This window comes from Streptomyces sp. R35 (assembly GCF_041053035.1).
Lineage (GTDB): Bacteria > Actinomycetota > Actinomycetes > Streptomycetales > Streptomycetaceae > Streptomyces > Streptomyces lutosisoli.
The window spans coordinates 10,957,720-11,013,150 of the sequence record NZ_CP163440.1 but is presented as its reverse complement, the minus strand read 5'-3'; the positions used below and the strand labels follow the sequence as shown (position 1 = coordinate 11,013,150).

The following is a 55,431-nucleotide window of genomic DNA, read 5'->3' as shown; positions in this document are numbered from 1 at the left end:
AGACAGAGGCCGCGCTCGTTGCCGGTCGCGCCGCCTTGCCCGTCGCGCCACATACGTGCATATCCGTCAGCGCGCCCCGCATTGCCTCACTACCCACCGTGGCACCGGCACCCGCTCACCTTGCTTTGCCAGCTGTAGACCGCTCCTCCGCGGCATCTCGTGTAGCCCTGCGTGACCGTGGAGGAACCAAGCCCCGGGCCAGTGGCACAGGCCGACAGCAGCTCAACACGCAGAGCTTGACAGGGAACAGACCTGGGACGACAACAGCACCATCGCCAACCACGAATCGCTCACCCTGCGCGCCCGCTTCGACCACGACGCCCAATCCCGTGACCCGAAGTGGACCATCGCCGCGTACGAAACACCCGTCAGCGGCCTCATGTGTGGGCGTTCTAGCTCATGTGCAGAGCGAAGTACGGGCTCAAGGGCTCTGTCGCTGATCACGTGGCGGAGTCGATTTGTGGCAGGTATCTCCTGGGTGTGCACCTCAGGCGGATTACAGGAGGTTCTTCCTCATCTGGCCGGTGTGGTGGTCGAGTTGGTGGAGAGGACCAGAGATCAGATCACGTTGGGTGCACGGGTCCGCTCGTCGTCGGGTCGGTGTCCGCGCTGCGCGATGTGGTCGTTGCGGGTGCGTGGACGCTCTGAGCGGCAACTGGCTGATGCCTCGATCGGGGGCGCCGAGGTCCTGTCAATCCCCTCGAATCGCGGAGACCTTCCTATGCAGCCAGCCCCTCGCTGAGGCGGGCCCAGTAGTCGCGTTCGTAGTCGATCGGGCTCTTGAAGCCACACACGCTGAGTAGCCGTCGGGCGTTGTAGTAGTCGGTGATCCAGGTGGCGATCCGGATCCGGGCCTCGGTGCGGGTGGCGAAGGCGTGCCGATGGACGTACTCGACGTTCAGGATGCTGTTGAACGCCTCGCTGACGGCGTTGTCGAAACAAGATCCGACTATGCCCATGGACTGGGAAACGCCCAGCTTGCGGCAGGCCCGGCGGAACTTCCGCGAGGCGTACTCGCTGCCGCGGTCAAACTTGCCCTCACCGGTCTCGATCTCCGTCATGTCCCCGCACCACACCAGGTCGGGTGCCTCGGCGGCGAAGTCCCGGTTGACGAAGTCCGCGGCGGCCGGCCGCTTCCCCGGCCGGGTCAGCCCCCGCCGTCTGCGGACCTTGCGGGCGACCAGACCGAGCTCGGCCATCAGCTTTGCGACGGTGTTCACCGAGACCCGCCAGCCTTGCCGCACCAGCCGGATCCAGATCTTCGGCGAGCCATAGGTGCCGCCGGAGTCGGTGAACTCCTCCTGCACTGCCTCGGCCAGCTGCTGGCGGCGTACTTCCCGCCGGGCCGGCCGGCGGGTGCGGTGCTTGTAGAACCACCACTCGCTCACGCCCAGGGCGCGGCACGAGACGCGGTGCAGGATGTTGTGCACGGTCCTGAAGTCGCTGATCACCCCGGCCACTTGTGCCGGGTCCGCCCCAGCTACTTCACCCACAGGACCATGCAGCGCTTGACCACATCGCGCTCCATGACCAGTTCTTTGTTGTCCCGCTTGAGCTGGGCGTTCTCCCGCCGCAGCCGCTCCAGCTCATCACCTTCGCCGGCAGGTGCCGTCCCGGCCCGGCGGGCCCGGGACACCCAGCTGGCCAGGGTTGTCTCGTTGATGCCCAGGTCCTTCGCGACCTCGGCGATCGGCTTGCCGGTCTCCGTCACGATCCGTACAGCCCCCTCACGGAACTCCGGATCGAACTTCCGTCGCTTCTCCGCCATGACTCCCAACTTCCCCTGCAGTCACGGTCTTCACGCTACGAGGGGAGGGACACCCCCGCAGCACGGCAAGCAGCAGGCCGGCGAGGCTGTCCGCATCCGCATCAGCATCCAGAGAGCCTTCCGCTTGGGCCCGCGCGATGCAGCCGCGCCGCTCCGCGTCCCAGGTGATGCCTTCGGCGACGTTGCGTACATGCCGCTCGAGCATGGGCAGGGCTGGGCCGGAGCCGCCAAGAGCTGTGCGCCAGGCTCCCAGCGCGTCGCTGTTGTAGCTGTCGAGCGCCCGAAGGAACAGCGCGTGCTTGTCCCCGAAAGCTCCATACAAGCTTCCCCGGCCCAGGCCTGTTGCCGCGCTCAGGTCGTCGATGGAGGTGCCGTTGTAGCCCACGGACCAGAACTGATCGCGGGCAGCCCGCACAACCTCTTCTTCGTCAAACTGTCGAGGCCGAGCCAGGGGGCAACTCTACGCCGCGTACAACAGCCGAGATCGCCGTCGGCGGCCCGCTCGAGTCGTTCGTGACCTCCTGGCGGGCCCGGGGTTTCAGCCCAGTGACGGTCGCCAATGACATCGGCCTGCTGGAGCGAACGTTGAAGGCCCTGGGGCGCCCGACGTGGGATGTCACGCCCGGGGACATCGACCGCGTGGTCGGCGGCCTGGCCGTGGAAGGGCGGGCGCCGACCACTGGCCGTGGATACGTCCAGATCTTCAAGGGCTTCCACCGGTTCCTGCAGGCCCGCAAAGCCGTCGAGATCGAGGCCGCGTTCGGGGTGCGGCAGGTCTGCCCGGTGGACGAGTTCAACGCTTCGCGGAATGTCGGCGATGACTCCCCGGCCGCTACGGGCTGGACCGTGCGCGTCGACGCGGGCTGGAAGCCCGAGCTGCTGCGGCGCCTTGCAGTTGAGACGCTGGGTCGCTGAAAGTCTCAGCGGATCTGGCCCAGGAGGTCTGGATGTCCGGTGTCGTCTCAGTTGATCTGGTCCAGCCAACCCGATCGGCTCAGGCCGGCAGGGCTCGTAGCCCCTCCCCTCCCCCGCTCACGGTCTTCGCCGGCACCCGCGACCTGATCCACCCCGACAGCGGCCGCCTTGCGGGACGGGCCGACGCGTCCGGCCTCGCCGTCGACCCGTGAGGCCGACGGCCAGCCGCACGTCCATTCGCTACTGCCGACGAGCCGCCCGCCCCGACCCCCGGGCCGCAGTACTATCCCCGCCAGCGCTCATGCCGCCGCGTCGTACGCGGCCCGCACCGGGACCCCGGCGCCGGTCCGGGGCTGCGGGGCGTGCTCCGTGAACACGGCCAGCCGCAGCACGAGATAGCGGCCGATCCCGACGAGCGCGGTGGCCGACAGGTACACCGTCTGCTGCAGGACGAGTCCGGCGCCGGGGTGGAGCGCGGTCAGCGAGCTGACCGCTGCGGAGGTGACCAGCCAGCCGGCGGCGATGGTGGCCGCGCTCTTCAGGTGGCCGGTCAGACCGGGCCGTCCGTGGCCGAACGAGATGCGGGCGTGCAGCTCGGTGGCGACCACGGTGGAGGCGACGGTGGTCAGTGCGTTCGCCGCCATCCACGGGATCCACTGCGAAAGCAGGACCAGGGCTGCCGAGGCTGCCAGGGTGACTCCGCTGCCCAGCCCGGCGAAGCGCCCGAAGGCCGCCGTGTGCCGACGGATCAGCCGCAGGCCGTTCATGGTGATCCCCTCCCGGTCCGCTGCCCCTGGCGGGGCCGTCGTCGTCATGCCGCAGAGCGTGGGCGACCCCCCATTCAGCGCGGTTTCAGAGCGTTCTCAGGGGTGCCGGCGGTGGTGAAACCGGTGCGGCGTTACACCGCCGCCCGCCGCGACCGTGATCAGCTGCTCAACGGACCGGAGTTGAGGGAACGCCCCGAGCCGGCCGTGCCCGCCGGCTGGACCACCGGCACACTCAAGGCGGCCCCGCTCAACCACCACGATCTGTCCGACGCGCCGAAGGGAACGGTTCCCAGGCCGGAGTACGACCCGCAGTGGCGAACCGTGAACGAACGCCTCGTGGCCAAAGCGGCCGAGCTGACCGCGGCAGGCAACGAGGTGTCGGAACGGACGCTGTTCCGGCTGAGGACGAAGTGGCGGGACGAAGGGCTGTGGGGGCTGGTGGATCGGCGAGCTACGAGGTTGTCCATGGCGCCGGGCACCGGCCGGGTGGACGAGCGCCTGGTCGAGGCGGTCCTGGAGGTCCTGACCGCACAGGAAGACTCGTCGACGGGGACCCGCACCCGTGTGATCCGGCAGGCCGAGAAGCTGGTCGCCGAACGGCACGGGGAGGGCACGGTCCCCCTGCCGTCACGGGCAGCGTACTTCCGGCTGCTCAAGTCGCTTTCCGAGGGGCGCCACAGCTTCGGGGCGGCAACGACCCGAAGCTCTCTGGCCGGGCGGCCGGAGGCTCCGGTCACCCCGACGCTGGCCGCCCGGCCCGGCGAAGTAGTGCAGATCGACACCACCCCGCTGGACGTGCTGGCCATCCTGGACGACGGCGTGACCGGCCGGGTCGAGCTGACGATCGCGGTCGATGTCGCCTCCCGCACCATCTGCGCGACGATCCTGCGGCCAGCCGGAACCAAGGCCGTGGACGCCGCACTGCTGCTGGCACAGATGCTGGTGCCCGAACCGATGCGGCCCGGCTGGTCGGACGCTCTACGGATGTCGGCCTCGCTGATCCCTCACGCCCCGGTTGATGAGCGCCGACGCCCGCCTGGAACACGCCGCGACACGGCCGGTGATCGTCCCGGACACGATCATCGTGGACCGGGGCAAGGTCTTCGTTTCGGACACGTTTGTCGCGGCCTGCCGTTCGCTGGGCATGTCCTTCCAGCCCGCACGGCCTGCCACGCCGACGGACAAGGGAGTCGTGGAGCGGACGTTCGAATCCATCAACTCGATGTTCTGCCAGCACGTCGCCGGATACGTCGGCTCCGACACCACCCGCCGTGGCCGCGACGTCCAGGCGGTCTGGACGATCTCGGAACTCGCCGATCTCTTCCACGAGTGGGTTATCGCCCGGTGGCAGACCCGCCCGCATGACGCTCTGCGCAGTCCGTTCCTGCCGGGCAAGGCCCTCTCGCCGAACGAGGCCTACGCCATGCTGGTCTCCCGCACCGGCTATCTGCCGGTCTGTCTCGGCGGTGACGACTACATCGAGTTGCTACCCGTCGAGTGGCGGAAGATCAACAACTACGGCATCACGCTCGACTACCGCACCTACGACTGCCGGGAGTTGGGCTCCTACCGGCGCCAGCCGTCCGGAGTGGACACCAAGGGCAACCTCTGGGAGGTCCATTACGACCCCTACGACCTGTCACATGTCTGGGTACGCGATATCCGGGCCGGAGGCTGGATCACCGTTCCCTGGACCCGGCTGGGCACGGTCTCAGCGCCGTTCGCCGATTTCACCTGGCGCCATGCCCGAGCCGTGCTGGCCGCCAAGGGCGCCGACGACACCGACGAGGACGCCATCGCCGTCGTCATCGACGACCTGCTGACGCGCGCCGAGAGCGGGCCCGACCGGCGGATCGCCGCCCGCACCAAGGCGGCAACGGCCGTCCCCGCACTGCCGCCGGCGCGCCGCGAACCCGATCCCGAGACGGATCAGGAACCTGACGGTGATGGGGAGATCGCCCAGGTCATTCCGTTCGGTGTGTTCGACGCCTTCACCGACGGGAGCCGCTGATGACGCACTTCCTCGAGCCGGAGGAAGTCGACCACCCGCTGACGACCAAGGAGGGCTGGACCGCCTTCACCGCGGAGACCACCACGGCGCCGGCCGTCTTGGCGCCCGCGGCCCTGCAACGGCTCACCGAGGCGGAACGAACCGCCTACGACCAGGCCCTGGAGGACTATCACGCGCAACTCGTCATCGTCTCCACCCCGACGATCCGCCATGTCACCGCGACCGGCCGCAAGCGCATCCTGCTCAACCGGCACCAGCACTCCGCCCGCCGCGGACTGATCGTCTCGGGCCCCGCCGGGACCGGGAAGACCACCGCCATCACCCAACTGGGCAAGAGCTATGAACAGTTGGGACGCCGTCGCGGCGAGATCCCGCCGGACTCCCTGCCGGTCGTCTACGTCGCCGTCCCGCCCGCGGCCACGCCGAAGATGCCGGCCATCGAGTTCGCACGGTTCATCGGCCTGCCGCTGCCCTCGCGGTTCAGCCAGGTCGAAGTGACCAACAAGGTCTGCGATCTGCTCTGCACACTCGGCTGCCGTCTCGTGCTCATCGACGAACTGCACAATCTCGACATCGGTACGCGGGTGGGCGCCGAGGCATCCGACCAGATCAAGTACCTGTCCGAGCGCATCCCCGCGACGTTCGTCCTGGCCGGCGTCGACGTCGAGGGCACCGGACTGTTCGCCGGACGCCGCGGCGGGCAGATCGCCAGCCGCTACACCCTCATTCCCACCAGCCCGTTCCGCCACAAGACCGAGGAACAGCGCGGCTCCTGGTGTTCCCTCGTGGCGACTTCGGAGGAGTCCCTGCGGCTGCGAGCCCACCGACCGGGGAGCTTGCTGGACCTGAGTTCCTACCTGCACGACCGCACCGGCGGAATGATCGGCAGCCTGTCCCACCTTGTCCGCGAGGCCACCCTGGACGCCCTCCTCGACGGCAGCGAGAAGATCACCAAAGCCTCGCTGGAACGGGTCGACCTGGACGAGAGCGCCGAACAGCAGAACATTCCCCGCGCGCCGGCGCCGCAGACGCGGCACGAAACACGTCGCGTGACCGACCGGCCGCGGCCCCTGCCACTGACGCCGCCGCCCGTCCACCACGAGACCATCGGCTCCTACCTGAACCGCCTCGCCGACGCCAACCACGTCACCATTGGCTACCTCTCGCACCTGCTCGGCCCGTCCCGCCAACACCGCCACGTCGACAACCGAGTCGGCTACTGGACCCCAGACGCACTGCGACGGCTCGCGACTTTGACCGGACGGAACCCGTCATCCCTGGTCCACGCAATGCCGCCGCTCGGCTCGATCAGCGACCCGCTTCGACACCATCGGTCCGCCACAGAGGAGGTCATCGACCCGCAGCGCCGCCCTGCCTGCCGCCTCTGCATGGCCCGGCGGCACGTCCACGGGCTCGTCGTCCGCAGCACCCCGCACCACGAAGGTGTCTGCCACCGGCACAGCCGCTGGCTCCTCGGAGCAGAGCAACACGATCTGACGCTGCTGCCCGAGGTTCTGCGGGCCGACCTCCAGCATCACCGGATCGTCCGCCGGGGCGCCCATCCCTTCACCGAGCTGGCCTTCATCGACGCCCGCGACTGCCTGACCAGGTGGTTCACCGGTGAGCAGAGCGGAGAGCCTCTTCGGCAGAGGTGGAACCGCCGACTCGAAGTGCTGGGCGAGGACCCGTTCGGTGATCCCCACCGTCCCTCCGAGCCCCGAATCGAAGTGGCCACCTACCCCGAAGTCATCGTGCTCACCGGCCTGCTCACCTCCCCGCACTGGCGCGACCACCCCCAACTGCCCGCAGAGGCACGCCGTTTTGGCGTTGCTCAGACCCAGCTCGGGCCGGGACTGGTCCGGAAACTGCCACCTTCACTGCGAATCCTGGAGCAGGGCGTCTCACCACCCTGACTTCAGTGAAGAACCGACTCGACCTCGGTCAGTCGATGCCTTCGACGATGCGGAAGTCGCGCTCGACGCCGTCGGAGAGGGCGACCAGCGCCTCCTGGTAGGCCGCACTCTCGTGCGCCGCGACGGCCTGCTCGAAGCTGTCGAACTCGACCAGGACGGTGCGCTCGGCGATTCCGGCGTCATGCGCCACGACCCGACCGCCACGGACGAAGGTCCGACCGCCCCCGGCCTTGACGGCCGGAGCGGCCAGCTTGTTGTAAGCAGCCAGCTTCTCAGGGTCTGAAATGGTGCGGTAGACGCTGACCCAGTAGCCCTTGGGCATGGAACCTCCAGTGTTGGGATGAGTGCATCTGACTTACGGGTTGGTCTCGGACGAGCGTCGGCAGGCGAGAGCGAGGCTTGTCAGCGTCGTGATCGCCATGGCGCCGATGCCGACCAGCGCCGCGGTGGTGTAGGCGCTGTCGTCGGGGAAGAGGTGGCCGGGGCCGGTGCCCGCGGCGAGGATCAGGCCGCCGATGGCGCTGCCCAGGGAGTACCCGACGCTGCGGACGACGTAGTTGAAGCTCATGGCGCTCGACGTCTCGCTCTTGGGGGTGACGGCCAGGATGACGCCGGGCATCGCGGCCGAGAAGCCGCCGACGCCGAAGCCGAGCACGCCCATCGCCGCGAACAGTTCGGCCAGGTCCGACCGGACCGCCGCGAACAGGGCGAACCCGCCGCCGGCCACGACGGCGCTGCCGGCCAGGAGCAGGGGGTCGGCGATCCGCGTCCGGACCCGCGGCGTGAGCTTGCCGGCGACGAACCCCAGCACCGAGAACGGGATGAGGACCAGCCCGGCGACGAAGGTCGTCAGCCCGAAGCCGTAGCCGGCGCCGTGCGGCGTCTGCGCGTACCGGGTGATGAGCGTGAGCAGGAGGTACATGCCGATCCCGCCGACGAACATGGCGAGGTTCGCCCCGGCGACCGCCGGGTGCCGCACCGCCCGCACATCGACCAGGGGCGTCGTGCTGCGCAGCTCGATGACGGCCCAGACGCAGAGCAGCACCACCGCGACGACGGCGAGGCCCGCCGCCACGGCGAGGTGCCGGCTCCACAGATTCCGTTCGCCGGCGAGGAACAGCACCAGGAGCAGCGCAGCGGCCAGGACGACCGCGCCTGCCACGTCCACGTGGGCGGAGCGGCCTTCGGGGGCTTCGGGCATGGAGCGCCACGCGGTCAGGAGGGCGGCGGCGGTGACGACCAGGCCGAGGCCGTAGGCGGCCCGTACCCCGCCGAGCTCGGCGAGCAGTGCGGCCAGCGGGTAGCCGACGCCGGCCCCGATGATCGAGACCACCGAGATCAGGGCGATCACGGCCGCGCTGCGCTCCTCGGGGAGGTGGTCCCGGGCCACGCCCATCATCAGCGCCGTCAGCCCGAGCCCGACGCCCTGGGCCGCCCTGCCGGCCAGCAGCCACGCGAACGGCAGCGGCAGCACGGTGAGCGCGCTGCCGGCGACGACGACCGCCAGCGTGGCGAGGATCGTGGCCCGCCGGTGCGGGCCGGCTCCGAGCCGGCCCAGGACCGGCGTGGCGACGGCGCCGCTGAGCAGCGCGACGGTCAGCGTCCACTGCGCGCTGCCGAGCGAGACGTGGAACGAGGTCGCCACGCTGGTGATGAGCGGCGTCCCGAGGCTGGCGACCGCCGCCACGACCAGAGCGATGAACATCAGGGCGGGGACCAGCAGCCGCGCCTCGGAACGCGCCACCGGGAACGCCTTCACCGCGACCCCGCCGACCGGCTGCCCGGTCACTGCTTCGGCCCTTCGCGGTCCTGGCTTTCGAGCTCTGCCAGATGCTTCAGCGCCGGAAGGGCCGCCACCAGCGCCTCGACCTCGTCGCCGGTGAGCTCGCCGATCAACCGCTCGAACGCGTGGACGCCCGCCTGGCGCCGCGTCCGGACATAGGAGGCGCCGGCCTCGGTCAGGCACACCAGCGTGACCCGCTTGTCGGACGCGTCGCCCCGCCGCTCGACCAGGCCGGACTCCTCCATCACCCGGGCCAGGGCGGTCATCGCGGGCTGGGTGACGCCCTCGACCGCGGCCAGATCGGTGATGCGCCGCGGGCCGGTCCGGTCCAGGGTTGCCAGGGTGGCGGCGGACGTCAGGCTCATGTCCCGGGGCAGGCGTCTCGCGGCCCTGGTGGCCAGGCCGTAGAGGGCTGCCCCGATGGCGGCGGACGCGCCAGGAGCGGTGTCTTGACGACTCATGCTCGAAGCATAGCATTTTTATATTTATAGTTTATGGAAATGGCAACCGCCGACTCGAAGTGCTGGGCGAGGACCCGTTCGGTGATCCCCACCGTCCCTCCGAGCCCCGAATCGAAGTAGCCACCTACCCCGAAGTCATCGTGCTCACCGGCCTGCTCACCTCCCCGCACTGGCGCGACCACCCCCAACTGCCTGCAGAGGAAGCACGCCGTTTTGACGTTGCTCAGACCCAGCTCGGGCCGGGACTGGTCAGGAAACTGCCACCTTCACTGCGAATCCTGGAGCAGGGCGTCTCACCACCCTGACAATGCCCAGCTCAGGAACCACCGGTCTCGCCACGATCGATGAGACGCGAACCCGGCGCCGCGCTCAGCCCGCCCCGAAGCCCGGGCCTCCACGCTCTGAGTCGCAACCCAACCTGTCACCCCCCAGGTCAGCGGCCCTCTCTCGTCAAGATCTAATGAGACGGGACAAGGGGCTTCACTCGTTTGGGTGGCTCGGGCGGTTCGGCGTACTCGCGGTCCATGAGGTCGCGTGCGCGGCGCAACCGAGCCAGCTCCTCCGGTGTCACCCGCGGAGCATATGGCCCGTGACTCCCGGACGGGCGCTCAGCGCCTCGTCTCGTACCTGGTCAGGATCACGCCTGAGGGAAACGTCCGCGTCTCCACCAGGTTCAGGTTCACCCAGTTGTCCAGCGCGGTGAAGAACGGCGTGCCGCCGCCCACCAGGACCGGCGCGGTGGCCAGCACGTACTCGTCAATCAGCCCGGCCCGCATGGCCGCCCCGGCGAGCGTCGCGCCGCCGATGTCCATCGGGCCGCCGTCCTCGGCCTTGAGCCGGGTGATCTCGGCGACCGCGTCGCCGGTGACCAGGCGGGTGTTCCAGTCGACCTTGTCGATCGTCGAGGAGAACACCACCTTCGACATGTCCCGCCAACGGCGCGCGAACTCGATCTCCGCCGGGGTGGCGTTGGGCTGCTGGTCGCCGGTCGGCCAGTAGGAGCTCATGGTCTGCCACAGCTTGCGCCCGTACAGCGACAGGTCGGTCGCCTGCAACTGGTCGGACCAGAACTGGAACAGCTCGTCGCTCGGCACGCTCCAGCCGATGTCGTCGCCGGGCGCGGCGATGTAGCCGTCCAGGGTCAGGTTCATGCCGTAGATCAGTTTCCGCATGGCGCCAGCCTTCCGTGAGTCGGTCTCACGCGTACAGACCGGCGCGGCGCGGGAAACTCATCGGTGCGCGATCTGAGCTCACATGTAGTCCTCGTGCTCGGTGGCTCAGCCGCAGACTCATCGTTCCGCCGAGGAAATGGCATCGATCCGAGACTGATCTTGGGTGACATCGCGGTGAGACAACAGAGAACCAGCAGGTCACAGAAGATCGACATGTCATCGGCGGCGAGATCGTGGTATTCGCCGCAATGCTGCCGCGCGGCGACGTGCACGACGTCCTGGTCGTCCCCGAGGGCTCCGACGTGAAGACGCTCGACGACCTCCCGCCCGGCGCGCTGATCGGCATCGAGTGCGGTGATGCGGGTGGTGCGGCACCGCTTCGCGGGCGAGGAAATCGGTCGCGCCCCGTGAGGTGAGCCGTTACCTTCCGCCTGAGCGCAGTGAGGTACGAGAGGCGACCACGAAGGGAGTCAGGCATGGAAACCGAGGGCGCGCGGACCGACCGTCTGGGCTTGCTGCTCGGCCAGTTCGACCACGCCAGGGAGATGGCCCAGGTGCGGCTGACGGGGCTCGGCGACGCGGAGTACCTGTGGGAGCCGGTGCCCGGTTGCTGGTCCATCCGGCGCCGGGGCGAGGCGGTGACGCCCAGGGCATTCGGTCCGGGTGAGTGGCTGCTCGACCTGGGCGCCGCGAACATCCCGGCAAGCGAGTACGCCGAGGTGGCCCGGCAGGCCGCCGGCGGCATGACCGTCGCCAAGATCGCCGATGACTGGAGCGTGAGTGCCGAGCGGGTCGAGCAGATCCTCGCCCGCACCGGCGCCCCGGAGCCCGACGCGACGCCGATCACGACCATCGCGTGGCGGCTGGGACACCTGCACTTCCAGTTCGCGGGCGCATGGGAGTGGACCTTCGGCGAGCGGCGCCAGGATCCGAAGCTGATGGTCGACTTCGCCCCCTCCGCCGCCTTGACTCTCGACCGGTTCTGGACGGTGATCGACCGCTGGCGCGAGAGCGTCGCCACCGTCACCGAAGAGCAGCTCGACACGGTCGGCCTCTCGCAGTACCCGTACAGCAACGACCGCGACTATCCGTACATCGGCGTGCTGTCGTCGACCAACCTCGAATTCATCCACCACATGGCCGAGATCGCGTTGCTCCGCGACCTGTGGCAGGCCCGCTTCGCCACCGACGAGTAGGCCCGGCCGCGCCGCGAGGGTGTTCCACGGCGGGCGTTTTCGGTCCACACGCCGGTGAGCGGTCTGTCACCTGCCGTGTGGGCTTGCCAGTGGGACCGAGGGGTTCGCGTGCTGGTCCGCCCCTCCGGCAACGGCGTGTCCTGCTCCGCCCTGCGTTTGCTGTCCGTGCGTCTGCAGGTCCGTCGCCGCGTACAGCGGCACCCGACGGCGCCGGCTGCCGCTGGCCGCCGAGCCCCGCTCGGCCGGCCTGGATGCCTGCGGTTGGCTGACGTGTGCTCATCCGCGTTCGGTGGCTGAGGTGTTGGGTGCCCGGGGCGGGATGTGGCGGTAGCTGCCGCCGGCCGTGGGGTCCTGTCCGGTCGGGGCGCCTTCCGATCGGGTTCACGGTGAGGGCTGTCGGGGCGGGGTGCCTCTATGTTCTTCGTCAAGCGTGTGGTCAGATTTGGCCCGATGTTCGATCTTCTTCGTGGGGCATGAGACGGTCTGGTCGTGCCAGAGATGATGGGTGGGTTGGAGGCGGCCTTGGCTGAGGCGTCGTCTCCTTCGTGGACGCAACGTGCACGCGCTGGGCGGGCCCTTGCTTCCTTCGCTGATGTTCCTGAAGCTGCGGAAGTGCTGGTGGGGCTGCTGCTGGATGTCGAGGACACTGCGGTGACGCGACAGACGGCACAGGCCCTGGCCCGAATGGGGACGGCCGCCGCCGTGAGGCTCATCGCTCTCGCGGTCGTCGAGGCTGACGGCAACCAGGCTGACTGGCTGCAGACCGGGGTGCATGACGCGCTCGTGGGACCGGACGATGTGCCGGATGTCGCAGCGGCCTGCGCGAAGCTCGCCCGGGACCAGGAAGAAGCTGTCCGGCGGGGTGCCGCCGAGATCTCGGCGTGGACAGACGACAGAAGGTGCTGACCTGAACCAACCTGCCCGTGGGCTGGTTCATGCAGCCGCCGCTTGAGGGAGGCGGGGTTCGTAGAAGGTGCCGTCGCGGAGCATGGCGAACAGCGCGCTGATGCGTGGCGGGCCCTGAGGCCAGCGGCCCCATTGCAGGACCACGGAAAACATGACGGGGGGACGCGGATCTTCTCCAGCGCAGCCCCGCCCTGCGTGTAGTCCGTCCGTTGTCCGCCGGTGGCGAGGAAGGACGGCGGGCGGCAACGGCCGTCTGTGCTCGGGCGGGGCTTGCTTGTGAACCCGCCGCGCGACCGGCTCAGGCCCTGGCCTCCACCAGACGGGCAGGCGGGCAGGCGGGCACTGTCACGCGGTTTCGGTCCGGTGACCGGCGCTGTCTGCCTCCTTTGGCGCAGGATCCGGCGGCGGAGCAGCGCGGGCGCCGGCCGGCTGATGCACCCGCACGACGGTCGAGTCCGCCGTGGTCTCCCAGTCGATCCCGCCTGCGGCATCCGCCGCGGCCCGGTCCTGCCGAAGCAGACCCTCCCACGGGCCGTCGCCCGACCGCAGCCGGCGGCGTTCTCTCAAAGACCTTGCAGAACCTGCACGACCGCCGGGCCGGGCCGAGGCCGCCGGGCCGCTCACCGCACAGGCTGCCCGCATCACCGTCAGCGGCGCCGGCGGACATGACTGTCAGCGGTGCCGGCGGGCCGGTGTGGCCGGGAAACGCCGGAGCACCCCCGGTGCCCTTCGATCCTCCTCGAAGTGTTGGTCCGGGCCGTATACGCGGGGCCACGATCGTGCGGACCGAACAGAGAGCGAACGAAAGGGCATCACCATGGGATTCCGCAAGAGCGCCGCACTCGTCATGGCATCCCTGGCGCTGGCCACCGGCGCACTCGCCGAGCCCTCCTGGTCCGCGCCGGCGGGCGGGAGCGACAACGCGCAAGCGACCGTCGAAGGAGTGGACGGCGTGCCGGCACGCGGCGACGGCGGCGACTGCGCCTACGGACGGCTCTGCCTCTACACCCAGCCGAACTTCAAGGGAACCCGCTTCGACCTCTACGTCTGCGGCGACTACCGGCTGGCCCAGTGGAACGGCTACGGATCAGCCTGGAACAACCAGACGGTGGGAACGGCCGCCGCGTTCAAGAACAGCACCTTCACCGTCATCGGCACCATTCCGGGCCGCGAGGTGAACGGGACCATCCACGGATACTCCAACTACAACTTCTCGCCCGTCTGGTACGCATACAACTGCTGACCCAAGCCAGGACCGAAGCCGTGGCCGAGGTCTTTGCGTGTAGTCGATTCGTCCGGTTGATCAGGTGATCCCAAGGACTGTCAGTCTGCAGGTCAGACAGGGTTTCTCGGCCCGATGAGCAGGCCGCGGGACGCCCGGAGCGTCAACTGAGCGTCACGACCGGCGGTTCTTCGACCGGCGGAAGCGGCAGCACGGCCAGCGCGTGCTACCGGAACTGCGACACAGCCCGCGCCGCAGGTTCAGCATGATCTTGCGAGGAACCCCGGGCGTTCACGCCCGGGAGGAATCGCATCCTGAGCTGGGCGGCGCGGAGCGCCGCCGCGCCGTGCAGCGCGGAGCGCGGCCAACAAACCGGCCCGGAGGGCCCGGTGAGATCTCGGTGTTCGAATGCCGGTGATCCGGAGGGCGGGTAGCGTCGCACGGGTGAAGCTGGTGGTGCAGGTGAAGCTGCTGCCGACGCCCGTGCAGGCGGCGGCACTTGAGGCGACCCTGCGCGCCTGTAACGAAGCAGCTTCCTGGGTGTCGTCGGTGGCGTTCGAGAAGGACGTGAAGCGGAACTTCGCCCTGCGCGAGCATACCTACATTCAGGTTAAGCAGCAGTGGGGGCTGGGTGCGCAGGCCGCCCAGCACGTGATCAAGAAAACCTGTGACGCCTACACCACGCTGAAGGCGAACCTGAAGGCCGGGAACCTGGGCAAGCCGTGGTCGAAGCGCTACCGGCGGGCCGCCGGGAAACCGGTGGCCTTCCGCCCCGAAGGTGCGCAGCCCTACGACGACCGGATGCTGTCCTGGCAGATCACCGAGCGCACCGTCTCCCTGTGGACCCTGCCGGGCCGGACGAAGAAGGTGGCGTTCACCGCCTCCCCGGAGCATCTGGCGCGCCTGGCCCTGTACCGCAAGGGCGAGTCGGACCTGCTGTTCCGGGACGGCATGTGGTTTTTGAACGCCACCTGCGAGATCCCCGAGCACCCACTCAAAGCCGACGTGGAGGAGTTCCTGGGGATCGATCTGGGGATCGTGAACATCGCCACCACCTCGGACGGCCAGATCATGGCCGGGCGCGCACTGAACCGGGGACGGGAGCGCGAGCGCACCCTGCGGACCAAACTCCAGCGCAAGAACACCCCCTCCGCCAACCGCCGCCTGAAGAAACGGCGCCGCAAGGAGGCGCGGCGGGCCACAGACATCAACCACAAGATCGCGAAACACGTGGTGGCCGAGGCAGAACGCACCGGTCGCGGCATCGCCCTGGAGGATTTGACGGGCATCCGTGAGCGGGTACGGCTTCGCAAGCCCCAACGGGCCACCCACTCCTCCTGGAGCTTTGCCCAGCTGGGAGCGTTCATCGCGTACAAGGCTCGCAACGCGGGGGTGCCGGTGGTGCACGTCGATCCGGCGTACACCTCGCGCACCTGCGCCGAATGCGGCCACATCGACAAGGCGAACCGGGTCTCGCAGGCCTGGTTCGCGTGCCGGAACTGCGGATTCGTTGATCACGCGGACCGGAACGGCTCCCGCAACATCCGCGCCCGCGCGGAACAGTTGTGGCGACGCGGGGCGCAGTCAACCGTCCCAGACCCACCCCCGAAACCCGGCCGTGGGACAAGACGCAAACCCAGCACCACAACCAGTGGCGCCCGTTGTGCAAACCCGGGACTTTCAGTCCCGGGTCATTGACAGTTGAAGGGGTGCGCCCCTGACACAAGGACTCCGGCACGTGCTTCACCGATCGGTGACCACGATCTCGCGCTTGAGGATCTTGCCGGTGGGGCCTTTGGGGAGCTCGGTCGTGAAGGTGACGATCCGGGGGTACTTGTACGCCGCCACCCGGTCCCTGACGTGGACGCGGATCTCCTCGGCCGTGGCCCGGGCGCCGGGCCGGAGCGTGATCACCGCTGCGATCTCCTCGCCGTGGACCGGGTGCGGCACGCCGACCACGGCGGCTTCGGCGACGGCCGGGTGCTCGTACAGCACCTCTTCGACCTCACGTGGGTAAACGTTGTAGCCGCCGCGGATGATCAGATCCTTTTTGCGGTCGACGATGAAGTAGAAGCCGTCCTCGTCGACGCGCGCCAGGTCGCCGCTGTGGAACCATCCGTCACGGATCGCTTCCTCGGTGGCCTCGGGGCGGTTCCAGTAGCCGGTCATCACGTTCTCGCCGCGGATCGCGATCTCGCCGACCTCGCCCTGGGGCACCGCGCCGCCGTCCTCGGCGACGAGCTTCATCTCGACCCCGCGGATGGGCTGCCCGATCGAGCCCGCCTTGCGCGGGCGGTCGGGGTGGTTGAATGCGGCGACCGGTGAGGTCTCGGAGAGTCCGTACCCCTCCAGCACCGTGGCGCCGAAGCGCCGCTCGAAGCCGTGCAGCACCTCGACCGGAAGCGAGGCGCCGCCGGAGACTGCCAGGCGCAGCCGGCCGGCGTCGAAGCCTTCGGGGAGCTCGGCGTGGAGCAGCGCCGCGTACATCGTCGGCACGCCGAGGAACACGGTGACCCCGTCGCGGGCCATGATCTCCAGGGCGCGCCGCGGCTCGAACCGCGGCAGCAGGGTCAGTGTGGCGCCTGCGGCGACGGCCGTGTTGAGTGCGCAGGTCTGGCCGAAGGCGTGGAAGAGGGGCAGGCCGCCGAAGAGCACGTCGTCGGGCCCGACCTGGAGCAGTGTCCCGGCCGCGGTGGCGGTGTTGGTGGCCAGGTTCCGGTGGGACAGTTCGGCGCCCTTCGGCGTCCCGGTCGTGCCCGAGGTGTAGAGGATGAGGGCCGGGTCGTCATCGGTCCGGTCGACGATGCCGGACATCGGTTCGTGGGCCCGCAGCAGGTCGTGGAATGCCGTGGGCTCGGTCACCAGGTATTCGGTTCCGGTCCCGGCGGCGGCCTTCGCCACCTCGTCCGCGAACAGGGGGAACACCAGCGCGATCCGTGCCCCGCAGTCGCGGAGGGTGAAGGCCACCTCGCGGGCCTTGAGGAGCGGATTCATCGGCACGACCACGCCGCCGGCCCGCAGGATGCCGTAGTAGACGACCGGGAACAGCGGCACGTTGGGCATGGTCAGCGCGACGCGGTCGCCGGGCTGGACGCCGCGGTCGCGCAGGAGGGCGGCGACTCTGGCGCTCGCGTCGTCCAGTTGGGCGTAGGTGATCGTGCTGTCGTCGTGGCGCACGGCGATGCGATCGCCCTGGGCCGCGGCGGAGTCCACCAGGAACGTGGCGAGGTTGGTCATGTCGGCAATCTCCGTGGGTTCGTCTCGGCCTGCGACGCTGCATTCCGAGGGCGGATCACATCGCGAGGGGTGACCCCGTCGCGAGCGCCGTCGCTTCGGGGGCGGTGCGGCAGGGCCAGCCACAGCCGCAGTAGATGACGCTTGAGTTCGGGCTGATCGTGGTCCTCGAACTCCGATCGCGCGTGCATGATCGTGTGAGTGTTGAGCAGCAGCAGATCGCCGGCCTCGAGGTCGATGTCCAGCCGGAACTCCGGGGAGCCCGCCACTTCGTCCATGAGGTCGAACAGCTCCAGGTCGGCCGGTTCCAGGCGGGGCACCTGGGGGAAGCGCTGGGCGGATTCCAGATAGCACCGGTTGTAGCGCATGCTCAGTGCGCCTCCCGGCCGGGCGGCGAGCGGGGCGTCCGCGTACGGCGGCTCCTCGGGAGGATGTTCCTGTCGACGGTCGAAGTAGTACGTGCGGTACAGGCGCTTCGCCAGATCGGGCCGGAGGTCCAGCACCGCGTTGTGGACCGCCGCCGAGCTGACCAGGGAGGTCCGCCCACCGGCACGGGGCGTGCGCAGGCACAGCAGTGCGAGCAGATCGGCCCCGTCGGTGTGGAACGGCAGCGCCGCCCGGGTCTGGTAGCCGCGCGTCGCCGGATCGGTCAGGGTGCGGCCGGTGTCCCGGACGTGGCCGAGTATGTGCCCGTCCGCGTTCTGCGGGACCGGACGCCCCAGGTACTGACCGAGGCCCCAGAAGACCGTGCTCGCGGCCGGCCCGCCCAGCTGCTCGACCCGGAGGCCTTTGACGAGCGCGAACCCCCGTCCGTGCTCCAGTACTTGGGCGATGCGTCGCAGTTCACCGGCGAGTGTGGGGATCGGGAAGTCGGCGGCCGTCAGTTTCAGCAGCGTGAGGTCGCGCCTGCGCGCCTCCCGCAGGGCGGAGTCGATCTCGGCGAGCCGGCGCGACGAGAACCGCAGGATCCACTCCTCGCGGTCCGCCAGATCTCCGCCACGCCACACCGAGGGGCCCGAGCAGGGCGGGTGCAGCGCCTCACCTGCGTCCGTCATAGCGGTCATGTGCACCTCCGTACGATCACGTGCTCACCGGCCCGGAGCGGTCGCCACGAGCGGGCCGGGCCGGTGAACGGCGCCATGCTAGGTTGCCCCTCCCCGCCTTGCTTGTCCTGGCGTGACATGAGACTTTTCATTTCGGGACAGTCTTGGAGCGTGCCCATGAGGCCCTTGGTCCGCACCGCCGCCCTCAGCGGCTATGTCGAGCTGTGCCGCTCGCTCGGCATGGACCCGCAGCCTCTGATGAGGGGCGTCGGCCTGGACACCGCCGCCCTCGCAGTCCAGGACCACTGGATCTCCGGTGCGGCCGCGGTCCAGGTGCTGGAACTGTCGGCGGCAGCTTCGGGCCACGAGGACTTCGGCGTGCTCATGGCGGAGTTCCGGCGCTTCTCCAATCTCGGCCCCATCAGTCTGGTCGTCCGCGAGGAACCCGACGTGCGAAGCGCACTGGGGCTGCTGATCCGTCATCAGTACATGTACAACGAAGTCCTGCACACCGAGCTGTCCGAGCGGGACGGACTGGCGACGTTGAAGGTCGGCCTGAGGCTCGGCGAGGCAATGGAGACCCGGCAGGCCACGGAGTTGGCCGTCGCCGCCTACCACCGGATCCTGCGGGCATTCCTGCACCCTGGGTGGCAGCCGCTCTCCGTATGGTTCAGGCACCCTGCCCCTGCGGACGCCGCGACGCACCGGCGCGTGTTCGGCCCCATGGTGGAGTTCGGCCGCGAGTTCGACGGCATCGTCTTCTACGCCGACGTCCTCGATGCGCCCAACGCGATGGCGGACCCGCTGCTGCGGGAGTACGCCCGCCAGTACTTCGAGGCGATCGCGGTCCCCAAGGACACCACCGCCGCGGACCGGGTGCGTGAACTCATCGAGGTCCTGCTGCCGAGCGGACGCTGCTCGATCGAGCAGGTCGCGCGCAGCCTGGGCGTCGACCGGCGCACCGTTCACCGGCACCTGGCCGCTTCGGGCGAGACGTTCTCCTCGCTCCTCAACGCCACCCGCATGCACCTCGCGGAGCAGTTCGTCGCGAACCCGCGGCGCTCGCTGACGGAGATCTCCGACCTGCTGGGCTTCTCGTCGCTGAGCGCGTTCTCGCGCTGGTTCCGTGAGCAGTTCGGGTGCAGCCCAAGGGCTTGGCGCAGCGGCCGGAGCCGGCAGCAACTCCCCGGTCAGGACTGATACCGCGGGCGGGACGGACTCGACCCCGGTCGTGCCGGCTCATTCGGCATGACTGAACGATGTCCCCAAATGACAAGTTATTCGTCCCCGTGAGTCAAGCGATCACGGGTGGTCGCCCCTACCTTGGCAGCACCGCAGAGACGCGGTCGGCCGCCGGAGGAGAGCCGTGGTACTCCCCCTGTGCACGTCCCCTCCGGACCGGTCGAGCCTACCCGGGCCGCCATGCGCCCGCTGTCCCCGGTGACCCGCATAGATCCTCGCCGGACATCTCATGTCCTCGCATCGCACACGGCGATGTTCCAGGCGAGTGATCACCGATCGCACAAAGGAGACGGACCGTGCACTTCCACGACGACTCACTCTTCCCGGAGAACCAGGAAAAGCTGGTGATCCAGGCCGCTCCCTACGGGCCGGAGTGGCTGCCCGGGGACGCCGACGACCTTCCTCTGACGATGGACGAGCACGTCCAGGCAGCCGTCGACTGCTACAACGCCGGCGCCACCGTGCTCCACATCCACGTACGTGAGCTCGACGGCAAGGGCTCCAAGCGGATGTCCATGTTCAACGAGCTGCTGGGCCGGCTGCGGCAGGCCGTGCCGGACATGGTCCTGCAGATCGGCGGCTCGATCTCGTTCGCCCCGGAGGACGAGGGCAGCGAGGCGAAGTGGCTGAGCTACGACACCCGCCACCTGCTCGCCGACCTCACCCCCGCGCCGGACCAGGTGACGATCGCGATCAACACCAGCCAGATGAACATCGTCGAGATCATGACCGACGACGACCTGGAGGGCACCTCGATCGCGAAGCCCGAGTACTACAAGGCGTACCGCGACATGGTCGTCGAGGCGGGCCCCGACTTCTACCTGGAGCACCTCAAGCGCCTGCACGCGAACGGCATCCAGCCGCACTTCCAGCTCGCCACGCTGGCCCAGCTCGAAACCGTGGAGCGGCTCATCCGGGCCGGCGTCTACACCGGTCCGCTGATCCTCAACTACGTGGCCATCGGCGGCGGTTTCGCGGGTCGTCACCCCGCCGACCTGATCGAGTTCGTCCGCCGCACTCCGGACGGCGCCGTCCTCACCATGGAGAGCTCCATGCGCGCCGTGGCGCCGATGAACGCGATCGGCATCGCACTCGGCGTGCACGTACGCGTAGGCAACGAGGACAACCTGTGGCGGCGCAAGGGCGAGCGCATGACCACCGTCGAGCAGGTCGAGCAGATGGTGCGGATCTCCGAGGCGCTCGGCCGCGACATCGCGACCGGCGCCGAGGCGAAGAGGATCTACAAGCTCGGCGAGTACTACTCCGGCGCCGACGAGACGCTGGCCCGCCTCGGCATGGTGCCGAACCGCCGTCCCGGTCAGCGCGGCTTCATGCTGCGCGACGTCTGATCCACGACGTCTGATCACGGCGCGGGACCACCGCGCATCCGCGCGCACCCACGGGGCCGCCGGGACCACATCCCCCGGCACCGGCGGCCCCCTCCTCTCCTCCTCACCTCCCACGAACACCGGAGAACACCCATGGCTCACGCCATCCGCTTCAAGGAGACCGGCGGTCCCGACGTCCTGCGCTGGGAAGAGGTCGTCGTCGGCGACCCCGGACCGGGCGAGGTACGGATCCGGCACGAAGCCGTCGGACTCAACTTCGCCGACACCTACTTCCGCAGCGGCCTGTACCCCGCGCAGCTGCCCGCCGGACTGGGCGTCGAAGCCGCAGGTGTCGTCGAGGCGGTGGGCGAGGGCGTCACCCGCATCGCCGCGGGCGACCGGGTCACGTACACCGGAAGCCCACTCGGTGCCTACAGCACGGAACGGGTCATGCCCGCCGACTCCCTGATCCGGCTGCCGGACGCCATAGGCTTCGAGACCGCCGCCGCGATGACCATGCGCGGGCTCACCTCCGCCTACCTGTTGCGCAGGATCCACCCGCTGAAGGCCGGGGACACGATCCTGCTGACCGCGGCGGCGGGCGGCGTCGGCCTCATCGTCTGCCAGTGGGCCAAGCTGCTCGGGCTGACCGTCATCGGCACCGTCTCCACCGAAGAGAAGGCCGAGCTCGCCCGCGCCCACGGCTGCGACCACGTCATCCACTACCGGCGCGAGAACGTGGCCGAGCGGGTGCGCGAACTGACCGACGGCGCCGGGGTCCCGGTCGCCTTCGACAGCGTCGGCAAGACCACCTATGCCGCCTCGCTCGCCTCGCTCCGGCGCCGCGGTCTGCTGGTCTGCTTCGGTACGGCCTCCGGGCCCGTCCCGCCCATCGACGCCATGCAACTGGCCGTCAGCGGCTCCCTGTTCGTCACCCGGCCCGCGCTCGCCGACTACATCGCCGACCCCGCGGAGCGGGCCGAGCTGGCGGGCGAGCTCTTCGACCACGTCGCCTCCGGACGCATCGCCATCGAGATCAACCAGCGCTACGCGCTCGAGGACGCCGTACAGGCACACCGCGAGCTGGAGGCGGGGCGGACCACAGGATCGTCCGTCTTCGTCCTCTGAGCCCCTGCGGGATCACGCGCACCACCACCCTCTCCAGGAGGAAGCACCATGGAAAAGACTCTCGCCCCGCCGGAGGGCGCGCCCGCGTTGGTGCGCGCCCACTCCCGCGGCTCGATCAAGGTCGAACCGCTGACCTGCACCATCGGCGCAGAACTCGCCGGCGTGAACCTCGGCGACGCCTCACGCGACGACGACCTGTTCGCCGAGATCAAGGCCCTACTCCTGCAGTACAAGGTTCTGTTCCTGCGGGACCAGGACATCACGCGGGCCGAACACGTCGCCTTCGCCGAGCGCTTCGGCCCGCTGGAGGACCACCCGGTGGCCGGCAGCGACCCCGACCACCCCGGCCTCGTCCGTATCTACAAGGACCTGGACAGTGCGCCGGAGCACTACGAGAACGCGCTGCACACCGACGGCACCTGGCGTGAGAACCCGTCCATGGGCGCCGTGCTGCGCTGCGTCGAATCGCCCCCGGTGGGCGGCGACACGATCTGGGTCAACATGGCGGAGGCCCACCGCCGGCTGCCGGAACACATCAAGACGCAGATCCAGGGGCTGCGGGCCCGGCACAGCATCGAGGCCACCTTCGGCGCCGTCATGCCTCAGGAGAAGCGCCACGCGCTCAAGGCGCAGTTCCCCGACGCGGAGCACCCGGCGGTGCGCACCCACCCCGAGACCGGCGAACAGATCCTCTTCGTCAACGCCTTCACCACGCACTTCGTCAACTACCACACGCCCGGGAACGTGCGCTTCGGACAGGACTTCGCACCCGGCGCGGGCCTCCTGCTGAACTACCTGATCAGCCAGGCCGCGGTCCCCGAGTACCAGGTGCGCTGGCGCTGGACGCCGAACAGCGTCGCCATCTGGGACAACCGCTCCACCCAGCACTACGCCGTCCAGGACTACTGGCCCGCCGTCCGCCGGATGGAGCGCGCCGGGATCGTCGGCGACAGACCGTTCTGACCCTTCCCTTTCCGTCAAGAGCAGTTGAGGTGATGACAATGGGGTTTCTCACCACTGCGGAACCCGCCCTGAGCAGAACCGGTTCCGGTTCCTCGGAGTGGCCCGTGTCCCGGCGCTACGCCTGGGTCGTCTTTGCACTGAGTTTTGGACTCCTGCTCTCGGACTACATGTCCCGGCAGGTCCTCAACGCTGTCTTCCCGATGCTGAAGGCCGACTGGCTGCTCTCGGACGCCCAGCTGGGCTCCCTCAGCGGCATCGTGGCGCTGATGGTCGGTCTGCTCACCTTCCCCCTCTCGCTGCTGGCCGACCGATGGGGCAGGGTGAGATCCCTGGTCATCGCGGCCACGATGTGGAGCCTGGCGACGCTCGGCTGCGCGGTGGCGGCGAGCTACGGCCAGATGTTCATCGGCCGGCTCTTCGTCGGCATCGGTGAGGCCGCGTACGGCAGTGTCGGCATCGCCGTGGTCCTCAGCGTCTTCCCGCGCGCCCTGCGGGCGACGCTCTCCGGGGCCTTCATCGCCGGCGGGGCCTTCGGCTCGGTCCTGGGCATATCGATCGGTGGTGCCGTGGCCCAGGCGTACGGCTGGCGCTGGGCGTACGGCGCGATGGGCGTCTTCGGCCTGGTGCTCGCCGGCATCTACGCCGTTGTGGTCACCGAGAAAAGGCTGGCGGCACAGCCGGATCCGGCCGGGGGCGGGCCCGGCACCCACACGAGGGACCGTCTCCGCGTGCTCCTCCCGCGGTTGTTCTCCTCCGTCTCGGTGGTCAGCGCCTACATCGGCAGCGGTCTGCAGTTGTTCATCGCGGGCGCCCTGATCGCCTGGCTGCCCAGCTACTTCAACCGCTACTACGACATGCCGACCGCGAAGGCCGGTGCGACCGCGGGACTCTTCGCCCTGCTGATCGGAATCGGCATGATCGCCGGCGGAATCGCCTCGGACCGGATCAGCCGACGCGCCCCGATCCGCAAGTGGGCCGTCGCCATCGCCTGCAGCGTGGGATCCCTCGTCCTGCTGATGACCGCGTTCCGCCTGCCCGCCGGCCCGGTGCAGCTTCTCGTGCTGGCGCTAGGAACCCTGCTGTGCGCCGGAACGGCCGGGCCGGGAGCCGCCATGGTGGCGAACCTGACGCCCACGGCCATCGCCGCGACGGCGTTCGCCACGCTCACGCTGGCCAACAGCCTGCTCGGGCTGGCCCCCGGCCCCGCGGTCACCGGCGCGCTCGCGGACCGGCTCGGTCTGATCGGCGCGCTCCAGCTCGTGCCGCTCGTAGCGGTCGCGGCCACCGGCGCCTTCCTGATCGGCCGCAGGTGGTACGAACGCGATCTGCGCCGCCTCACCGCACCCGCCGCGACCGCGGAGCCGAAGAAGACGGAGGTGTCCTCATGAGCCGTACCACCGAGCCGGTGGTCGTGATCGTCCCCGGCCTGCGCGACCACGTCGAGGAGCACTGGCAGACCCTGCTGGCGGACCGCCTCACCAAGGCCGGGCGCACGGTCCGCATCGTTCCCCCGCTGACGCAGGACCAGCTCAGCCGCGAGGCCCGTGTCGCCGCACTGGACAAGGTGATGGCGGAGATCGCGGGATCGGTGGTGCTGGTCGCCCACAGCGCCGGTGTGATCACCACCGTCCACTGGTCCCAGTGGCACGAGGCCCAGGTGCAGGGGGCGCTGCTGGTGACGCCGCCGGACTTCGAGAAGCCGTTGCCGGAGGGCTACCCCACCCCCGAGGTGCTCGACGAGAACGGCTGGACACCGGTGCCCCGGTCGCCGCTGCCCTTCCCCAGCATCGTCGCGGCCAGCTCGAACGACCCCCTGGGCAGCGTCGAGCGCGTCGCCGAGCTGGCCCGGAACTGGGCCGGCCGCCTGGTGGAACTCGGCGAGGTCGGCCACCTCAACCCCGCGTCCGGCTACGGCCCGTGGCCGCGCGCGGAGGAACTGCTCCGCGAACTCGAGCTCGACTGACCCTCCGTGCAGCCCCCGCGAAAGGCAACGATGAACACCGACATGGACACCGACCTGCTGTGGTCTCCCGGTCGCCGTGAGTTGGAGGACTCCAACGTCGCGTGCTTCATGGAATGGGTGAGCGAGGTGCGGGGGCTGCACTTCTCCGACTACGCCGAACTGTGGCGGTGGAGCTCCACCGACCTGCCCGGCTTCTGGTCGGCGGTGTGGGAGTTCTACGGGCTGGACACGGTCACCCAGTACGACGAGGTGCTGAGCGATGCGTCGATGCCGGGCGCCGTCTGGTTTCCCGGCGCCCGGCTGAACTTCGCCGAGCGGTGCTTCGCCCAGGCCACGGACGCCCGCCCGGCGCTGGTCAGCGTGGCCGAGGGCGGCACTCCCGTGGAGACCTCGTGGCAGGAACTGCACCGCCAGGTCACGGACGTCGCGGCGGCCCTGCGCCGCCTGGGCGTGGGGCCCGGCGACTGTGTGGCCGGATACCTTCCCAACCTTCCGCAGACCGTGGTCGCCCTGCTCGCCACCGCCGCCGTCGGCGCCGTGTGGACGGCGTGCTCCCCGGACTTCGGCACGCCCAGCGTGCTCGCCCGGCTGCGGCAGGCGCGGCCGGCCGTCCTCGTGGCCGCGGACGGATACCGCTACGGCGGCAAGGCGTACGACAGACGCCCGGAGATCGCCGAGCTCGCGGACGGACTTCCCACACTCCGTCACATCCTCGCCGTGGACAACCTCTTCACCGCCCCGGCCGAGCCCTGGTCGGCGCGGCCCGGGATCGTACAGCACGCCTGGTCCGCGCTGCCGGCCGCCGAATCGCCATTGGAGTTCGCCGACGTGCCCTTCGACCACCCGTTGTGGATCCTGTGGTCGTCGGGGACCACCGGGATACCCAAGGGGATCGTTCAAGGTCACGGCGGCATCGTGGTCGAACTGTTCAAGGCACTCGGCCTGGGCGTGGATCTGCGTGCCGACGACCGCTACCTCTTCCTCACCTCCACCAGCTGGATGGTCTGGAACTTCCTGGTCGGCGGCCTGCTGCACGGCAGCACGATCATCCTGTACGACGGCAGCCCCACCTTTCCGGACATCAACGGCGCCTGGCGGATCGCCGAACAGACCGGCGCCACCATGGTCGGTGTGGGCGCGGCCTACCTCACCGCCGTGGAGAAATCGGATACGCATCCCGCGGCCGAGTTCGGTCTCCAGCGACTGCGCTCAATCCTCCAGACCGGATCGTCCCTCCCGCCCACCACCTGGCAGTGGGTCTACGAGCGCCTCGCACCGAGCGTCTGGCTGCAGTCGATCTGTGGCGGTACCGACCTCTGCTCGGTGCTCGCGGGAGGTTCCGCTCTGCTGCCCGTACGCGTGGGCCGTATCCAGTGCCCCGCGCTCGGCGTGGCGCTGGCTTCCTGGGACCCCCACGGGAACCCCCTGACAAGGGAGCAGGGCGAGCTGGTGGTGACCGCCCCGCTGCCGTCCATGCCCCTCCACTTCGTCGGCGACCCCGACGGCGCCCGCTACCGGTCCAGCTACTTCGACACCTACCCCGGCGTCTGGCGGCACGGCGACTGGGTCACCGTCGACGAAGACCTGTCGGTCGTCGTCGCCGGCCGCTCCGACGCCACCCTCAACCGCATGGGCATACGGATGGGCTCCGCCGACATCTACGCCGTCGTCGAACAGCTCCCCGACGTCGCCGACAGCCTCGTCATCGGCGTAGAACAGCCGGACGGGAGCTACTTCATGCCCCTCTTCGTCGTGACCGCGGACGGCATCGCCCTCGACGACGGACTACGCGAGCGGATCACCACGGCCATCAAACGCCGTTTGTCCCCGCGCCACGTGCCCGACGTGATCGTGCCGATCCCCGCCGTCCCGCGCACGCTCACCGGCAAGAAGCTCGAGGTCCCCGTCAAGCGCATCCTGCAGGGCGCTCGTGCCAGTGACGTCAGCAGCGAAGGATCCGTCACCCATCCGGAGATGCTCGACTGGTTCGCGGACTTCGCAGCCCGTTCGACACTGGACAGGTGAGGTCGCCCCCCACCAGGCCGTGTCGGACCAACGACACGTCTGACAGCTCATCAGGACGTCAAAGGGGCGTAAACGGTCCGCTCGGAACGGCGTGACGAAAGTTGCGGTTCAGGAGGTGTTTCCAGGCTGGCGGCGAAGGACCAGTGGGCCCGGCTGGTCCCCAAGGAACGCTCGGAACTGCTGCACACCATCGCCGACCGGTTGGCCCAGAACACCGAGCTCCTGAGCAGGCTGGAGTCGGCGAACACCGGAAAGCCGCTCGCGGTGTCACGGGACGACGTCGGCATGACCATCGACACCTTCCGCTTCATGGCCGGTCCGATGCGCGCGACCACCTCCATGGCCGCCGGCGACTACGCCGAGAACCGCCTGTCGGTCATTCTGCGTGAGCCGCTCGGGGTGATCGGCGTGATCACCCCCTGGAACTATCCCCTGCTCATGGCGGCCTGGAAGATCGCGCCCATTCTCGCCGCTGGCAACACCCTGGTCATCAAGCCGTCGGAACAGACTCCGCTGACCACCCTGAAGTTCGCCGAACTCGTCGCCGATCTCCTGCCGCCCGGAGTGCTGAACGTGGTGAACGGGTACGGCGCGGTAGCCGGAGCCCGACTCGCCGAACACCCGGACGTGAACATGATCGCCCTGACCGGTTCGGTCAACAGCGGCCGTGCCGTCGCCCGCACCGCCGCCGACACCCTCAAGCGCGTGCACCTCGAACTCGGTGGCAAGGCACCCGTCGTGATCTTCTCGGATGCCGATCTGGCGGCTCCCGCATCCTCCCTGCGCGTCGCCGGGTTCTGGAACTCGGGCCAGGAATGCGGTGCCGCCTGCCGTGTACTCGTACACGAGTCGGTCGCGGAGCGGTTCGTCGAGCAGCTCGTCGGCGAGGTGCGGGCCCTGGTCGCCGGTGAGCCGAACTCCGGCGAGAACGTCGAGGTCGGGCCCATGGTCTCCAAGGCTCACTTCGGCCGTGTCACGGGCTACCGGGACTCATTCGCAGTGCTCCGGCCTTCAGGCCGGAGCAGAAGCGAATCTGATGATGGCGACGCGGAGCGTCGCGGATTCTGGTCCGGCGGAGCCGGATGGTGTGTGTTTCTCCACCCGTGGCGCGGAGCGCCGCGACGGCTGGTCGCGGCGGAGCCGGGCGATGCTCACACGGGGCGGTTCTGCTGTTCGATGTACTGCTTGACCACGGAGAGCGGGGCGCCGCCCACAGTCCCGGCGAAGTAGGACCCCGACCACAGCTTGTTGGCCCGCCAGTAGTGGCGCACCAGATCGGGGAACTCCTGGCGCAGACGGCGGGAGGAGACGCCCTTGAGGGAGTTGACGCGTTGGTGACGGCGACCTTGGGCGGGAAGTTCACCAGGAGGTGGACGTGGTTGTCCTCGCCGTAGAACTCCACCAGCTCGCACGCGAAGTCCGCGCACACCGACCGCATGATCTCCTCCACGCGTGTCAGATGAACATGGGTGAACACCTTGTGCCGGAACTTGGTCACGAAGACCAATTGCACATGCATCACGAAAACACAGTGCCGGCCAGTTCTGATCTTCTGCATCCCGCCCATTGATCCAAGTGTCTAGCGTGGCCGTCATGCAGCTCCGGTACGGCTTCCGCCTGTACCCGGATTCCGGCCAGCGTGCCGCGCTGGCGCAGGCGTTCGGGTGCGCCCGCGTCGTGTTCAACGACGCGGTGCGTGCCCGGGAGGACGCCCGCCGGGCGGGCGGGGCGTTCCCGAAGGCGGGCGAGCTGTCGAAGAGGCTGATCACCGAGGCGAAACGGACCGAGCAACGGTCCTGGCTGGGCGAGGTCTCCGCCGTCGTGCTCCAGCAGGCGCTGCGCGACGTGGAGGCCGCCTACAAGAACTTCTTCGCTTCCCTCAAGGGCGCACGTAAGGGCCCGAAGACCGGTGCGCCCCGGTTCAAGTCCCGCAAGGACACCCGGCAGTCGATCCGCTTCACCGCCAATGCCCGCTGGTCGATCACCGACAACGGACGGCTGAACCTGCCGAAGGTCGGGGCGGTGCGGGTGAGGTGGTCACGGACTCTGCCCGCACAGCCCTCTTCGGTCACCGTGATCAAGGACGCGGCCGGGCGGTACTTCGCCTCCTTCGTCATCGATACCGACCCGGCCGCCGACGCCGCCCGGATGCCCGACACGGATCAGACGGTCGGCATCGATCTGGGGCTCGCCCACTTCGCGGTCCTGTCCGACGGCACGAAGATCGACTCCCCCAGGTTTCTGCGCCGCGCGGAGAAGAAACTCAAGAAAGCCCAGCGGGAGCTGTCCCGCAAACAGAAGGGATCCAAGAACCGCGAGAAAGCCCGCCTCAAGGTCGCGCGCGCCCACGCACAAGTGGCAGATGCCCGCCGGGAGTTCCACCACCAGCTCTCCACCCAGCTGATCCGCGACAATCAAGCGATCGGTGTGGAGGACCTGGCGGTCAAAGGACTCGCACGCACCAGGCTGGCCAAGAGTGTCCACGACGCCGGATGGTCGGCGTTCGTGCACATGCTGGAGTACAAGGCGGTCAGGTACGGCCGGACCCTGGTGAAGATCGGCCGGTTCGAGCCGACCAGCCAGACCTGCTCGCAGTGCGGGGCCAAGGACGGGCCCAAGCCCCTGCACGTACGGACCTGGACCTGTGCCACCTGCGGTGCGGTCCATGACCGGGACCACAACGCCGCGATCAACGTGAAAACAGCCGCCGGACTGGCGGTTACAGCCTGTGGAGCGCAGGTCAGACCAGGACGCGTCCTGGCACAGCGCGACGAAACAGGAAGCCACGGATTCTCCACCGAACCCCGTGCCGCGTAGCGGCACAGGGTCGGACGAGAAGGCCAGAATCCCCGGGCTTCAGCCCGAGGAGCAAGTCAATCCAGCCCTGCCCGCCTGTGCGGTGTCTGCGGGCAGATCGTTCCCATCGTCGTCCGGGCCGACGGCTCCAGGCCGGATACCTGCGACCGGTGCTACAAGCGACACGAGAAGACCTGCGTCATCTGTGAAAGGGTTCGCCCAGGCCACCACATCAACGGTGGCCTGGTACCGTTCCACTGCGACATGTGCCGTCCTCGCGAAGAGTGCGCATGTGCCCTGTGCGGGCAGGTCGCGAAGATCAAAGTCTTCTGGCCGCGAGGGCCGGTGTGCAACTCCTGCTACAGAACAGCCCTGTCGACCCCTGCACCGTGCGCCTCGTGCAACCGACAGCGCATCCTGATCGGTCAGACGGCAGAGGGAACTCTCCTGTGCAAGGCGTGCTCGTTCCCCGACGAACCGGTCGAGCGGTGTTCGGCCTGCGATGAGCCGGCGGACCTCTACTCCGGCCGCCGTTGCCCCCGCTGCACCCTGGCCGCCCGCGTGACCGATCTGCTCTCCGCGGACGGCGCAAGCGTGGCCCAGCCACTCCAACCCCTCGCCGCGGTACTGACCGGAGCGGACAACCCCTACCACGTCCTGCAGTGGCTGCGCCGAAGCCCTGCCGCCCATCTGCTGGGCCGCTTGGCACTCGATCCCGAAGCGCTGAACCACAAATCCCTCGACACGCTGCCGCAGCGGGCTGCCACCACATACGTGCGTGGGCTACTCGTCACCGCCGGCATCCTGCCGCCACGCGATGAGAATCTCGCCCTCCTCACCAACTGGGTCGCACGGACCGTGGCCGAACTGCCAGCGCGGCACGCCAACCTCATCCGTCCGTTCGCCGAGTGGCACATCATCCGCGACGCCCGCCGACGCTCATCCCGCGGCCGTTACACCTACGCCGCACACAAGGGTGACTGCGGCAACGTCCTTGCCACCATCAACTTCCTGAACTGGCTCGGCACCCAGCACCTGAGTCTCTCCCAGCTCCAGCAGCGGCATCTGGACACCTGGGCGATCGAGCGGCCGACCCTGCGCTCCCGTTCCATCCCCTTCCTCCGCTGGAGCACTGCACGGCGCCTCTGCCCGCCCGATCTGGTCATCGAGCGCTCAGCCGCCCAACTCCCGGGCCACTTCCAGGCCGAGGAGGAGCACCGAAAAGAGCTGCTGCGCTGCTTCAACGACCCGGAGTTGCCCCTGGAGGTCCGCGTCGCGGCTGCTCTCGTCCGCCTCTACGCCCTCCCCCTGACCCGCATCGTCGAACTCACCGACGACCACATTCGCCGCGACCAGGGGCATACCTACCTGACGGTCAACCAACACCCCTTCGTGCTCCCGCCGAAGCTCGCCCGCCTCATCGACGATCAGCTGCAGTACAGCCCCCGGCACAGCAACGCGGCCGGATGCAGATACCTCTTGCCCGGTCACAGCCCTGGACGCCCGCGCAACCCCCTCGGTCTCGCCGACACCTTGAGACACCACGGTCTGCCCGCCCGCGCTGCACGGAACACCGCCATGATGGACGCCCTGGTAGATCTGCCGCCCATGGTCATGGCTGACCTGCTCGGCATTCACCCCAAGACAGCTGAACGCTGGGCCACCCTCGCCGGCGGGAACTGGTCCGAATACTTGGCAGCGCGAAGGGCCGCCCCGCAGCGCTAGGTGCGGGCCGCCACTCTGCGTCAGGCGCTTCTGCGATCGGCTGGCAGCAGCCGTCGCGTCCGGGGTTCAGGATCGGGTGCGATAGCGGGTGAGCATGAGGGCGACGGCTTCGTCCACGATCGTGGTGTCGGTGGGGTCGGGCGGGACGAAGTCGGTGCGTACGAGTTGGGGCCACAGGAGCTGGCCGCAGATCATGCCGAGGAACTGTTCGGCCACTGTGGAGGTCTGCTGTGGCTGTCCGTCGGCCGAACGGAAGTCGAGTGTGCCGGCCAGTACTTCGGCGTCCAGGTAGTCGCGGAGCCGGTCGAAGAAGGGTCCGCGGTCGATGGCGAAGCCGGTGCCGACGATGTCGGCGAGCTCCGGCATCTGGGGAAGTTCGGTGATGATGAGGCGGCACAGCGCCGCCGTTCCGGGCCGCGAGACCAGGCAGGCGTAGTCGCGGCCGATGTGGTCCAGACCGTACCGGGGATCACCGGGCGGCGGCGGCGCAGCATACTGCACGTCCAGCTGCCACTGCTCGGAGGTAACGGCCGCGAACAGCTCAGCCTTGGAGGGGTACCGCTTGAAGAGGGTGCCAGTAGAGACGCGGGCCTCCCGGGCGATCTGGGCCAGGGAGGTCTTGTCGTATCCCCGGGCGAGGAAGAGGTCGCGGGCCGCGCGGATGATGCGCGCGCGGTTCTCCGCTTTGATCTGCGCGTGATACCCGGCCTGGCACGTATCGCCACCGGATTCCGTTCGGTCACGGTCCGCCACCGACATACCCACGCCCCTTGCCCGTCTCCCAGCCGCACCTCGCTGTCAGAGAACGGTCTGGCCACCGTCCAGGATAAGGTCCTGGCCCACGGTGAAGGCGGAGACATCTGAGGCCAGGTACACGACGGCTTCCGCGACCTCCCCGGGCATACCCATGCGTTCCAGAGGGATGCCGGAGCTGATCGCCTCCAGAACCGCCGCCTGCTGTGCGGGATCCTCGATCCCGAGCTTCGAGTACAGCGGGGTGTTCACCGGGCCGGGGCTTACCGCGTTGAACCGGATGCCGTGCGACCTGAGCAGGTCCGCGTTCCACGACCGCATCAGGGAACCGACGGCCGCCTTCGTCGCGGCGTAGGCATTCGATTGCCCGTAACCGCCGTGCGCACTGTTGGACGCGTTGAGGATGACCGAGGACGAGTCGGCCAGCACGGGCACGAGGGCCTGCATGAGGAAGAAGACACTCTTGACGTTGATGTCGAAGAGCCGGTCGAAGCTGTCCTCCGTGTGGTCCTCGAACGGCCGCCAGTCCGAGACACCGGCGTTCAGGAACGCCACGTCCAGCTTCCCGAAGTGCTCACGCACCCGCTCCGCCAAGCCGCGCTGCGCATCAAGATCGCGCGCATCGGCCTGCACCACCGGCACCTTGTCCCCAAGGATCTGCCGCGCCTTCTCGATGCTGGCCGGGGTGACCCCCGTGACCAGCACGTCGGCCCCCTCCGCGATAAAACGCTGCGCGGTCTCCAGACCGATCCCACTCGTGCCGCCGGTGATGAGGGCGCGCTTGCCCGCAAGACGATTCATGTTCATTGTTCCTTGCCGAGTCGTAAGGTAAGTCGATGGACTCACCACCTGAAGGTAGCCCCCGCACCATCCACAAGGCAAGTCGATCAACTTACCATCGGCGGTCTGGAGCGGTTCGGCCGCGCCGGAGCAGGCGGCTGGCACCGGCTCGAAGGCCACGTCGCTGCCGTCCGCGAGGAGCCGGGCGATGTTGGTCGTCCCGACGCCGGCCGGCCCCGCAGGATGGTGGAGCTGAGGCGCTGCGGGCGACCATGCGGGCCGAGCATCAGCGTCCGCGGCCAGGAGGGGGTTCTCCTGGCGACCTCTTCCAGCTTTGGGAGGCGTAGGCGGGCGGGCGCGAACGGGACGAGCCGTTGCACAGGCCGCTGACGAGCGAGAGTTCAGCTGTTCGCGAGGAAGCTCGCGGTGCTCATCGGGCACCGGGGCGGTCGTGTCGCGGCAGCCGCTCGGCGACCAGGTCGTAGGAATCCTCGACCGCGTCGGTGACCAGTCGCTCGGTGATGCCGGGTCCAGGACCGAGGGAGATCCAGTGGCGTTTGTCGAGGTAGCGGCCCGGTGTGATCGAGGCGTAGCCGAGTACTTGGGCGCGGGCGTGTTCGGGTTCGCACTTGATCGTGATGATCTGCTCGTTCGGGTCGTCGGTGACGATCAGGAACACCTTGTCCGCGACCTTGTACACGTCGAGCCTGGGGGTGAAGGGGTAGCCGTGGCTGACGTCGGGGAGGGCCATGGCCGCCTGGCGGGCGGTGTCCTGGAGGCGGTCACCGGCCGCGCTCACCGGGCCGCCCGCGTGCCGGTGCCGTAGGTGTGCGGGTCGACGGGCCGCTCGGCCCTGGGCAGATGGGAGACGACGAGCCGGTAGGAGTCGGTGACGAGCTCCTCGATCAGCTTCTTGTCGACGCCTTCTCCGCTCTCCAGGGTGATCCAGTGCTTCTTGTTCATGTGGTAGCCGGGGGTGATGTGGCTGTACTGCTCCCGCAGGGCGTGGGCCTCGCCGGGGTCCGCCTTGAGGATCACGACGGGACGCCCCGGGACTTCGGTCATCAGCATGAACACCTTGCCGCGTACCTTGTAGACCTCCCAGTCGGGGCCGAAGGGGTGCTCCAGCTGGGCTCCGGGGAGTTCCTCCGCGCAGTCGGCGGCGGTCTTGTGCAGGGCCGATCCGTTCATGGGTGGTGAGCCTTCCCAGGTGGTGACGGACTTGTGGCGTCGAAGGAGGCGGAGGGCAGGCCGCGCGGGCGCGCGGGCACGTCCCATCCTTGCGTCGAAGTCGACGGGAAGGACGGTAGGCTGCGGACACGTGATGGTCGACAAGCGACACTCCGGACCGAGCGGGCCGAGCGGGCAGGCCGGACCGGCCGCGGTTCCGCTGTACGGTTTCCAGCCCCCGGTCGGGACTCCCTACGGCCTTGAAGTGAGTACCGTCGAGGACTTCTTCGCCCAGCACGACGACTGGCCGTGGAACCCGCCCCGTCCGGGCCGCGCCACCTTCCACTACCTCATCGCCGTCACCGAGGGCGAGCTGCTGCACGACGTCGACCACGTCACGCGGACCGTGGCCGCCAGCCAGTGGCTGTGGGTGCGTCCCGGGCATGCGCAGTGCTGGCATCCGCCCGGCGCGGCCCGCGGCACCTTCATCCTGTTCGAGCCGGACGTGCTGCGGCCCGACATCGCCCGCCTGCTGGCCCCGCTGACCGCGCACGAGGCTCCTGCCGTGCTGAGCCCGGACCACGACGACGCCGCCTGGCTCCAGCAGACGGCACTCCAGCTTCTGGACGAACACCGCGCACTCGGGCGCCGACCCCTCGACGTCCACCACGCCCTGCGGCGCAGCCTGCTCGAATCGCTGCTGCTACGTCTCGCCAACGCCCCCGGGATCGCCACCGCCGACACGAGTGCCGGCAGAAGCCGTGGTGACACATACGAACGGTTCGCGGACGCCCTGGAACTGCACTTCCGCGAACTGCACCGGGCCGCGGACTACGCGGAGTTGCTTGGCTGCTCGGTCCGTACTCTCAGCCGCGCCGCCCGGGACGCCACCGGCAAGGGGGTACGTGAGCTCATCGACGAGCGACGCCTCCTGGAAGCACGGCGCCTGCTGGGAAACGCCCGGTGGGATGCCCGGACCGTGGCCGTCCACCTCGGCTTCACCGACCCCGCGAACTTCGGCCGCTTCTTCCGCGACCGCACCGGCCTCACCCCGGCCGCCTTCGCGGCCCGGGATGCAACACGCGGGTAGCTGTGCCGTGTCAGCGCGTGATCTGACGGAAGGGCGTGTAGGTGGTGGTGATGGAGTAGGTGTCGCGGAACTTCTCGCTGAGCTCGCCCAGGATGACGAGTTCGATCATCTCGGTGGAGGCGGCGAAGTCGGCCTGGCCCTCGGCGGTCAGCGCCATGTGCTTCCAGACGGCTTCCTCGTTCTCGTAGAGCTCGCGCTGGAAGTAGCTGCCGTCACTGCCCCGGGAGATCTCGTAGGCCAGGATGTACGGCTCCTGCTCCTGGGTTACCGGCAGGACCTTGTCCAGATAGGCCTGGTACTGCTCCTCCATTCCGGACTTGACGCGGTAGTGGAACAGGTTTTCGATCTGGTTGCTCATGGTTTCTCCAGAGAGGAATTGGGCGTGTGTTCGGCGGAAAAGCAGGGCGGTTCGGACCTCAGCCGGTGGTGAAGGCGTCGAGCAGAGCGGCCGGGTAGCGGCTTGCTCGCTGAACCCTTGGGGAGGATCTCCTTGATGCGCTCCAGGTCGCTGACGGTCAGACCCAGTTGGGGGCATGCTCTTCGGCGTAGCGGGCGCCGAATCCGCCGTTCGGGAGGATCTCGCGGATCGCGGCGAGATCGGCCTCGGTGAGGGCGACGTCGGCGGCGCGGGCATTCTCTTCCATGCGGGCGGCGCTGCGGGTGCCCGGGATCGGGACGATCTGGTCGCCCTGGGCGAGCAGCCAGGCCAGGGCGAGCTGGGAGACGGTGATGCCCTTGGCGGAGGCCAGCTTGCCGAGCCGGTCAACGGCGTCCACGTTCTTCTCGAAGTTGCCGGGCTGCCAGCGCGGATCGGAGTTGCGCATGTCGGTGGCGTCGTACTGTCCCGCGGGCTTCGCGGTACCGGTGATGAAGCCGCGGCCGAGGGGCGAATAGGGAACAAAGCCGATGCCGAGCTCCTGGAGCAGCGGGAAGAGCTGCTCGACCTCGCGCTCGAAGAGCGAGTACTCGGTCTGCAGGACCGAGACCGGCTGGACGGCGTGTGCCTTGCGGATGGTCTCCGGGCCCGCCTCGCTCAGGCCGAAGTACTTCACCTTGCCCGCGTCGATCAGCTCGCTGACGGTGCCCGCGACCTCCTCGATCGGCACGTCCGGGTCGACCCGGTGCTGATAGAAGACGTCGATCTGGTCGACGCCCAGGTAGCGCAGGCTGTTGTCGGCGACCTTGCGGATGTTGTCGGGGCGGCTGTTGAGGCCGCCGAATCCCTGGGACAGGTCGGACAGGTCGAAACCGAACTTGGTGGCCAGGACCACCTCGTCGCGGAAGTCCTTGACCGCCTTGCCGACCAGGATCTCGTTGGAGCCGGTGCCGAAGCCGTAGAGCTCGGCGGTGTCGAAGAAGGTGACGCCCAGGTCGTGGGCGCGGCGGATGGCGGCGATACCCGCCTCCTCGTCGCCGGGGCCGTAGGCCATGGTCAGGCCCATCGAGCCGTAGCCGATCGCCGAGGCGGTCAGGCCCTGGGTGCCGAGTGTCCTGTGATGCATGCGAATCTCCTGACATAAAACCAAACAGTTCGGTTTGAAGCCTACGCGGAGCATTCTCCAGCGTCAAACCGAACGGTTTGGTCGGATGGTTCGCAAGCATGAGCTCCTCAACCCGCGCAGACTCGATCCGTGACCGCATCGTGAGTGCCGCCAAGCCCGAATTCGCCCTGCGCGGGATCGCCGGTGCGTGGGACCGGATCGCCATGGCTGCTGATCGTCGAAGAAGCATAGAAAAGCCGGGGACGGCACGCTGCCGCTTATCGTCTTCCCGGGAGTAGCTGCCTGCGCCGCACTCACCCTCGGTGATGGCGCCTGGCTCGCGGGTCTGCTGTAGCAGTGCGGAAGCGCGATGCAGATTTTTCGGAGTTCGGCGGTCTGAGGCTCAGCGTGGGCGGGGGAACAGGCGCTCGACGGCGGCGACCAGGGCCGCGCGGCGTGCGCCGACGGAGGTGTCCGCGGCCAGCTTGGCCGCGGCGGCGCCGATCTCCGGCTGACCTGCCCAGGTGGTGGCGATCTGGTTGATCAGGGCGAGCACATCGACCGGATCCCAGGCGGGATCGATCAGGCCGGCGCGCTGCGCGTCGCGGAGCTGTTCGACCTTGCCAGTGATGGTGGTCAGCATGGCGTCGACCGTGTCGCTGTCGGCTTCGCCGTCGGCGAGTTCGAGGCGGCCCCAGGTGATGAGCCGATAGTGGTCCGGGTGGGCCGTGAAGTGGTCGAAGAGGATGCCGGCATAGCCGGGCAGGTCCGCCGGGTCCATGCGGGTGGCCTCGATGAGCGCGGCCGTCTCGTGCCCGGCGATGTGGTGGTAGAGGGCCTCTTTGCTGCTGAAGTAGGCGTAGACCCGTTCCTTGCTGGTCCGCGCCTGCTTGGCGAGGCGGTCCACTCGGGCGCCGGCGATGCCGTAGCGGGCAAACTCATCCTTCGCTGCGGCGAGGATCCGCTGCCGGGTGTCGGCGGTCGAGGAGTTCGAGGTCTTACGGGAGACGGCGGAGCGAGGCATAGGGACACGATAGACGACCAAACCGTTCGGTTTGCCAGCCCTGCAATCAGATCTTCCCTCCGGGGGGCGGGCGATCTGGAAACGCGGAACGGCCACGAACCCGGTGCGGGATGGTCGGTGCTTCTTCAGTCGTCGAGGAGCACCACGTGCTTGCCGGGCGTCGTACCGGACTCGACGTCAGCCTGGGCGTCACGTACCTGCTCAAGACCGCGGTAGGTCTTGGCGACCGGGGTCTTGAGCCGGCCGTCGGCGATCGCCTGGAGCTGTTGCTGGAACACCTGGGGCGGCAGGTCGGCGGCTCGCCCGCGTAGCTGGTCAGCTTCACCCCGCTGGGGATCATGAACGGGGTGAAGTCGGGAATGGACCAGCCGCCGGCCAGAGCGCCGGTGAAGCAGACGGTGCCGTGCACCCGTACGCATCCGAAGGTGTCCGGCAGGGCGGTGCAGCCCACCAGTTCCAGCGCCGCGTCGACACCCTGCGGTACCAGGTCGCGGACCTTGTCGGCGATCCGCCCGTCGTCCACGACCGGGTGGTCGACGCCCATCGCCCGCAGCTCGTCGCCGCGGTCGGAGTTGCGGGTGGTGGAGATGACGGTGGCGCCGATCTCCTTGGCTATCGTCGCCGCGCTCAGCCCGACCGTGGAGGTGCCGCCGCGGATCAGCAGCGTCTGCGCGGCCTTGAGGTCCAGGCCGTGGGTCCGGGATCCGTAGGCGGTCTGGAACATCTCCGGCAGTGCGCCGACAACGTCCCACGGCAGGTCCGTCTCGAACGGGATGACCTGCCCGGCGGGGACGGTCACGTACTGGGCGTAGGCGCCGTCGTAGGAGCGGCCCATGTTGCCCATCATGGTCGCGACCTGCTGGCCCGGCCGCAGCCCGCTGGGCTCGTCTGCCTCGTCGACCACGCCGACGCCCTCGATGCCGGGGATACGCGGGTAGGTGACCTCCGCGTCCGACTCGCCCTTGCGGGTGGTGACCTCGGACTCGTTGACGCCGAACGCCTTGACCTTGATCCGTACCCAGCCGGGCTTACGGGCGGGCACCGGCACGTCCTTGATCTCCAGTGCGTCGAGGCCGCCGGGGTGGGTGACGACGACGGCCCGCATGGTTGCTGGTGCGGAGTCGCCGGCTGCTGTTGGTTGGCTCATGCCGACTTCCTTACTCTGTCTGTGCCCTGCGTTGTTCCGGATCGCCCGCCGTCTGTCAGGGGCGGTCGATGCCCTCCCACAGGTCGAGGGCCGCCTCGTAGTGGGCAGTGGCCTCGAAGGGAGGGTTGCCGACGCTTTCCGAGGTGGGCCGGTCCGTGACGGCGGGCCACAGACGGGACTGCTCGCCGGTGGCGAAGTCGAGCACGATGTCGCGGATACGCGTGTCACGCTCGGCCTGCTCCGCGCTGCGACCCTGTTGTTCCTGGCCGACCAGGCCGTACATCTCAGTGCCGTGGTACGCGGGCGCACCCTCGGCGGGCCCGATCATCAGGAGATGGGCATTGCCGCCCGCGGCGGCGTGCGCCAGGGCACCGCGGGCCGCGGGCAGCGCGAAGAGGTAGTCCGCCATGAGGGCGGCGCGGACCTCGACCGGCTTACGGCCACCCTGGTCGTAGGCATCGACGAGCTTCTTGGCGCGCGAGCGGGAAATGCGCCACGTCGCGACCTCGTCGGTGACGGCGTCGAGAGTGTGCGGGTCGAACCGGTCGAGGTCGTTCGCCACCCACCAGCCCATGTCGTCGCTGGCCATGCTCAGCAGCACGTCGACATCGCGGTGTGCGCCCGAGGCCAGGACATCCATGGGGTGGGCGTGCACCATTGCGCCGGGCTGCCCGATGTCCAGGACGACGCCGGTGGCCTTGTTGTCCACCCCGCCGCGGACGCCGAGATCCGTCGGGGCGACCTTGCGCAGGGCGTCCCCAAGGGAGGTCGCGTCGAGGTCGAGCAGCTTCTCCGGGTTGTCCGCGACGCCGAGTTCGGTGGCGAACCGGTGCGCGAGTTCCTCTGCCCACCAGGCCGGGATGCTACGAGCGGGCCCGCCGGAGAAACCGGCCAGACGCCGGTACAGGCCGTCGGCGGAGGAGGCACCCAGCAGCCCGAAGGTGGAGTAGGCGCCACCGCTGTGGCCGTAGACGGTGACATTGTCGGGGTCGCCGCCGAAGTGGGCGATATTCCGCTTGATCCAGGTGAGCGCGGCGATGACGTCCTGCAGGAAGAGGTTGCTGGCCTCCGCCAGCCGCCCGCCGTACTGCGACAGCGAGAGCGCACCCAGCGCGCCGAGCCGGTAGTTGATCGACACGCCCACCACACGCCCTGTCGCCGCGAGACCGGAGGCGTTGGAGGTGATCTGGGTGTTCGCGCCGTACTCGAATCCGCCGCCGTGGATGTACACGGCCACCGGCAGCGCCTTGTCGGCCGGCTGCTCGGGAGCCCACACGTTCAGGTTCAGGCAGTCCTCGCCCATCCCGCTGTCCGCTTCGAGCCAGTCGCCGCTGTCGGGCTGGATGGAGACGACGCCCTTGCGGTCATAGGGGAGGTCCGGATCGAACTCCGCGACCACGGGTCGGCGATACCGCTCGGCAGTGGCGTACGGGATTCCCCACCAGGACCGCACCCCTGGTGCAGTCGGAGCCTTGGGAGCGGTCGCGGTCATGACGTGTCCTTCCAGCGCGGTTCGGGTGTTCGCGCGGTGCTTCGGCTGCTGGTTGCTCGCGGTGACGTCTCCCATCGTTTCCCGGGATCCGACAGAGCGCCCGGCAGGTGGCGGTCAGCCGGTGGTCATCAGGTGACACTTCGGCAACAAGACTCGGTGCAGGCCATGAGCGTCTACTACATGGCCGACGGCCGGATCGTCGGCGAACGGGGCCAGCCCGGCCTCCGCGGGGTTATGCAGCACATCGGTGCTGTACCGGCGTGGTGAACCTCGTAGCGCCGGGTGAGCCTTCTGTCGTGCGGGATTGCCGCTGCTGAGAGGGGTCCGTACGACGCGGTAGCAGAGGACGAAGGCCCCCACCGGAGCGCGGGCGCCCAAGCGGGTTCACCGCAAGAGGTCCGTCTCTCCTTCCTGATCCGGCGTCTTCGCGCAAACAGCGCCCGCTGCGGTGAGAGCTGTACGCCTTGTCACCGCGACCGGGCCGGGTGTGGGAGTGGTCGCCGTGTGGGCGAATACTGCAACCCTCGAATACCGACACTCCACCAGTGAAGCCGCGTTCCTCCGGCTCACCTCGGCCCCGGACACCGGTACCGCCGCGGCGTCGGCCCGCAGCTGAGCACAAGGAGCAAGCGACATGTACATCCTGATCCGTACCGAGGCACTGAAACTGCGCACGGTCCGCAGCCCCTGGCTGCTCCTCGCCGCCTCGCCCCTGCTGGTCGCCGCGGGCACCAGCGGCCTGGTCGTCTCCGGCGACAAGCCGCTCGACGCGGTCGCGCAGAGCCAGGCTCTCGCCCACGTCGGCCTGGCCTCGCTGTTCACCCTCGTATTCGGGATTCTCGCGGTGGCCGGGGAGTACCGGCATCGGACGATCACCGACACCTACCTCACCACTCCTGCGCGCGGCCCCGCCATCGGGGCGAAGCTCGTGGTGTACGCGGTCCTCGGCGCCGTCGCCGGAGTGGTCGCGGCGCTGGTGGGCATCGTGGTCGCGGCCGCGTGGTGGGCGGGCAAGGACGCCTCCTTCGACTGGGCGGACACCCAGATGTGGACGACGATCGGCGGCGGCATCGTCTGGAGCGCGGCGTTCGCCGCCATCGGCGTCGGCGTCGGAGCGCTGGCACGCAACCTCATCGGCGCGATCGCCGCCGCCCTGGCCTGGGTCGCCCTGGTCGAGGGCATCGTCGGCCAGCTGCTGGGCGACCTCGCACGGTGGCTGCCCTTCAACGCGGGCCAGGCCCTCGGCGCCGCCGCCGAACCCATGATGAACAACGACCTGCTGCCCCGCTGGGGCGGCGCCGGAGTCCTGGCGCTCTACACGCTCGTGTTCGCGGTCCTCGCCGTCACCACGAGCATGCGCCGCGACCTGTCCTGATCAGCGCGACAGCCGGACGGCGGCACCGCCCGTTGGTTGGCCGATTCCCGGGGGAGGCTCGGCCAACCACGCGCAGAGACAGCCGTTCCGGGTCTCGACCGTCCCGGAACACCGCCGTGCTTACGCCCGCCGGAACACGAGCAGTTCGGTCCGCCCGCCGCTGAGCGGCACGAAATGGCTGCCCACCAGGGACAGGCCATGCTGAGCCAGGCGCTCGAGAAGCCACGAGCGCGAGATCATGCCGTAGAGGGTCGCCCTGCTGGAGACCCAGTTCTTCGTCATCTGGTCATCGAGGCAATCCTCGTTCACCACGTCGAACGCGACGATCCCGCCCGGTCGCACGACCCGGGCCATTTCGTCGAGATAGCCGATGGTCACGACCAGCGGGAGGTAGACGAAGACCTTGTGGGCGTGCACGAGATCCACCGACCCGGAGGGGGTGGCGCTCAGAGTATGCCCATCGGCGGGCTGCAGGACCACGTTCGGCAGCGACCTCAGACGGGGCAGCCAGTCCCCCGCGGTCTCGTAGATCTCGTAGGTGTCCGGGTACTCGGAGATGATCACCCGGGCCGCGTACCGGCCCGACCCCGCACCGATCTCGCATACGCGCTCCACCTTCTCGCGGAAATCCGCCAGCCTCAGTAAGGCGTCCACGGTCTCGACGGTCGCGCCGGGAGCTGCGCTGTAGCGGTCGATGTAGTCCTCGACGGACATTCCCGCCCGACGGGCCGCAGCCAATGTCTTGCGAGCGGATAGGAACGGCTGGATCGCCGGGTCATCGCTGTGCCCACGGACTATCTGCACCCCAAAGGGGCGCAACACTCGATTCACTCCGCCGCGAGCTGTGGCTAGTGCGGACATTTGTACCTCCATTGCAAAGTTCGTCGATTTCTGCGGGCCATCCCGCTGAGCCGGGAAATTCACGTCACCCCACGCCTGGAAGCCCCTCGCAACGCACTGGCAAACGCCCCATGCCCGACTCCTCCATGACGTCGCAAGCCAACTGCGCGCGATTCGAGAGGCGTTGGTCGAGGATGTGCTGTGAGACATTGGCGCGTGGCGTGTCAGCGGCGCTGACGGGGGCCGACGGGGACATGTACGCCGAGCCGCAGAGGCTCCGCGTGACAAGTCCCCCGCCGGTTGGCAAGCAGCGGTTTGCTGAGGGTCAGGCCGTCTTTCTGAAGACGAGCACTTCCGTGGAGGCGACCCCTAGGGGTGCCAGGAAGCTGCCTTCCAGGTCGCAGCCGAGGTCCGCGAAGAGGTCCACGCAGGTCCGGCGAGGCAGGGCGGCAGGGAAGGAGTCGTGCCCCGCGCCGCCCTGCCTCGCCCAGGCGCGCATCGCGGCCGGGTCCAGGCAGCCCTCCGTCATAACGTCGAAGACGATCCGGCCGCCGGGGCGCGTGACGCGTGCCATCTCGAAGAAATAGCGGCAAGTGCCGAGGAAGGTCAGGGTGTTGAAGACCTTGTGGGCCTGGACGAGATCGACACTGTCGTCAGCTGTCGCGTCCAGGCTGAATCCCGTCACCGGTTGGGCGACCACGCCGAAGGTGTCCACCAGGTAGTTCGCCCAGGGCGCCGCCGTCTCGTAGATCTCGTAGCGGCTCGGTGAGCACTCCTTCAGCGTCTTCTCCAGGTACCGCCCGGAGCCGGGGCCGATCTCCAGGACCGTGTCCGGGGCGGCGGCGAAGACGCCGAGTGCGCGGAGTTCGTCGATGGTGGACCGGGTGGCGCCGGGAGTGCCGTTCATGGCCTCGTCGATGTAGTCACCGACCGGCAGACCGGCTGCCCGCGCGGCCCGCATCGTCGCCTCGAACGGGATGAAGTCGTCCACCCCGCCCTGAGGGGTGGTGCTGCGCACGATGTCGAATCCGGCACGTCCCAGGAGCCGCTTGACCCCGGACTTCACCGCCGACCTTGCCCTTGCTGCGGCCTTCATCGGCCCTGCCCTTCCCTGGCCGCCAGGACGTGCCCGGTGCACAGCGTGTACGTACGGCCCCCCTTCAGGTGCGCGGCAGTGGACAGACCGTACGGGCCCGCCCCGATCACCGCGACGGGCGCGAGCGCGCGCGTCGCACGAGACATGCGAGTCACAAGACTTCCCCCCTGACGCGGACTCGCGCGGAGCCCGCGTACCGGAAATGGCGAACAGAACCGTCCTCGACAGGGACGGGTGAACACATCGGAAGCCGTACGGGTACCGCCGTGACAGGTCAGGCGGCGGCGTACGGCAGGGGAAGACGCGGCGGGCCGCGGCGCACTACCGCGCCGGCCAACAGAACCGAAGCCGGGGGAGCCCGCGTCGGCCCGGAGCTCACGCGCCAGGCAGCGCCGAACTCTGTTACCTCATACGGGGTACAGCCAGGAGCCAGGAGCCGGCGCAGCAGCGCGCGCAACGCGCACCACTCCTCCTCGGCTGCGTACAGCACGCGGCGCCAACTGTTGTCGAGCCCCTGGAGCAGGACCGCGCACAGCAGGGCCAGCACGGTGTGGCCGGCCACCACGGGCCACCCGGCAAGAACAGCAGACGGCAGCAGTGCATGTGCGCGGAACGTGACAGAGCTGTCGGCAAGGACGAACCAGTACCCGATGGCGGCCTGACAGCCGAACGCCAACACCACTTGCATACGCAGCGACTTGTCGCCCCCGGCACCGGGCAGCGCTACGGCGAACAGGAAACACGCCGCCAGCACCTTGACGAGCCGGGACGGGCTCGATTCGAAGGCCAGATCATGAACAATCACCGTGACGACGGTACCCAGCACGGAAAACAACCCCGCGCGGACAGCGGCCATCACCGCCACAGGCGGCACGTGGCCACGGCGGCGCACACGGAAAGCGCGCGATGTTCCCCCCATCACCCACCCATAATGGGGCCTACGGCGCGGCATGTCACCATTTCGTACTGTCAGCCTGAGCCGCCCACGCGTTCAACGGCATCTCCACGACACCTAACCGCTGGAACCGTCCTGGGAGTTCAACCTGGTCAGCCCTACGGCCGCCATCGCGGCAGGCAAATCAAGGCGGTCGGCGCGTACCGCCAGAAGACGAAGAATCGGCCGACCGTTCCGCCCGCGTGGACCACCAACTGTGCTCAGCGCCATAACCTCCCAACGCCTTGCCATAGTCGCATGGGCAGCAGCTCGCCTGACCAGCGAAACAGAAGACCTGACGCCCCATCAGAACGAGCGTCAAATGAGCGTCAAGATACCACACGCAACGCCCACACCGCACATATTGCGCACGACTAAAACCGCAGGTCAGGCGCCCTTCGCGACCGGTTCAAGCACCGCAACGCACTCCACATGATGCGTCATCGGAAAAGGATCGAACATCACGGCGTTCCACTCCCCTCAACTCACTCCAGGCGCCTCCAGTCGCTGTCTGCCGGCGTCCGATTCTCATCGCACCGCCTCATACCTCAGCCGTTGTCAGAGGCATGGGAAAAGATCAACCCACCAGACAACGCCTCACGACGACAGGGGGCGCCTTGGACGAAGATGTCATTCTGTGGCGCGGGGCCGGTTTCGGGCCAGGCGGTCGAGCGAGGCGACAGCCATCAGCCACTCTATGAACAAGCAGCGACTTTATGCCTGCGAGGTCCGAGGTCGCAGGCACGTTGAACGCCACCAACGGGAACTCGTCACTGAAGCCCTCGCCGCCCAGCCCGAACGGCGACAATCGCTCATGCACAGCCTGCGCGCTCGGTCCGAGCGGTCCGGCGGGCACCGGAAGGACTCGGATCGTGCAGTTGCCGGAGGCTTCCACGCGTTCCACCGCCCAGTGCCGGCCCTCGGCATCCGTGGTGAATCGGACGACGTCGCCTTCGGCCACCCCCTCCTGGAGCAGCGGGACGTTCTGCACCTGCGCGGCGTCCTCGCTGAGCAAGGCGGCCCAAGTCCCTCGGTGTCCTGAGGAAGCCAGCCTTCAGCGTCCGTGCTGGTGGAGGTGATCTACTCGGCGGCCAGTCGGCGCTGTTCGGCGTCCCAGTCCGCGAACTCCCGCAGCGGCCGGGGGCCTCCGCCCATGAGGACGGTCCGGTACCAAGGCCTTGCGCCCAGCAACTGGAGACTGGTGCCGCTCCCATCGCTGTACGGGGTCCCGAAGATCTTCTTGATCTCCTCGTGCCAGTGCTTGTTGGTGTCGAGGTACCGTGTGATCCACTCGCACTCCCCGGCGGGTTTGTCCAGCGGGTGGCGCAGGACCTCCGGCTGGTACGCCTCCGGGAAGCGGGCCACGATCTCGCCGTAGTCGACCAGGTCGGCATCCGCTGCGGGCCCTGCGGCCTGCGGTGGCGCGAGACCAGCCGCTTGATGTTGCGGGCGGTGCGGGCGGAGTCGGCGGACCAGTCGAGATCACCGCCGCCGTCGTACAGGCCGTCCAGCAGTTCCTGCGCGTACGGGGTTGTTCCTCCAGCAGCGCGTTGGCGGCCGCGACGTCCAGGCAGGGCAGCTCCGCGACGCCGGAGTCGATCCCCCAGGGCAGTAAGTCGGGGACCGGCTGGACCACTGGTGCGGCCCGTTGAACACGAAGAACGTTCCCGGGTGCCACCGCTTCCACGTGTCGCGCGGCACGTCGTTGATGGCCTCTCCGTTGACGATGGTCTGCGCGACGTCCTTGAACGTGCAAGCAGGTCAACCGCCATTGGCAGCGCCCCCAGTGGCTGAGACCGGCCGGAGGCCGCCAGTTCAGGGTTTCCAGGTGTGCAGGATCACGGCGATTCTGGCGGCTGTGCAGCGGGGGGTGTTCAGTTCGTGGGCGAGCGCGGTGAGCTGTTCGCGGGTGGGGCTGACGGGGATGTTGCTGGCTTCGAGGTACATGACGGCGACAGCGCATGCGACGGTCAAGTTGGAGCGCTCCAGCCAGCGGCAGCGGCCCAGGGTGTGCACGAGGGCGGCGGCCCGCGCGTAGGGGCCGTCGTAGACGGGATGGTCGAGGAGTTCGCCGCGATGGCGGGCGACGGCGGCGACGGGCACACCGTAGTCGTCGACGCCCGGGTCGCGTTGCCCTGCCCGCTCGGCGGCTTCCAGGATCCAGGACTCGTCGATGTGCAGGATCACGCGGCAGTACCCGGCTGCTGGATGTAGGGCTGGTCGAGCTGCTGCTCCAGGTCGTCGAGGAAGGTGCCGTGCTCGTCGATCAGGCGTTGCGCGGCCGCCATGCCGGCGGCCCGGACGCCAGTGGTGTCCTCGATGATGAGGCGTTCGACGTACCGGTTGAAGTCCAGGCGCCGGGCGGCCGCAGCCGCTTTGCCTGCTTCGAGTACCTCCGGCTCCAGCCGGACCTGTGTCTGCTTCTTCGGAGAGGCCATAGCCTCTACGGTAGCAGGGTGGTAGCAGATTGGTTGAGTATCCAGCCGTCACTGGAGCGGGAGTCTGATCAGGGGGCGATCAGCCGAGGCCGAGGCGGCTGAGTGCGGTGGTCCAGTCGGTGACGATCGCCTGCTGGGCGGCGGCGAGGGTGACCTGGCCCTTGCAGACCACGGTGTGCAGCTTCGCCTCCACCGGGTCCTTCTTGTTGTTGCCCCCGAAACCCTTCCGGGGGCCCGGGCCAGCGAACTCCACCCACGGGTTGCGGTAGTCGTTGGGGTCACCACCAAGCTGCAGGCTGATCAGGTGACACCCGGGGTCGTCGATGAGTACCTGTTCCTGGCCGAGCGCAACAACCGCAACGGCGACCGCCCCTACCCGCCGACGACAGCCCGCCCGCGGCTGACGGACTTCGCCGCCGCCATCGACCTGCGCGACGACCAGGACCACCTGATCAAGATCTCCAAGACCCACACCTTCCGGCACACCAAGGCCACCAGCCTGCTCAACGCCGGCGTACCGCTGCACGTTGCCATGCGCTACATGGGCCACAAGACCCGGCGATGTTCCTGCACGACGCCCGCACTCTGTCCGCCACCGCCGAGCAGGAATTCCTGCCCTACAAGAAGATCACCGCCGACGGCCGGGCCTGCGAACGTGACCCCCGGGAGATATTCGAAGCCCTTGCCCTGGACCAGCGCACCGACCGGATCCTGCCCAACGGCTACTGCACCCTGCCGCCCCGACAAGCCTGCGACAAGGGCAACGCCTGCCTGTCCTGCACCAAGTTCGTCACCGACGCCACCTTCGCCGACGTACTCAAACAGCAGCGCGACGAGACCACGAACCTGATCGACTGCCGGCAGCGTGCCCACGCGCAGCGGTTCGGTGAGCCCATGACCGACGACAACATCTGGCTCAGCGGCCGAACCGAGGAAGTCGCCGCCCGCACCGGCGTCCTGCTCGCCATCGAACGGATCCGCCGCTCCGACGGCACCACCGTGCCGGTCCGCGGCGCCGGCGCTCCGCAGCGACGCCTCTCGCCCGACACCACCCAAAACACCGCGGAGGGCACATGAACCGAAGCGTCGAAGCCCTGACGACTGCCGCCCGCCGACGCCGAGAACGCGCAAAGAAAGCCGTCGAGAAGGCGCTGAAGGAAGCCCGCAAGACACGAAACCCCGTAAGCGTGACCTCGATTGCCAGGGCAGCTGACGTGTCCACCGACTTCATCTACCGGCGCCCTGTCCTGCGCCCGCAGGTCGAAGCCCTCCGCAGGGCACGACGCGATGCCGCCCCCGACGACGCCGGCCACCAACCCGACACCGAGGCAGCCGCCAGCATCCTGGTCCGCCGCCTCACTCAGCAACTCTCCACCGAGCGCCGCAAACACCGCGAAGACGTCGCCCAGTTGCAAGCCGCCCTCGCCGCGGCCCACGGTGAGGTCCTCACGCTTCGACGACAGCCCCAGAGCGGATTTATCAGTCAGCCATGAAGTCGTTCTCGACGGCCGGGGCGATGCGGGTGAGCCAGAACTCCGCCTCGTCCGGTCCCAGGACCCGATCAAGGTTGAGGGTGGGGATCATATTCTGGAAGACCCGGCCGACGCCCATGCCATAGTCTCCGTTCGGTGGGTGCAGTACCAGCACGCGGGTGCCATCGAGCGGCTTGATGTCGGCGGGCACCCCTTCCGGGTAGACGTAAGCACCATGGCCGTCGAAAAGGCGGAAACGGCGGAGCGCCGGATTATCGGGACCCAGGTACGGGTCGGCGTCCGTCGCCGCCTCGACCCACGGGCGGTCGGGGCGCACTCCTGAAACCATGCCTTGGTCGGAGTCGCCGATGAGCCGGTCTGCGAGCAGGGTGTGCAGCTGGAAGTTGTCCCCGACACCGCTCATCGTGAGGGCATACCCCCTACGCGCACGGGGGTTGAGGACCACCAGAGGCTCGTCGTCGAGGACGGCAGCCAGGTCTCTGACCCAGGCGGCGCGCTGCGACCGGTCGGCGACCGCTGCCGCGTACTCCCGCAGCTCGGCCTTGACCTCAGTGGGCACCGCTGCCCGGAAGGGACCGTGCCCCAAGACGGTGATCAGCGCCTTGAGCCAGTCCTCCATGTCGAACCAGGACATGGCGACCCGGGTCATGTCCTCCTTGTCCGGGCGCCCTTTCGGTCTGGCCAGGGTGACAAGAGCCTGCACCAGCTGCTTCGTACTGGCGCTCACCTGCTCCGGCAGCGGCCGCCCGGGAGCCGCATCGGCCCAGCATCCCGGGACCATATCGTTGAGCATCATCGCTTCCGCAGCGCGCTGTGGCAGCACGTTGGCCAGCGCCATTGGTGAACCGCCCCACTCGACGCACGCCCCCGCCAGGACGGCCGTCTTGGCGAAGTCGCCCGCCAAACCCGCCAACCACGGCGCAAGGGCCTCGACCGCGGCGGTCAAACTCGCGGGACCTCCCGCACGCGCGGTGTCCCCCAACCGCGACATAGCCAGCCGGTAGCCGCGAGCCGAACCAGACCTCATCTGCGCAACAAGCTCGTCAACGAGCTGGGGTATCTCCGAAGGCACGGCGGCACGCTAGCAGGGCCACAACCCCCGCTGCTCGGCCCGCCTGGCTGCTATCTCGGCTTGCCGTTGCTGCGCGTCGAAGGTGATCCTGCTGTTGCCGTGCTCGTCCTTGATGAGGTCGTCGCCGCCGAGCCGGAATGTGCCAGTGCGCTCGCCCGGTTCGATCAGTGTCGGTGGGCTGAAGTACGTCCAGTTGATGTCAGTCAACCTCTGCTCATGCGGTAATAACTTCGCTGGTCAGGACGTTGGCAGAGGAGATCGACGGCTGAGGCGCCGTCTGTGGGCCGGTGCTGTGCTGGCGTGAGCGCGGCACGCATAGGTCATGTCCCGCCGGGTGGTGCGAGCGATCATGCGCTTCACGTTCCGGCCTCGGCTCGCGACGCTCTCCCGGCCGGCGCGGCCCGCAAAACACACCGCTGGAACGGCGTGAGTATCCCCGTCGGCGGCCGTACCCGCCGCGACCTGCGAGTTTAGGGGTCCACGTTGCGCACGGTTGTCAAGTCCCGGGTTCTCGCGTCACGGGATCCAGTGGCATGACGCGTCGCGAGGGTCTGGGCGTAATGGACATATCCCCATTCCCTCCAGTCACAGGATGTGAATTCCCATGTCTCAGCGTTCTCGTTTCCAGCGTCTTGCCCTGCTCGCCGCCGTGACCACCACGGTCGCAGGGGGCGTGCTGGTGCCCGCCACGGCGTTCGCCGCACCCGCGGCATCACACACCGTTACCCATGACCGGAGTGATGCCTCTGTCACGCAATGGGTGGAAACCACCGACGCCCCGAGCGGCATCAAGATCCGCCTGCCCGGGAATCCGGCGACGAAGCAGCTCACCAAGGCAAAGGACGGTGCCGACGTTCGCGTCTACATGGTCAGGACCGACTCCGGCCCGCTCGCCTTCGAGGTCGTCGACGCGCCCGACGTCGGTCGGATGGACCTTGATGACGGCCTTCACGGCTTCGTGGACGGCTGGAACGAGGACGCCCACTCTGCGGGCTACAAGCTCACCAGTTCCGACGCCCGTCCGGCCACGGTCGACGGCCGCCCCGCCCTCGACGCGAATCTGTCCACCCGCGACGGCGACGCAGGCTCCATCCGCCTCGTCAAGGACGGCGACCACTGCATCGTGATCCTTGGCATCGGCCACAAGGGCCAGGAGAAGCCCATGGACGACATCTACCAACAGACCCTCACCAGCCTCCACATGCCGGACACCGGAGCGGCCCACGCGGCCTGACCGCTCAGGTGTTGGCTGATATGCCGCTGCAACGGCGCCCTGTCTCCGACACTCCGGAACAGGGCCGGCAGCGGTGGAGACGTGCACTGCAGTGAAGACCAAAGGCTCCAGCGGGGATTCAGAACGGAAGCTCGGGCCTGGCGGCTCCTCGCTTGATCGTCATGATCTGTTCGTGGAAGTCGCGCGTGGACCTTGCGTGGGCACCTGGCCCGTAGCTCCTTGTCCAGCTTGTCAGCGACTCAAAGCAGGGACGGGAGGGACTTGCGCTCGGCTTCCAGGGCTATGGTGCCCATGCCGATGGCTTCTTCGATCTCGCCCATGCGGGCGGCGGCAACTCCGATGTGAGGCGGGCTTCTGCGGCGCGCATGGGGGAGATCTCGGTGCCGTCGGGGCCGGTGCTGATGCGGATCACCGAGCGGGCATGGTTGGCGGCGCGCTCGTCATCTCCGAAGAGACGGTAGGCGTCCATCTCGTAGAACTCCCACTTGTCCGGGTCGATGATGAAGCGGTGTTCGGGGTGGTCGGGGCCTGGGGAGGCGGTCAAGTCTCGCGCGGCCGGCATCGAGGGAGTCTCGGACCAGGCGGGCGTCTCCCATGCGTGCGGCGGCGTGGGCCTTGTGAGCGTGGAGTTGGACGCCGACGGAGTACGTTTGGTCGGCCATATGTCCGGCTTCGACGGCGGTGAGCATGTCTGCCAACGGCTCTGGGTGAGGGCGAACCACGCCTCGATCTCCCATGCCCACGCCATCATCTCGCCGTGCCCGGCCTCCTCGCCGATCCGGAGTGCGGCGGCCTTGCTGAGGTTGGCGGCCTCGCGTTGGCCTCACTCGCGCGCAGGACGGCGATCGGCGAGCGCGGCGAAGACGTGGAAGGCGAGCCGACCGCCGGGGTCGTGGTGTCCAGGTTCTCGTGCAGCGCGGTGAAGCCGATGCCACGTGCTGGACAGACGATTTCGGAAGCCCGAGCTAAACCCCTTGCCCAATGGTCAAGAATCGTTGACCATTGCTCGCATGCCTACCGATGATCTTCCCGACACGTTTCACGTCACCACTGACGAGCAACTGCGCGCCGTCTCCAATCTCACGCGCCACCGGATCATGGCCGTGCTCCGCTTCGAGCCCGCGACGATCACGCAGATCGCCGAGCGAGTGGGCCTTGCGAAGGGGAGTTCCAGCTACCACGTACGGCTGCTGGAGCGGGCCGGCCTGGTGAAGGTGGTACGGACACGGAAGGTGCGGGGGGTCACCGAGCGGTACTACGCAATGGCCGCGCGGGCGATCGTGCTGCCGGATCCGGGCGAGGGAGGGCCGGATGTGCTGATGCGGCATGCGGTGGCGGACCTGGAGGCAGCGCCGGCGGAGGGCGAGCGGCACGTACGGATGGCGCATCTGCGGCTCACCGAGGAGCAGTTCGCGCAGCTGGGGGCGCGGCTGCAGGCGCTGGCGGACGAGTACCGGGAGCTGTCCGATCCGTCGCTGCCGGACGCGTCACTCGTCTTCGCACTGTTCCACCCGGCACCGCGCGAGCAGGCCGAGGAGGGCGCCAAGTGACCTCAGACGTTCGGAAGTTGCCGACCGGGTTCGGACGGCTGTGGACTGCGCAGACAGTGTCCTCGCTCGGTGACGGAGTCACGCACGCCGCACTGCCGCTGCTCGCGTTGACGTTGACGCGGGATCCGATGGCGCTCGCCGTCGTCACGGCCGCCGGGACACTGCCGTGGCTGCTCTTCGGGGTGCTCGGCGGTGCGCTGGTGGACCGCTGGGACCGTCGGCACACGATGTGGGTCGCGGACGCGGCGCGTGCGGTGCTGCTCGCGATACCGGCGGCAGCGGCCGCGCTCGACGTGCTGAGCATTCCGCTGCTCGCGGCCGTCGCCTTCCTGCTCGGCCTCGGCGGACTCTTCTTCGACACGGCCGCCACGGCCTATCTGCCGGATCTACTCGGCCGCGACCCCGCGCTCCTGGAGCGCGCCAACTCCCGCCTGCGCGGCACCCAGACCGCCATGTCCGGCTTCGCGGGGCCGCCTGCGGGCAGTGCGCTGCTCGCGCTCGGGCGGGCGGTACCGCTGCTCGCCGACGCGGTGTCGTTCATGCTCTCCGCACTGCTCGTACGGTCGTTGCCCGCCATGCCCCGGCCCGTGCCGGAGGTCCACGAGTCGCTGCTGCGGCAGGCGCGGGCCGGTGCCTCGTACGTCTTCCGGGACCGCTTGCTGCTCGGGCTCGCGCTCCGCCCGGCGGTCGGGAACATCGCCTTCCTCGCCGTGGAGACCGTCCTCGCCCTCTTCGCGCACGACCGCCTCGGCATCGACACCTACGGCTTCGGCCTGCTCCTCACGGCGGAGGCCACCGGCGGTCTGCTCGGCGCGGGCATCGCCTCCTTCCTCGGCCGACGACTCGGCACCGGCACCGCACTGACCTGCACAGCCGCAGTAGAGGGACTCGCCATCCTGGGCCTTGCCGCCGCCCCGAACCCGTACGTCGCCGGTCTCTCGCTCGCCGTCTGCGGAGCGGGCATGGGCGCCACGATGGTGCTCGGCCCCTCCCTCCGACAGTCGATCGTCCCCGCCCACCTGATGGGACGGGTCGCCTCCACCTCCCGCATGCTCGCCATGTGCGCCGCCCCGTTCGGCGCCTTCCTCGGCGGCTGGCTGGCCACCACCTACGACGTGCGCACCCCGCTCTACACCGCCGCCGGCCTCCTGCTCACCATGACCGCCGTCACGTCGACCATGACCAGCAACCGCCGGGTCCAGGCGGCACTGCGTGCCGCCGCACCGACCGATGACCCAGAACACCCGGCACCCTTGGATCCCGCTCAGGAGGGTGCCAATTAGGGGCTCCACGAGGCCGTTGAGCCAGTGCCAAGTGATCAGATCCGGAAGCCCTTCGGGGGTTGACCGAGTGTCAGGTGGATGTGGCGTTGAGGAGGGTCTCGGCCGCGGTGGTGCGGGCGTAGAGGACGGAGCGGCCGCAGCGATGGGCCGGGCGGTCCGACGTGGCGGCGCGGTTGATGAAGGCTGTGCGGGCGGCTGCGCCGCCCGGTAAAGGTTCTACACGCAGGTCTTGACAGGGAACGCACCCGGTCGGTGCAGAGCTTCGTCGTCAGCTGGACGCCGCAGCCGGCATCAACCTGCATAGGCGCCGGATCTCGACCTGGAGTCTGGCCAAACTGGCCGACTTCCTGGTCGCCGCAAGGTTGTCCCGTAACGACGGGGCGCAAGTGAGATGATCTCTCATGCTGTCAGTGTGCTCGCGACCACTGACAACGCCCGCGGCGGCCCAGTAACGCCCATCTGGACCTGCCCGGGCGGGCGGCGACCACCGGCGGGTGCTGGCGGTGCTGAGATTCCCGGAAGGAAACAGCTGACCCCGGGCGCTCGCCGAAGGCCCGGCCGACGCCGGGGCGGCGAAAAGGTTGGCGTGCGGGGCCGACGGAAGCGGGTAACGTCTGTGTCATGTTCTTCCAGACGCCGATTTACGAGTGAGAGCGTGATGGGCCCCTGCTGACGTCCTTCGACGTCGCCGCCCGTCCTCCACCGATGAACCCGTAGATCACTTCAATTCATTACCGGGAGAACCCGTGACCGTGAGCAAGAACATCAACAACCCCGTGGGGATGGGCGGCGGCCAGCGCAAGAAGCTGTCCCGCGCCGAACGGCAGAACAACGGTCCGTACCGCAACCTCGACCGCCAGGGTGCAGCCGACCAGAAGGCGGAGCTGGTGCGCAAGATGCGCGAGAAGGCGGGCGCAGCTGAGGGCGCCGGGCAGGCGGGCGACGACACCGCACAGAGCTGACGCACCGCCGCCGCAGGGCGGCACCGCACGGGGCAGGGCCCGGATCGCGACGCGCGGTCCGGGCCCTGCTGCCGTATCGGGGCTCTGCTGCCGTACCGGGCGCGGCCGGTCCCGCTCAGCTCTCGGCCGACCACCCGCGTCTCAGCTGACCACCCGGGGCAGCCGCAGATTCGGCAGCCCCGTCACCGCCACCACCCCGAGCTGCACCAGCAGCTCAGCGCGTTCCCCGTGCCCAGCCCGGGCGACACCGCAGCTAAAGCCTGCCCCGCATCGTTGAGGCGGGCGGCTGAGGGAGCGAGGGCTCGCCGCCTACCCTCGTGTCATGCAGCTGCCTCGGGATCCGTCGAACGTCACGCATGTCCTTGTGGCAGCCTTTCCGGCACGTCTTGCCGGTGCCGTGCAGAGCGTCTTGGCGGTCATGCCACGGGGCGGGACCGAAAGGACCCGGGACGACTATCCACGAAGGCTCCGAGGCTGAGATCACACCAGGCACGCCAAGATCATCTCACTCGTCAGTCATTGCGGGACAAGCCCGAGGTGGTGATCGACGACATCAGCCACGAGGGCCTGCGCATCCTGCTCCGCGGGGAAGGCGTCTCCTTTCAACGCATAATGACCTGGAAGACCTCCCACGACCCCAACTATGCCGCCAAGAA

General features: G+C 68.8%; 56 protein-coding genes and 6 pseudogenes (1 of these 62 only partly in view). 30 read left to right on the top strand and 32 right to left on the bottom strand.

The window, feature by feature from the left end:
- Positions 1-719: 719 nt before the first annotated feature.
- The 3 genes from AB5J50_RS49760 to AB5J50_RS49750 are packed head-to-tail and all read right to left on the bottom strand — an operon-like array spanning position 720 to position 2,183.
- A complete protein-coding gene (locus tag AB5J50_RS49760; RefSeq protein WP_369265100.1) occupies positions 720-1,493 on the bottom strand; it encodes an IS3 family transposase in 774 nt (257 codons plus the stop codon).
- Positions 1,481-1,768, bottom strand: coding sequence for a transposase (locus AB5J50_RS49755; RefSeq protein ID WP_369265099.1), 288 nt, complete (start codon positions 1,766-1,768; stop codon positions 1,481-1,483). The genes AB5J50_RS49760 and AB5J50_RS49755 overlap by 13 nt, the downstream gene beginning before the upstream one ends.
- Positions 1,728-2,183, bottom strand: a complete 456-nt coding sequence (locus tag AB5J50_RS49750; protein ID WP_369265098.1) for a TetR/AcrR family transcriptional regulator — start codon at positions 2,181-2,183, stop codon at positions 1,728-1,730. The genes AB5J50_RS49755 and AB5J50_RS49750 overlap by 41 nt, the downstream gene beginning before the upstream one ends.
- A gap of 131 nt (positions 2,184-2,314) precedes the next feature.
- Between AB5J50_RS49750 and AB5J50_RS49745 the strand changes: the two genes are divergently transcribed.
- Both AB5J50_RS49745 and AB5J50_RS49740 read left to right on the top strand, forming a co-directional pair.
- Positions 2,315-2,683: a hypothetical protein gene (locus AB5J50_RS49745; RefSeq protein ID WP_369265097.1), complete on the top strand. Its 369-nt coding sequence runs from the start codon at positions 2,315-2,317 to the stop codon at positions 2,681-2,683.
- A 32-nt stretch (positions 2,684-2,715) separates the two neighbouring features.
- Positions 2,716-2,895, top strand: coding sequence for a hypothetical protein (locus AB5J50_RS49740; protein WP_369265096.1), 180 nt, complete (start codon positions 2,716-2,718; stop codon positions 2,893-2,895).
- Positions 2,896-2,982: 87 nt separating this feature from the next.
- Here AB5J50_RS49740 and AB5J50_RS49735 read toward each other — a convergent pair whose 3' ends face one another.
- Complete coding sequence (locus tag AB5J50_RS49735; protein WP_369265095.1) at positions 2,983-3,498, bottom strand: hypothetical protein; 516 nt, start codon at positions 3,496-3,498, stop codon at positions 2,983-2,985.
- Positions 3,499-4,468: 970 nt separating this feature from the next.
- Between AB5J50_RS49735 and AB5J50_RS49730 the strand changes: the two genes are divergently transcribed.
- Positions 4,469-5,461, top strand: a complete 993-nt coding sequence (locus AB5J50_RS49730; RefSeq protein ID WP_369265094.1) for a Mu transposase C-terminal domain-containing protein — start codon at positions 4,469-4,471, stop codon at positions 5,459-5,461.
- A complete protein-coding gene (locus AB5J50_RS49725) occupies positions 5,461-7,374 on the top strand; it encodes a TniB family NTP-binding protein (protein ID WP_369265093.1) in 1,914 nt (637 codons plus the stop codon). Before AB5J50_RS49730 ends, AB5J50_RS49725 begins: the two co-directional genes overlap by 1 nt.
- A 28-nt stretch (positions 7,375-7,402) precedes the next feature.
- Here AB5J50_RS49725 and AB5J50_RS49720 read toward each other — a convergent pair whose 3' ends face one another.
- The 4 genes from AB5J50_RS49720 to AB5J50_RS49705 form a co-directional block, all read right to left on the bottom strand.
- Positions 7,403-7,696, bottom strand: coding sequence for a DUF1330 domain-containing protein (locus tag AB5J50_RS49720; RefSeq protein WP_369265092.1), 294 nt, complete (start codon positions 7,694-7,696; stop codon positions 7,403-7,405).
- Between the two features lie 33 nt (positions 7,697-7,729).
- The gene (locus tag AB5J50_RS49715; RefSeq protein ID WP_369265091.1) at positions 7,730-9,163 is read right to left on the bottom strand and encodes an MFS transporter; all 1,434 of its coding nucleotides are present in this window, start codon (positions 9,161-9,163) and stop codon (positions 7,730-7,732) included.
- Entirely contained in the window at positions 9,160-9,522 is a 363-nt protein-coding gene (locus AB5J50_RS49710; RefSeq protein WP_369265735.1) for a MarR family winged helix-turn-helix transcriptional regulator, read from the bottom strand. The genes AB5J50_RS49715 and AB5J50_RS49710 overlap by 4 nt, the downstream gene beginning before the upstream one ends.
- Before the next feature lie 704 nt (positions 9,523-10,226).
- Positions 10,227-10,790, bottom strand: coding sequence for a dihydrofolate reductase family protein (locus tag AB5J50_RS49705; RefSeq protein WP_097282757.1), 564 nt, complete (start codon positions 10,788-10,790; stop codon positions 10,227-10,229).
- Positions 10,791-11,023: 233 nt separating this feature from the next.
- Between AB5J50_RS49705 and AB5J50_RS49700 the strand changes: the two genes are divergently transcribed.
- From AB5J50_RS49700 to AB5J50_RS49680, 5 genes are all read left to right on the top strand, one after another.
- The gene (locus AB5J50_RS49700; protein ID WP_369265090.1) at positions 11,024-11,206 is read left to right on the top strand and encodes a hypothetical protein; all 183 of its coding nucleotides are present in this window, start codon (positions 11,024-11,026) and stop codon (positions 11,204-11,206) included.
- Between the two features lie 60 nt (positions 11,207-11,266).
- Positions 11,267-11,986 carry a DinB family protein gene (locus AB5J50_RS49695; protein ID WP_369265089.1) on the top strand — a complete coding sequence of 240 codons (720 nt, stop codon included), beginning with the start codon at positions 11,267-11,269 and terminating at the stop codon, positions 11,984-11,986.
- Positions 11,987-12,484: 498 nt separating this feature from the next.
- A complete protein-coding gene (locus AB5J50_RS49690; RefSeq protein ID WP_369265734.1) occupies positions 12,485-12,892 on the top strand; it encodes a HEAT repeat domain-containing protein in 408 nt (135 codons plus the stop codon).
- An 817-nt stretch (positions 12,893-13,709) separates the two neighbouring features.
- On the top strand, positions 13,710-14,135 hold the full coding sequence (locus tag AB5J50_RS49685; RefSeq protein WP_369265088.1) for a peptidase inhibitor family I36 protein: 426 nt from the start codon (positions 13,710-13,712) through the stop codon (positions 14,133-14,135).
- A 423-nt stretch (positions 14,136-14,558) separates the two neighbouring features.
- Positions 14,559-15,812: an RNA-guided endonuclease InsQ/TnpB family protein gene (locus AB5J50_RS49680; RefSeq protein ID WP_369265087.1), complete on the top strand. Its 1,254-nt coding sequence runs from the start codon at positions 14,559-14,561 to the stop codon at positions 15,810-15,812.
- Positions 15,813-15,857: 45 nt separating this feature from the next.
- Here the strand turns inward: AB5J50_RS49680 and AB5J50_RS49675 are convergent, their stop codons facing one another.
- Entirely contained in the window at positions 15,858-17,351 is a 1,494-nt protein-coding gene (locus AB5J50_RS49675; protein ID WP_369265086.1) for a long-chain fatty acid--CoA ligase, read from the bottom strand.
- Entirely contained in the window at positions 17,348-18,412 is a 1,065-nt protein-coding gene (locus AB5J50_RS49670; RefSeq protein WP_369265085.1) for a TauD/TfdA family dioxygenase, read from the bottom strand. The genes AB5J50_RS49675 and AB5J50_RS49670 overlap by 4 nt, the downstream gene beginning before the upstream one ends.
- 156 nt (positions 18,413-18,568) lie before the next feature.
- On the opposite strand from AB5J50_RS49670, the gene AB5J50_RS49665 reads away from it, so the two are divergent.
- The 8 genes from AB5J50_RS49665 (at position 18,569) to AB5J50_RS49630 (ending at position 28,270) form a co-directional block, all read left to right on the top strand.
- A complete protein-coding gene (locus tag AB5J50_RS49665; protein WP_369265084.1) occupies positions 18,569-19,591 on the top strand; it encodes an AraC family transcriptional regulator ligand-binding domain-containing protein in 1,023 nt (340 codons plus the stop codon).
- A 338-nt stretch (positions 19,592-19,929) separates the two neighbouring features.
- Positions 19,930-20,982: a 3-keto-5-aminohexanoate cleavage protein gene (locus AB5J50_RS49660; RefSeq protein ID WP_369265083.1), complete on the top strand. Its 1,053-nt coding sequence runs from the start codon at positions 19,930-19,932 to the stop codon at positions 20,980-20,982.
- Between the two features lie 132 nt (positions 20,983-21,114).
- Positions 21,115-22,089: a quinone oxidoreductase gene (locus AB5J50_RS49655; RefSeq protein ID WP_369265082.1), complete on the top strand. Its 975-nt coding sequence runs from the start codon at positions 21,115-21,117 to the stop codon at positions 22,087-22,089.
- A gap of 48 nt (positions 22,090-22,137) precedes the next feature.
- The gene (locus AB5J50_RS49650) at positions 22,138-23,052 is read left to right on the top strand and encodes a TauD/TfdA dioxygenase family protein (RefSeq protein ID WP_369265081.1); all 915 of its coding nucleotides are present in this window, start codon (positions 22,138-22,140) and stop codon (positions 23,050-23,052) included.
- Between the two features lie 104 nt (positions 23,053-23,156).
- A complete protein-coding gene (locus AB5J50_RS49645; RefSeq protein WP_369265080.1) occupies positions 23,157-24,440 on the top strand; it encodes an MFS transporter in 1,284 nt (427 codons plus the stop codon).
- On the top strand, positions 24,437-25,015 hold the full coding sequence (locus AB5J50_RS49640) for an RBBP9/YdeN family alpha/beta hydrolase (protein WP_369265079.1): 579 nt from the start codon (positions 24,437-24,439) through the stop codon (positions 25,013-25,015). The genes AB5J50_RS49645 and AB5J50_RS49640 overlap by 4 nt, the downstream gene beginning before the upstream one ends.
- Before the next feature lie 30 nt (positions 25,016-25,045).
- Positions 25,046-27,040, top strand: a complete 1,995-nt coding sequence (locus tag AB5J50_RS49635; RefSeq protein ID WP_369265078.1) for an acetoacetate--CoA ligase — start codon at positions 25,046-25,048, stop codon at positions 27,038-27,040.
- A gap of 126 nt (positions 27,041-27,166) precedes the next feature.
- A complete protein-coding gene (locus AB5J50_RS49630) occupies positions 27,167-28,270 on the top strand; it encodes an aldehyde dehydrogenase family protein (RefSeq protein ID WP_369265733.1) in 1,104 nt (367 codons plus the stop codon).
- Here the strand turns inward: AB5J50_RS49630 and tnpA are convergent.
- Positions 28,192-28,607 (bottom strand): annotated as a pseudogene (gene tnpA / locus AB5J50_RS49625) (IS200/IS605 family transposase). The gene AB5J50_RS49630 and the pseudogene tnpA sit on opposite strands and share 79 nt — an antisense overlap.
- A gap of 26 nt (positions 28,608-28,633) precedes the next feature.
- Between tnpA and AB5J50_RS49620 the strand changes: the two are divergent.
- Positions 28,634-29,857, top strand: coding sequence for an RNA-guided endonuclease InsQ/TnpB family protein (locus AB5J50_RS49620; RefSeq protein ID WP_369265077.1), 1,224 nt, complete (start codon positions 28,634-28,636; stop codon positions 29,855-29,857).
- Positions 29,858-30,397: 540 nt separating this feature from the next.
- Positions 30,398-31,561 (top strand): hypothetical protein, encoded by a 1,164-nt coding sequence (locus AB5J50_RS49615; protein ID WP_369265076.1) that lies wholly within the window; start codon positions 30,398-30,400, stop codon positions 31,559-31,561.
- A gap of 66 nt (positions 31,562-31,627) precedes the next feature.
- Here the strand turns inward: AB5J50_RS49615 and AB5J50_RS49610 are convergent, their stop codons facing one another.
- The 4 genes from AB5J50_RS49610 to AB5J50_RS49595 form a co-directional block, all read right to left on the bottom strand.
- Entirely contained in the window at positions 31,628-32,320 is a 693-nt protein-coding gene (locus tag AB5J50_RS49610; RefSeq protein ID WP_369265075.1) for a TetR/AcrR family transcriptional regulator, read from the bottom strand.
- Positions 32,321-32,359: 39 nt separating this feature from the next.
- On the bottom strand, positions 32,360-33,274 hold the full coding sequence (locus tag AB5J50_RS49605; protein ID WP_369265074.1) for an SDR family oxidoreductase: 915 nt from the start codon (positions 33,272-33,274) through the stop codon (positions 32,360-32,362).
- A gap of 250 nt (positions 33,275-33,524) precedes the next feature.
- Positions 33,525-33,893 (bottom strand): MmcQ/YjbR family DNA-binding protein, encoded by a 369-nt coding sequence (locus AB5J50_RS49600; RefSeq protein ID WP_369265073.1) that lies wholly within the window; start codon positions 33,891-33,893, stop codon positions 33,525-33,527.
- A complete protein-coding gene (locus AB5J50_RS49595; RefSeq protein WP_369265072.1) occupies positions 33,890-34,285 on the bottom strand; it encodes an MmcQ/YjbR family DNA-binding protein in 396 nt (131 codons plus the stop codon). Before AB5J50_RS49595 ends, AB5J50_RS49600 begins: the two co-directional genes overlap by 4 nt.
- 244 nt (positions 34,286-34,529) lie before the next feature.
- Between AB5J50_RS49595 and AB5J50_RS49590 the strand changes: the two genes are divergently transcribed.
- Complete coding sequence (locus tag AB5J50_RS49590) at positions 34,530-35,354, top strand: helix-turn-helix domain-containing protein (protein ID WP_369265071.1); 825 nt, start codon at positions 34,530-34,532, stop codon at positions 35,352-35,354.
- A 10-nt stretch (positions 35,355-35,364) separates the two neighbouring features.
- Here the strand turns inward: AB5J50_RS49590 and AB5J50_RS49585 are convergent, their stop codons facing one another.
- From AB5J50_RS49585 to AB5J50_RS49565, 5 genes and pseudogenes are all read right to left on the bottom strand, one after another.
- Complete coding sequence (locus AB5J50_RS49585) at positions 35,365-35,712, bottom strand: putative quinol monooxygenase (protein WP_369265070.1); 348 nt, start codon at positions 35,710-35,712, stop codon at positions 35,365-35,367.
- A 157-nt stretch (positions 35,713-35,869) separates the two neighbouring features.
- The gene (locus AB5J50_RS49580; RefSeq protein WP_369265069.1) at positions 35,870-36,856 is read right to left on the bottom strand and encodes an aldo/keto reductase; all 987 of its coding nucleotides are present in this window, start codon (positions 36,854-36,856) and stop codon (positions 35,870-35,872) included.
- Positions 36,857-37,238: 382 nt separating this feature from the next.
- Positions 37,239-37,859 (bottom strand): TetR family transcriptional regulator, encoded by a 621-nt coding sequence (locus tag AB5J50_RS49575; protein WP_369265068.1) that lies wholly within the window; start codon positions 37,857-37,859, stop codon positions 37,239-37,241.
- Between the two features lie 125 nt (positions 37,860-37,984).
- A pseudogene (locus tag AB5J50_RS49570) lies at positions 37,985-39,006 on the bottom strand (zinc-binding dehydrogenase).
- 55 nt (positions 39,007-39,061) lie between these two features.
- On the bottom strand, positions 39,062-40,498 hold the full coding sequence (locus AB5J50_RS49565) for a carboxylesterase family protein (protein ID WP_369265067.1): 1,437 nt from the start codon (positions 40,496-40,498) through the stop codon (positions 39,062-39,064).
- Between the two features lie 634 nt (positions 40,499-41,132).
- Between AB5J50_RS49565 and AB5J50_RS49560 the strand changes: the two genes are divergently transcribed.
- Positions 41,133-41,873: an ABC transporter permease subunit gene (locus tag AB5J50_RS49560; RefSeq protein WP_369265066.1), complete on the top strand. Its 741-nt coding sequence runs from the start codon at positions 41,133-41,135 to the stop codon at positions 41,871-41,873.
- A gap of 120 nt (positions 41,874-41,993) precedes the next feature.
- Here the strand turns inward: AB5J50_RS49560 and AB5J50_RS49555 are convergent, their stop codons facing one another.
- The 6 genes and pseudogenes from AB5J50_RS49555 to AB5J50_RS49530 all read right to left on the bottom strand — a co-directional run bounded on the left by AB5J50_RS49555 (position 41,994) and on the right by AB5J50_RS49530 (position 46,108).
- Positions 41,994-42,587 carry a methyltransferase domain-containing protein gene (locus AB5J50_RS49555; RefSeq protein ID WP_369265065.1) on the bottom strand — a complete coding sequence of 198 codons (594 nt, stop codon included), beginning with the start codon at positions 42,585-42,587 and terminating at the stop codon, positions 41,994-41,996.
- Positions 42,588-43,038: 451 nt separating this feature from the next.
- Positions 43,039-43,809, bottom strand: a complete 771-nt coding sequence (locus AB5J50_RS49550) for a methyltransferase domain-containing protein (RefSeq protein ID WP_369265064.1) — start codon at positions 43,807-43,809, stop codon at positions 43,039-43,041.
- Positions 43,806-43,955, bottom strand: coding sequence for a hypothetical protein (locus AB5J50_RS49545; protein ID WP_369265063.1), 150 nt, complete (start codon positions 43,953-43,955; stop codon positions 43,806-43,808). Before AB5J50_RS49545 ends, AB5J50_RS49550 begins: the two co-directional genes overlap by 4 nt.
- A gap of 128 nt (positions 43,956-44,083) precedes the next feature.
- Positions 44,084-44,665, bottom strand: coding sequence for a hypothetical protein (locus AB5J50_RS49540; RefSeq protein ID WP_369265062.1), 582 nt, complete (start codon positions 44,663-44,665; stop codon positions 44,084-44,086).
- 781 nt (positions 44,666-45,446) lie between these two features.
- A pseudogene (locus AB5J50_RS49535) lies at positions 45,447-45,799 on the bottom strand (DUF4265 domain-containing protein); the annotation flags it as partial.
- Positions 45,800-45,823: 24 nt separating this feature from the next.
- Positions 45,824-46,108, bottom strand: coding sequence for a hypothetical protein (locus AB5J50_RS49530; RefSeq protein ID WP_369265061.1), 285 nt, complete (start codon positions 46,106-46,108; stop codon positions 45,824-45,826).
- Positions 46,109-46,161: 53 nt separating this feature from the next.
- On the opposite strand from AB5J50_RS49530, the gene AB5J50_RS49525 reads away from it, so the two are divergent.
- Positions 46,162-46,395: a hypothetical protein gene (locus tag AB5J50_RS49525; RefSeq protein ID WP_369265060.1), complete on the top strand. Its 234-nt coding sequence runs from the start codon at positions 46,162-46,164 to the stop codon at positions 46,393-46,395.
- A gap of 163 nt (positions 46,396-46,558) precedes the next feature.
- On the opposite strand, the gene AB5J50_RS49520 is transcribed toward AB5J50_RS49525, so the two are convergent.
- The 3 genes and pseudogenes from AB5J50_RS49520 to AB5J50_RS49510 all read right to left on the bottom strand — a co-directional run.
- Positions 46,559-46,930 carry a fic family toxin-antitoxin system, toxin component gene (locus AB5J50_RS49520; RefSeq protein WP_369265059.1) on the bottom strand — a complete coding sequence of 124 codons (372 nt, stop codon included), beginning with the start codon at positions 46,928-46,930 and terminating at the stop codon, positions 46,559-46,561.
- A complete protein-coding gene (locus AB5J50_RS49515; protein WP_369265058.1) occupies positions 46,927-47,181 on the bottom strand; it encodes a hypothetical protein in 255 nt (84 codons plus the stop codon). The genes AB5J50_RS49520 and AB5J50_RS49515 overlap by 4 nt, the downstream gene beginning before the upstream one ends.
- A gap of 79 nt (positions 47,182-47,260) precedes the next feature.
- Positions 47,261-47,488, bottom strand: a pseudogene (locus AB5J50_RS49510) (hypothetical protein); the annotation flags it as partial.
- On the opposite strand from AB5J50_RS49510, the pseudogene AB5J50_RS49505 reads away from it, so the two are divergent.
- From AB5J50_RS49505 to AB5J50_RS49495, 3 genes and pseudogenes are all read left to right on the top strand, one after another.
- Positions 47,486-47,689: pseudogene (locus AB5J50_RS49505) on the top strand (hypothetical protein); the annotation flags it as partial. The pseudogenes AB5J50_RS49510 and AB5J50_RS49505 overlap by 3 nt on opposite strands.
- Positions 47,690-47,742: 53 nt before the next feature.
- On the top strand, positions 47,743-48,258 hold the full coding sequence (locus AB5J50_RS49500; protein WP_369265057.1) for a hypothetical protein: 516 nt from the start codon (positions 47,743-47,745) through the stop codon (positions 48,256-48,258).
- Complete coding sequence (locus AB5J50_RS49495; protein WP_369265056.1) at positions 48,255-48,674, top strand: hypothetical protein; 420 nt, start codon at positions 48,255-48,257, stop codon at positions 48,672-48,674. The genes AB5J50_RS49500 and AB5J50_RS49495 overlap by 4 nt, the downstream gene beginning before the upstream one ends.
- Here AB5J50_RS49495 and AB5J50_RS49490 read toward each other — a convergent pair.
- Positions 48,661-49,620, bottom strand: coding sequence for a hypothetical protein (locus AB5J50_RS49490; RefSeq protein ID WP_369265055.1), 960 nt, complete (start codon positions 49,618-49,620; stop codon positions 48,661-48,663). The genes AB5J50_RS49495 and AB5J50_RS49490 overlap by 14 nt on opposite strands.
- A gap of 135 nt (positions 49,621-49,755) precedes the next feature.
- Positions 49,756-49,953 (bottom strand): hypothetical protein, encoded by a 198-nt coding sequence (locus AB5J50_RS49485; protein ID WP_369265054.1) that lies wholly within the window; start codon positions 49,951-49,953, stop codon positions 49,756-49,758.
- Between the two features lie 397 nt (positions 49,954-50,350).
- On the opposite strand from AB5J50_RS49485, the gene AB5J50_RS49480 reads away from it, so the two are divergent.
- A complete protein-coding gene (locus AB5J50_RS49480; protein ID WP_369265053.1) occupies positions 50,351-50,980 on the top strand; it encodes a hypothetical protein in 630 nt (209 codons plus the stop codon).
- Between the two features lie 280 nt (positions 50,981-51,260).
- On the opposite strand, the gene AB5J50_RS49475 is transcribed toward AB5J50_RS49480, so the two are convergent.
- Positions 51,261-51,542, bottom strand: coding sequence for a hypothetical protein (locus AB5J50_RS49475; protein ID WP_369265052.1), 282 nt, complete (start codon positions 51,540-51,542; stop codon positions 51,261-51,263).
- Between the two features lie 448 nt (positions 51,543-51,990).
- Between AB5J50_RS49475 and AB5J50_RS49470 the strand changes: the two genes are divergently transcribed.
- The 4 genes and pseudogenes from AB5J50_RS49470 to AB5J50_RS49455 form a co-directional block, all read left to right on the top strand.
- Positions 51,991-52,530, top strand: coding sequence for an ArsR/SmtB family transcription factor (locus AB5J50_RS49470; RefSeq protein ID WP_369265051.1), 540 nt, complete (start codon positions 51,991-51,993; stop codon positions 52,528-52,530).
- Complete coding sequence (locus tag AB5J50_RS49465; RefSeq protein WP_369265050.1) at positions 52,527-53,813, top strand: MFS transporter; 1,287 nt, start codon at positions 52,527-52,529, stop codon at positions 53,811-53,813. Before AB5J50_RS49470 ends, AB5J50_RS49465 begins: the two co-directional genes overlap by 4 nt.
- Before the next feature lie 746 nt (positions 53,814-54,559).
- A complete protein-coding gene (locus AB5J50_RS49460) occupies positions 54,560-54,775 on the top strand; it encodes a DUF6243 family protein (protein ID WP_183126857.1) in 216 nt (71 codons plus the stop codon).
- A 519-nt stretch (positions 54,776-55,294) separates the two neighbouring features.
- Positions 55,295-55,431, top strand: a pseudogene (locus AB5J50_RS49455) (IS630 family transposase); its annotated part runs 355 nt beyond the window's last position; the annotation flags it as partial.

Excerpts from the sequence above, each read along its gene's own strand:
- AB5J50_RS49495 (WP_369265056.1), top strand. The coding sequence starts at position 48,255 with ATGAACCGAAGCGTCGAAGCCCTGACGACTGCCGCCCGCCGACGCCGA.
- AB5J50_RS49475 (WP_369265052.1), bottom strand. The coding sequence starts at position 51,542 with ATGCCGGCCGCGCGAGACTTGACCGCCTCCCCAGGCCCCGACCACCCC.
- AB5J50_RS49670 (WP_369265085.1), bottom strand. The coding sequence starts at position 18,412 with ATGACCGCTATGACGGACGCAGGTGAGGCGCTGCACCCGCCCTGCTCG.
- AB5J50_RS49665 (WP_369265084.1), top strand. The coding sequence starts at position 18,569 with ATGAGGCCCTTGGTCCGCACCGCCGCCCTCAGCGGCTATGTCGAGCTG.
- AB5J50_RS49610 (WP_369265075.1), bottom strand. The coding sequence starts at position 32,320 with ATGTCGGTGGCGGACCGTGACCGAACGGAATCCGGTGGCGATACGTGC.
- AB5J50_RS49480 (WP_369265053.1), top strand. The coding sequence starts at position 50,351 with ATGTCTCAGCGTTCTCGTTTCCAGCGTCTTGCCCTGCTCGCCGCCGTG.
- AB5J50_RS49580 (WP_369265069.1), bottom strand. The coding sequence starts at position 36,856 with ATGCATCACAGGACACTCGGCACCCAGGGCCTGACCGCCTCGGCGATC.
- AB5J50_RS49515 (WP_369265058.1), bottom strand. The coding sequence starts at position 47,181 with ATGGCCTCTCCGAAGAAGCAGACACAGGTCCGGCTGGAGCCGGAGGTA.
- AB5J50_RS49695 (WP_369265089.1), top strand. The coding sequence starts at position 11,267 with ATGGAAACCGAGGGCGCGCGGACCGACCGTCTGGGCTTGCTGCTCGGC.
- AB5J50_RS49685 (WP_369265088.1), top strand. The coding sequence starts at position 13,710 with ATGGGATTCCGCAAGAGCGCCGCACTCGTCATGGCATCCCTGGCGCTG.
- AB5J50_RS49595 (WP_369265072.1), bottom strand. The coding sequence starts at position 34,285 with ATGAACGGATCGGCCCTGCACAAGACCGCCGCCGACTGCGCGGAGGAA.
- AB5J50_RS49545 (WP_369265063.1), bottom strand. The coding sequence starts at position 43,955 with ATGTCTCGTGCGACGCGCGCGCTCGCGCCCGTCGCGGTGATCGGGGCG.
- AB5J50_RS49705 (WP_097282757.1), bottom strand. The coding sequence starts at position 10,790 with ATGCGGAAACTGATCTACGGCATGAACCTGACCCTGGACGGCTACATC.
- AB5J50_RS49720 (WP_369265092.1), bottom strand. The coding sequence starts at position 7,696 with ATGCCCAAGGGCTACTGGGTCAGCGTCTACCGCACCATTTCAGACCCT.
- AB5J50_RS49675 (WP_369265086.1), bottom strand. The coding sequence starts at position 17,351 with ATGACCAACCTCGCCACGTTCCTGGTGGACTCCGCCGCGGCCCAGGGC.
- AB5J50_RS49710 (WP_369265735.1), bottom strand. The coding sequence starts at position 9,522 with ATGAGCCTGACGTCCGCCGCCACCCTGGCAACCCTGGACCGGACCGGC.
- AB5J50_RS49755 (WP_369265099.1), bottom strand. The coding sequence starts at position 1,768 with ATGGCGGAGAAGCGACGGAAGTTCGATCCGGAGTTCCGTGAGGGGGCT.
- AB5J50_RS49560 (WP_369265066.1), top strand. The coding sequence starts at position 41,133 with ATGTACATCCTGATCCGTACCGAGGCACTGAAACTGCGCACGGTCCGC.
- AB5J50_RS49735 (WP_369265095.1), bottom strand. The coding sequence starts at position 3,498 with ATGACGACGACGGCCCCGCCAGGGGCAGCGGACCGGGAGGGGATCACC.
- AB5J50_RS49725 (WP_369265093.1), top strand. The coding sequence starts at position 5,461 with ATGACGCACTTCCTCGAGCCGGAGGAAGTCGACCACCCGCTGACGACC.
- AB5J50_RS49690 (WP_369265734.1), top strand. The coding sequence starts at position 12,485 with ATGATGGGTGGGTTGGAGGCGGCCTTGGCTGAGGCGTCGTCTCCTTCG.
- AB5J50_RS49730 (WP_369265094.1), top strand. The coding sequence starts at position 4,469 with ATGAGCGCCGACGCCCGCCTGGAACACGCCGCGACACGGCCGGTGATC.
- AB5J50_RS49575 (WP_369265068.1), bottom strand. The coding sequence starts at position 37,859 with ATGCCTCGCTCCGCCGTCTCCCGTAAGACCTCGAACTCCTCGACCGCC.
- AB5J50_RS49540 (WP_369265062.1), bottom strand. The coding sequence starts at position 44,665 with ATGGCCGCTGTCCGCGCGGGGTTGTTTTCCGTGCTGGGTACCGTCGTC.
- AB5J50_RS49635 (WP_369265078.1), top strand. The coding sequence starts at position 25,046 with ATGAACACCGACATGGACACCGACCTGCTGTGGTCTCCCGGTCGCCGT.
- AB5J50_RS49650 (WP_369265081.1), top strand. The coding sequence starts at position 22,138 with ATGGAAAAGACTCTCGCCCCGCCGGAGGGCGCGCCCGCGTTGGTGCGC.
- AB5J50_RS49640 (WP_369265079.1), top strand. The coding sequence starts at position 24,437 with ATGAGCCGTACCACCGAGCCGGTGGTCGTGATCGTCCCCGGCCTGCGC.
- AB5J50_RS49620 (WP_369265077.1), top strand. The coding sequence starts at position 28,634 with ATGCAGCTCCGGTACGGCTTCCGCCTGTACCCGGATTCCGGCCAGCGT.
- AB5J50_RS49585 (WP_369265070.1), bottom strand. The coding sequence starts at position 35,712 with ATGAGCAACCAGATCGAAAACCTGTTCCACTACCGCGTCAAGTCCGGA.
- AB5J50_RS49470 (WP_369265051.1), top strand. The coding sequence starts at position 51,991 with ATGCCTACCGATGATCTTCCCGACACGTTTCACGTCACCACTGACGAG.
- AB5J50_RS49550 (WP_369265064.1), bottom strand. The coding sequence starts at position 43,809 with ATGAAGGCCGCAGCAAGGGCAAGGTCGGCGGTGAAGTCCGGGGTCAAG.
- AB5J50_RS49565 (WP_369265067.1), bottom strand. The coding sequence starts at position 40,498 with ATGACCGCGACCGCTCCCAAGGCTCCGACTGCACCAGGGGTGCGGTCC.
- AB5J50_RS49555 (WP_369265065.1), bottom strand. The coding sequence starts at position 42,587 with ATGTCCGTCGAGGACTACATCGACCGCTACAGCGCAGCTCCCGGCGCG.
- AB5J50_RS49500 (WP_369265057.1), top strand. The coding sequence starts at position 47,743 with ATGTTCCTGCACGACGCCCGCACTCTGTCCGCCACCGCCGAGCAGGAA.
- AB5J50_RS49740 (WP_369265096.1), top strand. The coding sequence starts at position 2,716 with ATGTCCGGTGTCGTCTCAGTTGATCTGGTCCAGCCAACCCGATCGGCT.
- AB5J50_RS49655 (WP_369265082.1), top strand. The coding sequence starts at position 21,115 with ATGGCTCACGCCATCCGCTTCAAGGAGACCGGCGGTCCCGACGTCCTG.